Below are 48,988 nucleotides of genomic sequence, written 5' to 3'. Positions count from 1 at the left end.
CCGCTATCGCGAGCAGGCTCACTCCTACAGGGGATTTGCAGTGGCTCAGGACTTCTTCGTGGCAGCCTTGGCCTTGGCGCCGCGCTGGCGCTGGGCTTCGAACAGGCAAACGCCTGTAGCCACGGAGACGTTGAGACTGCTGACGCTACCGGCCATCGGCAGGTTCACCAGATAGTCGCAGTGCTCGCGGGTCAGGCGACGCATGCCTTTGCCTTCGGCGCCCATGATCAGAATGGTCGGGCCGGTCAGGTCCTGGTCATAAATGCTGACCTCGGCCTCGCCCGCCGTACCGACCACCCACAGACCGCGCTGCTGAAGTTTTTCCAGCGTACGGGCGAGGTTGGTCACCGCCACCAGCGGAATCACTTCCGCCGCACCGCAGGCGACTTTGCGCACCACGGGCGTCAGGGTTGCCGACTTGTCCTTCGGCACGATGACTGCCAGCGCGCCTGCCGCATCGGCCGAGCGCAGGCAGGCACCGAGGTTGTGCGGGTCGGTTACGCCGTCGAGCACCAGCAGCAGCGGCGCGCCTTCGGTGCGATCGAGCAATTCGTCGAGCATCGCTTCGCCCCAGACCTGGCTCGGGCTGACTTCCGCAACCACGCCCTGATGGACGCCTTCGACCCAGGCGTCCATTTCGCGGCGCTCGGCCTGGCCAACCTGAACACGATTTTCGTTAGCCAGCTCAACCAGGGTCTGCACCCGTGGATCGTTGCGGCTTTCCGCCAGCCAGATCTGCTTGACGCGTTTTGGGTGGTGACGCAGCAACGCTTCTACCGCGTGAACGCCGTAGATTTTTTCCAACTGACTCATGACTTCGCCTTCGGTTTACGGGCTCCGCCACTTTTGGCTGGAGCGGAACCCGCTTTTGGCGGGCCCTTGCGGTGCTTGCTCGGTTTGGCTGGCTTGCCGCCGGAAGCCTTTTCAGGCGCCGACCGTCCGGCCTTTCCCCCAGACGCCGCTTTACCACCGCTTTTTGCATCGTCGAGCAAGGCCTTCTTCATTTCGCGGCTTTTACGCAGCTCGGCGTTTTTCGCCACGGCATCGCTCGGGCGATAGGCTTCTGCTGCTTTTTCCTTGGCCGGACGACGGCTGGCGCTTTTCGACGGCGCCTTGTCTTCAGCAGCCTTGGCAGCCGGTACGGCGGTTTCAGCGCCCCGCTTTTTGCGGCCGATCGGCGCGCTGATGGTTTTTTCTGCCATCTCGAAGTCGATCTTGCGCTCGTCGAGGTCGACGCGCATCACCCGCACTTCAACCGTATCGCCAAGACGGAAGCTGCGCCCAGTGCGCTCGCCCGCCAAACGGTGATGCACGGGATCGAAGTGGTAGTAATCACCCGGCAGCGCCGTAACGTGGACCAGGCCCTCGACATAAATGTCGGTCAGCTCGACGAACAGACCAAAACCGGTCACTGCGGTGATCACGCCCGGGAACGACTCGCCGACGCGGTCCTTCATGAACTCGCACTTGAGCCAGTTCACTACGTCGCGGGTCGCTTCGTCGGCACGGCGTTCGCTCATCGAGCATTGCTCGCCGAGCTGCTCCAGCGCCGCTTCGTCGTACGGATAGATGCGCGCCTTCGGAATGGTCATCGCACCGGCACGGCGAACGTGCGGGGTATCCTGCTTCGAATGGATCACGCTGCGGATCGCGCGGTGCGTCAGCAGGTCCGGATAACGACGGATCGGCGAAGTGAAGTGGGTATAGGCTTCGTAATTCAGGCCGAAGTGGCCGTCGTTTTCAGCGCTGTACACCGCCTGACTCAGCGAGCGCAGCATGACGGTCTGGATCAGATGGAAATCCGGACGATCCTTGATGCCCGCCAGCAAGGCCTGGTAGTCCTTCGGCGACGGACCGTCCTTGCCTTTATGCAGGGACAGGCCAAGCTCGCCCAGGAACGCGCGCAGTTTTTCCAGACGCTCCGGCGGCGGACCGGCGTGAACGCGATATAACGCAGGAATTTCGTGCTTCTTGAGGAATTCGGCGGTGGCCACGTTGGCCGCCAGCATGCATTCCTCGATCAGCTTGTGCGCGTCGTTGCGGATGGTCGGACGGATCTCGGCGATCTTGCGCTCGGAACCGAAGATGATCCGGGTTTCCTGAGTTTCGAAATCGATCGCGCCACGCACATGACGGGCTGCCAGCAGCACTTTGTACAGCGCGTAAAGCTGCTTCAGGTGCGGTACGACGTCGGTGTATTCGCCGCGCAGTTTGCGCGCTTCGGCCACCTTCGGCGTTTCCAGCATCGCGCTGACCTTGTTGTAGGTCAGGCGGGCATGGGAGTGAATCACCGCCTCATAGAAGCAGTAGTCGGTCATTTCGCCGGACTTGGAGATGGTCATCTCGCAGACCATGGCCAGACGATCAACGTGAGGATTCAGCGAGCACAGGCCGTTGGACAGTTGCTCCGGCAGCATCGGAATCACACGCTCGGGGAAGTACACCGAGTTGCCGCGCACCTGCGCTTCGTTGTCCAGCGCCGAACCGATTTTCACGTAGCTGGAAACGTCGGCAATCGCCACGTACAACTTCCAGCCGCCGGAGAACAGGCGTAGCTTGCCCGGTTTGGCTTCGCAATAAACCGCGTCATCGAAGTCGCGGGCATCTTCGCCGTCGATGGTGACGAACGGCAGATGGCGCAGGTCGATGCGCTTCTCTTTGTCTTTTTCTTCGACTTCCGGCTTGAGCTTGCCGGCTTCCTTCAGTACGGCTTCAGGCCAGACGTGCGGAATGTCGTAGGTACGCAGGGCAACATCGATTTCCATGCCTGGCGCCATGTAGTTGCCGACCACTTCGACCACATCGCCTTGCGGCTGGAAGCGTGGCGTCGGCCAGTGGGTGATTTTCACCTCGACGAACTGACCGATCTGCGCGTTCGCGTTGCGGCCCGGCGTGACCAGCACTTCCTGCTGGATCTTCGGGTTGTCGGCAACCACAAAACCGATGCCGCCTTCTTCGAAGTAACGACCGACGATGGTTTCGTGAGCGCGGGACACCACCTCAACGATCACACCCTCGCGACGACCGCGACGATCGAGGCCGGAAACGCGGGCCAGCGCACGGTCGCCATCGAACACCAGACGCATTTGCGCCGGGCTCATGAACAGGTCGTCGCTGCCGTCGTCCGGCACCAGGAAGCCGAAACCGTCACGGTGACCGCTGATGCGACCGAGGATCAGATCCAGCTTGTCCACCGGCGCATAGGTGCCACGGCGGGTGTAGATCAGTTGAGCGTCGCGTTCCATGGCGCGCAGACGGCGGCGCAGGGCTTCAATCTGGTCTTCGGTGGTCAGACCGAACTCTTCGACCAGTTGCTCGCGGGCAGCCGGCGAACCACGATCGGCGAGATGCGCCAGGATCAGTTCGCGGCTAGGAATAGGGTTTTCGTATTTTTCCGCTTCACGAGCGGCCTCGGGATCGAGGGACTGCCAATCGGCCATTAGAGAGTTTTCACCTTGTCTATATGCGGGTTAGTTTGGCATAGGCGCCATGAAACGGGAAATTTCCGGCTATATAAGGCGCAACTGATGCCATGATCTGCCGTCCGAAAGCCATTTTGACCACCGCTGGTAAAAAAAATCATATTTTTTGCCAACAGGGGTTTACAGTCAAAAAGAGCCTCCGTATAGTGCGCGCCATCGAAGACGCAGATGCGCTGACGATATTGCCCAGATGGTGAAATTGGTAGACACGCCAGCTTCAGGTGCTGGTGACCTTACGGTCGTGGAAGTTCGAGTCTTCTTCTGGGCACCAATTTCGAGCTTGAGACTAGATCAGTTTCAAGGCTCACACAAAACCCGCGAAAGCGGGTTTTTTGCATTCTAAGCCCGGGTTTTCTTAAAACCGATTTATTAAAATTAAATCAGGGGTTTACAGATCAAAATGCGCTCCGTATAGTGCGCCACATCAACAGCGGCAACGCTCGCGATGATTGCCCAGATGGTGAAATTGGTAGACACGCCAGCTTCAGGTGCTGGTGACCTTACGGTCGTGGAAGTTCGAGTCTTCTTCTGGGCACCAATTCAAATTCAAGGTCAGGCCTTGAATTCCACAGAAACCCGCGAAAGCGGGTTTTTGCGTTTCCGGCCTTCGGAAACGTCAATCGCCTCAGCAGTTATCAAAACGCCAATGCCCGCGCAAGGCGCATCTGAGAACCAATATCGTTTATCATTGTTGCAAGTTTTTGCAATGCGACAGTGAGGAACCCTGCGAATGACGTTTCGAAATACCCTGCGCCGAGGCCTGACCTTCACCCTCCTCGGCCTGGCGCTCGCCACTCCCCTCACCCAGGCAGCCGATGCGGTTTCCCTGACTCTGTACAACGGCCAGCACAAGGAAGTCGGCGATGCGATTGCCAAGGCTTTCGAAGCCAAGACCGGCATTCACGTCAACGTTCGTAAAGGCAGCAGCAATCAGCTCGCCAGCCAGATCATCGAAGAAGGCGACCGCTCCCCCGCCGACGTGATCTACACCGAAGAGTCGCCGCCGCTGAACAACCTCGGCGAACAAGGCCTGTTGGCGAAGGCCGACACCGCAACCCTGGCGGTGCTGCCGGAAAAATACGTAGCCGCCAACGGCACCTGGATCGGCGTCACCGCTCGTGTGCGCGTGGTTGCGTTCAACCCGAAACTGATCGACGAAAAAGACCTGCCGAAATCGGTGATGGAATTTTCCGAGCCGCAATGGCAAGGCAAGGTCGGTTTCGTGCCGACCAGCGGCGCATTCCAGGAACAGGCCGTGGCGATCATCAAGCTGCACGGGCGTGACGCCGCCGAAGAATGGCTGACCGGCCTGCGCGCATTCGGCAAGACTTACAGCAACAACATGGTCGCGCTCAAAGCCGTGGAGAACGGTGAGGTCGCTACCGTGCTGGTGAACAATTACTACTGGTTCGCCCTGCAACGCGAAAAAGGCAAGCTCGATTCGAAACTGCACTACTTCACCGGCGGTGACGCTGGCGGCCTGATCACCGTGTCCAGCGCTGCCGTGCTGAAGTCCAGCAAACATCCAAAAGAAGCCCAGCAATTCCTCGCCTACATGGCCAGCGAAGAAGGTCAGCGCGTGATCACCCAGACCACCGCCGAATATCCGCTGCACAAAGGCATGGAGTCGGATCGCGGGCTCAAGCCGTTCAGCGAACTGGAAGCACCGAATGTGACGCCGGCCGATCTGGGCAATGCTGAGGAAGCGCTGGAACTGGAACGCGAAGTTGGCTTGAACTGATGAGCGTATCGTTATCCGCCCCCGCCGCGCGCGGGGGTTACGTGCCGAAACGCAAACGGCCGTCGGTCTGGCTGCTGCTGCCCGTGTTGTTGCTGGTGGTGTTGAGCCTGTTGCCGCTGGCCTATGTCGGGCTCAAGGCGTGGCAGGCGGGTTGGGCCGAAGCGCTGCATTTGCTGTGGCGCCCGTATGTGTTTGGATTGTTGCGCAACACCCTGGCGCTGATGGTCGGCGTAACGATCACTTGCGGCGTGATCGGCTTGTCACTGGCCTGGCTGTTGGAGCGCAGCAATCTGCCGGGGCGGCGCCTGTGGGGCGTGATCCTGTGCCTGCCGTTCGCGGTGCCGGCGTTTGTCAGCAGCTTCACCTGGGTTTCGCTGAGCGCACAGTTCGAAGGCCTTGGCGGGGCGATTCTGGTGATGAGCCTGTCAAAGTATCCACTTATCTTTCTGCCGGTCGCCGCGACGTTGCGCAACCTTGACCCTTCCCTTGAAGAGTCCGCTCGCACGCTAGGGCAGAATCGCTGGGGCGTGTTTTTCCGAGTGACCCTGCCACTGCTTTGGCCATCGCTATTGGCCGGCTCGCTGTTGATCGCCTTGCATATGCTGGTCGAGTTCGGAGCACTGTCGATCATCGGCCTGCAAACTTTCACCACTGCGATCTATCAGCAGTTCGAGCTGGAATTCAGCAACGCCAACGCAGCGATGCTCTCGGCGGTATTGCTCGCGCTGTGCCTGCTGTTGCTGTGGCTGGAACTGCGCGTGCGCGGCAAGGGCCGGCATGTGCGCACCGGTCAAGGCGCAGCGCGTCAGGCTGAACAGGTCCGCCTGGGACCATGGACTGCGCTCGGTCAGCTGTACTGCCTGGCGTTGGCGATTGTCGGCAGCGGGGTTCCATTGGGGATGCTCGCTTACTGGCTGGCGGTCGGCTCATCGGCTGCGTTCCCGGTAGCGGCGATTACCGAAGCGCTGCTGTCATCGCTGGCGTTGTCACTGGGTGGCGCTGCTCTTTGCCTGCTGCTGGCGGTTCCGGTTGGGCTGCTGGTGGTGCGCTACAAAGGCCAACTGGCGATCTGGGCCGAGCGTTTGCCATATCTGCTGCACGCGCTGCCGGGCTTGGTGATTGCTTTAACGCTGGTGTATTTCGCTCTGCACTACGTGCCAGTGCTGTATCAAACCTCGGGACTGCTGCTGATTGCTTATGCACTGCTGTTTCTGCCGCTGGCGCAGGCGCCGATTCGCACCGCGCTGAACAAGGCTGCCCCACAGCTGGAAGAGGCTGCGCGCACGCTCGGAGCTTCGTCATTCACGGCGTTTTGCCGGGTGACGCTGCCGATCATTTTCCCGGCACTGGGCGCGGCGTTTGCGCTGGTGTTTCTCGATGCGATGAAGGAATTGACGGCGACGCTGCTACTCAGTCCGACCGGGCTCAATACGCTGGCGACTGAGGTCTGGGCGCATACGGCGAATGTCGAGTTCGCGGCGGCGGCGCCTTATGCGGCGTTGTTGATTGTGGTGTCGGGGTTGCCGGTTTATCTGCTTACAACGCGGATGTATCTGAGCCGTTGATACCGCTTTCGCGAGCAGGCTCACTCCTACAGGGAAACGTATTCCAAATGTAGGAGTGAGCCTGCTCGCGATGAGGCCAGCCCGATCAACATCAAGCCCTGAACTGCCCCAGGCTCGCTTTGAGCTGCGCCGCCAGACCATCCAGCACCTTGCCACTGGCCGTGGTTTCCACCACCGCCTGCGCGGCTTTTTCAGCCTGGGCATGAATGGTTTCGACCCGCCCGCGCACCGCCTGCGCACCCTGCGCCTGATGTGCTGCGGCTTGTGTCGCGAGGCCAATCGCTGCGTGCACCTGTTCAACCGAAGCCTGCACCGATTGCTGCAGTCGCGCACTGTCACGCAATACCAGCAAGCCTTCACTGGCCTGACGCCCGGCCTGGCCGATCGCCTCGACCGCTTCGCGCGCGCCCTGCTGCAACGCGACGATGTGCGCCTGGATATCGCCGGTGGAGCTTTGCGTCTTGCTCGCCAATGCGCGCACTTCGTCTGCCACAACCGCAAAACCGCGACCGGTCTCGCCTGCACGCGCAGCTTCAATCGCCGCGTTCAAGGCCAGCAGGTTGGTTTGCTCAGCAATGCCGTGGATAACCGTCAGCACCACTTCAATCTGTTCACTCTGCTGCGCCAGCCGCTCGATGACTTTCGCCCCGGTGTCGACCTGCCCGGCCAGCGCTTCGATCAGGCCGCCAACCTTGGCCGAGGTGCGGGTGTTTTCATCGGTCGCCTGACGGATTTCCACCACTTGCTTGAGTGCAGCCTGCATCGCATGGCTTTCCGATTGCGCCTCGTCGGCCATTTGCGACAACGCACGCAGGCTCTCGGCAACTTCATCACGCTGCATGCCTGCCGCCGCATCGGCGCCCGCATTGCGCAGGGTCATCGCGCCAATTTCCACGCCAGTACGCTGCGCCACATCGCCAGCTTCGCGCACGATCGGCTGCAACTTGTCCACAAACCGATTGACTGCCGAGGCCATGTCGCCGATTTCGTCCTTGCTGTTGATCTGCACACGCTTGGTCAGATCGCCCTCGCCCGCCGCCAGGTCGTCCATCGCCGCGTTGAGCATTTTCAGGCGATTGACTACGCGATGGCCCAGCACCACCGCCAGCAACAGCAGCACCGCGCAACCGACCAGCGCCAGGCCGAGGCCGATGCGCCAGCGCAGCGTCGCCGCCGCCTCTTGAACGGTCTGCGCGGTATTGGCTTTCATCTCGCCAGCCGTGGACTGCGCCGACTGCAGGCGCGCCTGCATGGCTTTTGCGCTGTCCGCCGCGGCGCCTTTGAGGCTGTCCCCGACCAGTTGATCGCTGCTGGCGATCAGCGCCGAGAAACGTTTGTCGAGTTCGACCAGGTCGGTTTCCACCGAGGCTGTGGAAACGCCCATCAGCACCTTGCCGATCTCCACACCATTGGGATTGATCGACGCTTCGAGGTAATAAACCGAGGGATCGTTTTTCGCTGCATCGAGGACTTTATCCAGCGCCCGCTCGCCCTGACCTTTTTCCAGCAAGGCCTTGTTGATCGGGTTTTCCCGGTTGAGGTAGCGGGTCAGGTGCTGACCGGTGGCATCGTCATACACCACGAACAACACGTTGGGATTGCGCTGGGCGCGACGGGCAAATTCCGACAGGGTCGGTACGTCGCTGTCCCACATCGCCCGTGGAGCAACGGAGGCGAGCAACTGCGCCATGTCATTGGCCGAATCCTTGAGGTCCTTTTCCAGCGTGGCACGCAGTTGCGCCTGCTCTTCTTTGAGGCGTGAAGACAGGCCAGCGGTGAGACGCTGCCGGGTACTGGCAGACAAAGCGTCGAGGCTGGAAGTGACTTCCCGCCCGGCCTGCTCCAGTTCCCCGGACAGCTTTTGGCTGTCGGTTCCCAGGCGCGTCGCCAGATCCGCTTCCAGCGCCGTGACGGTGCTTCGCGTCAGGGCAACGGCCACCAACACTTGCACCAAAAGGGCGATACCCAAGGTAACGAACACGGGCCGCAGCAAACGGCTTTGTAACAGTGAGAGAACGGCCGACACTTTGAAATCCCTCTACGTCTGACGCCATTAATTTGGTGGCACTCTTGTAGACAGATTCACAGCAAAGGTCATGCCGTCCAACAGGCATAAACGACAAAGGCCCCGATTAAGGGGCCTTTGTTTTTTACATCAACAACTTATCAAGCGAACGGATGACGCAGAACGATGGTTTCGTTGCGGTCCGGGCCCGTCGAAATAATGTCGATCGGTGCGCCGATCAACTCTTCAACGCGTTTGATGTAGGCGCGAGCATTGGCCGGCAGCTCTTCCAGGGTCTTGGCACCCACAGTCGATTCGCTCCAGCCCGGCACTTCTTCGTAGACCGGCTGCAGGCCGACGTAGCTGTCAGCATCGGTCGGAGCAACAGCGTTGCCCTGCGTGTCTTTGTAGCCGACGCAGATGTTGATGGTTTCCAGACCGTCGAGTACGTCCAGCTTGGTCAGGCAGATGCCCGAGATGCTGTTCACATCGATAGCGCGACGCAGGATGACGGCGTCGAACCAGCCACAGCGACGGGCACGGCCGGTGGTGGCGCCGAACTCGTGACCTTGCTTGGCCAGGTGAGCACCAACGTCGTCGAACAGCTCAGTCGGGAACGGACCCGAACCGACGCGCGTGGTGTACGCCTTGGTGATGCCGAGGATGTAATCGAGGAACATCGGGCCAACACCGGAGCCAGTTGCCACGCCACCCGCGGTGGTGTTGGAGCTGGTCACGTACGGATAGGTACCGTGGTCGATGTCGAGCAACGAACCCTGGGCGCCTTCGAACATGATGTCTTTGCCGGCACGGCGCAGGTCGTGCAGCTCAGCGGTGACGTCGAGCATCAGCGGCTTGAGCAGCTCGGCGTATTCCTTGCACTCGGCCAGGGTCTTTTCGAACTCGATGGCCGGCTCTTTGTAGTAACCAACCAGCATGAAGTTGTGGTAATCCACCAGTTCACGCAGCTTGTCTTCAAAGCGCGGCATGTTCAGCAGGTCGCCGACACGCAGGCCACGACGGGCAACCTTGTCTTCGTACGCTGGGCCGATGCCGCGACCGGTAGTGCCGATCTTCAGCTCGCCACGGGCCTTTTCACGGGCCTGGTCCAGCGCAACGTGGAAGGACAGGATCAGCGGGCAGGACGGGCTGATACGCAGACGCTCACGCACCGGTACGCCTTTCTCTTCCAGCTTGGTGATCTCGCGCAGCAGGGCATCAGGTGCGACGACCACGCCATTGCCGATCAGGCACTGCACGCCTTCGCGCAGCACACCCGACGGGATCAGGTGCAAGACAGTTTTCTCGCCGTCGATCACCAGCGTGTGGCCCGCGTTGTGGCCACCCTGGTAGCGCACTACGGCGGCAGCATGTTCGGTCAGCAGATCAACGATCTTGCCTTTGCCCTCATCACCCCACTGGGTGCCCAGGACTACGACATTCTTACCCATAACACTTGTCCTCATTCGCGCAAACTTGGTGCCGGCGAAGGCCGGCAGGAAAACTCAAGAAGCCAGTGGCGATACTTGCCAAAGCCCGTTCTGCTGAATCAATTGCCGGTCGCAGTCCGCATCACGGGCGGCGGCCAAAGGTTGTCCAGGCAAGGCCTGAACGACACGCTGACCCTCACTGCGCAACTGGCAAACCTGCTGCCAGAGTGCCGCATCCGTACTGTCAGGCATCCAGATACCGCCAGACGGTAGCTCGATCTCAGCACGCCCCAGGGTCACCAGGGTTTTCAAATCGGTAGAGAAACCGGTCGCCGGACGCGCACGACCAAAATCGGCGCCGATGTCATCGTAACGACCGCCCTGAGCGATGGACTGACCCACGCCCGGCACGAACACGGCGAACACCACACCGGTGTGGTAGTGATAGCCGCGCAATTCACCCAGGTCGAAGTACAACGGCAGATCAGGGAAGCGCACCGAAAGACGCTCGGCAATCGCCAGCAAGTCTTCCAGGGCCGCCAGCACTGGCGCCGGCGCATTGGCCAGACGCTCGCGCGCAGCGCTCAACACTTCGCGACCGCCACACAGGTCTACCAAAGCGCGCAGCATGTCGGACAGATTCGCCGGCAAGCCTTCGGTCAGGGTAATGACCTCGTCGATGGCCTTGCGTTGCAGCGCATCGAACAACTGCTGTTCGACTTCACCCGACAAACCGGCGGCGCGTGCCAGCCCCCGATAGATGCCGACATGACCAAGGTCCATGTGCACGTCCGGCACGTCGGCCAGTTGCAGCATGGCCAGCATCAGGCTGATCACTTCAACGTCGCTGCTCGGGCTGGCGTCGCCGTACAACTCGGCACCCAACTGGATCGGGCTGCGCGAGGACGACAAGGCCCGCGGCTGGGCGTGCAGCACGCTGCCGGCGTAGCACAGCCGGCTCGGGCCTTCGCGGCGCAGGGTGTGCGCATCGATGCGCGCGACTTGCGGTGTGATGTCGGCGCGGAATCCCATCTGCCGACCCGACTGCGGGTCGATGACCTTGAAGGTGCGCAGATCCAGGTCCTGGCCCGCACCGGTCAGCAGGGATTCCAGGTACTCGATATGGGGAGTCACGACAAATTCGTAACCCCAGCTCTGGAACAGATCCAACACCTGACGACGCGCGACTTCGATGCGCGCCGCTTCCGGTGGCAGTACTTCTTCGATGCCATCTGGCAGCAGCCAGCGGTCTACCGTTGCCATTACGCCATTCCCCTTTGATCCGGGCGGCCAGCCTGCGGGCGAGCCTTGAGTGAAGCAGAAAATGGTTGACCCGTTCAAAACGCACGCGCATGAACGACGCGGCAAAAGGCCTGTTACCGGCTTCGCCCACCACTTTCCTCGAAAAACGTTCGGGCCATTCAACCCGATGCCTGCAACAAAAAACAGCAATCAAACGTGCAGACGCAAAAAAGCCGGGAATTTCCCGGCTGCCGCATCATACACACGTTTTCCCAAAGGATCACCCCGCCCGAGGATTTAGCCGCCGGGCGGAGCGATTCAGGTCAACGTCGCATCAAGGCTTGGCTTTTTCCAGATAACGGAAGAAGTCGCTGCTTGGGTCGAGGACCATGACGTCGGATTTGTTCGCGAAGCTTTCACGGTAGGCACGCAGGCTACGGTAGAAACCGTAGAACTCCTGATCCTGGCCGTAGGCCTTGGAATAGATCGCAGCGGCCTGGGCGTCACCATCACCGCGAACCTCTTCGGATTCACGATAGGCTTCAGCCAGCAGCACGCGGCGTTGACGATCAGCGTCGGCACGGATGCCTTCGGCCAGCTCGTTACCCTTGGCGCGGTGCTCGCGAGCTTCACGCTCACGCTCGGTGCTCATACGTTCGAACACGCTGCGGTTCACTTCCTTCGGCAGATCGATGGCCTTGACCCGGACATCGACGACTTCGATACCCAGCTCCTTTTCCGCCATCTTGTTCAGCGATGCAGTGATGTCAGCCATCAGTGCATCGCGCTCACCCGACACCACTTCGTGCAGGGTGCGCTTGCCGAACTGGTCACGCAGGCCCGACTCCAGACGACGCGACAAACGCTCGTCGGCAATCTGCTTGAGACCGGAAGTCGCGGTGTAGAAGCGCTCGGCATCTTTCACTCGCCACTTGGCGTAGGCATCGACCATCACGGCTTTCTTTTCCAGGGTCAGGAAGCGCTGCGTCGGTGCGTCCAGCGTCAACAGGCGTGCGTCGAATTTACGCACCTGGTTAACGTAAGGCACCTTCACATGCAGACCCGGCTGGACATCCGCCTGAACCACGCGACCGAATTGCAGCAGCACCGCACGCTCGGTCTGAGCGACGATATAGAAGCAATTCCAGCCCACCAGTACCACAACGACGCCAACGATCAGGGCGATCAGCGATTTATTGCTCATCAGCGGGTCTCCCTTGTACGTGTCTGCGGCACGTCAGTGACATGCGGCGTGACGTCCGTGTTGTTGCTGGCGGCCGAACCGGTGACCGGTGCGTTGCCCGAGCTGTTCTGGATCATCTTGTCCAACGGCAGATAGAGCAGATTGCTCTGGCCGTTCTTGTTGCCGGTCACGAGTACCTTGCTGGTGTTGCTGAAGACTTCCTGCATGGTGTCCAGGTACAGACGCTCGCGGGTGACTTCAGGTGCCTTGCGATACTCGGCGACCAGTTTGGTAAAGCGATCGGCCTCACCCTTGGCGCGGGAGATCGTTTCGTCGCGGTAACCGTTGGCATCTTCGATGATGCGCTGGGCCTGACCTCGGGCTTCCGGCACCACGCCGTTGGCGTAGGTTTCGGCCTGGTTGCGCGAACGCTGCTCGTCTTCACGGGCGCGGATCACGTCGTCGAAGGCTTCCTGCACTTCACGCGGTGCCGCTGCGCTCTGTACGTTGACCTGGGTAACGGTGATGCCGGTGCGATAAGTATCGAGGAAACGTTGCAGACGCTCCTTGATCTCGCTGGCCATCAATTCACGCCCTTCGGTCAGCACCTGGTCCATGGCGGTCGAACCGACCACGTGGCGCAGGGCACTTTCAGTCGCATGCTGCAGACTGATTTCCGGCTGATCGACGTTCAGCACGAAGTCCTGCAGGTTGCTGATCTTGTACTGCACGGTCAGCGGCACTTCGACGATATTTTCGTCTTCAGTGAGCATCTGGCCCTGCTTGGAGTACGCACGCTCACGCGTCACGTTTTCCATGTACTTTTTGTCGATCGGCGGGAAATAAATGTTCAGGCCCGGGCCGACAGTCTCGTAGTACTTGCCGAAGCGCAGCACCACGGCCTGCTCCTGCTCGTCCACCACGTAGACGGCGCTGTACAGCCAGACGGCCGCCAGCACGACCAGGCCGATGCCGAGCAGGCCGCCGAAGCCGCCACTGCTCTTGCCCGAACCACCGCCGTCATCACCACGTTTCTTGCCACCACCGAACAACCCGTTCAGGCTTTCCTGCAGCTTTCGGAAGGCCTCGTCGAGATCCGGTGGCCCCTTGCGGTCGCCGTTATTGCGGCGCTTGCCGCCCCAGGGATCCTGATTGTTCGAGTTGCCACCCGGCTCATTCCAAGCCATAGCGCTCTCCATCTGATAAAGCAAAGACGCACCCACGGCGCGCCGACCAATGCTACAGAATGCCTGCCGTTGCGGCACAACCGCTTTTTCAGGCTTTTATTGCAAAGTGTGTTGCTCGATGAATTCCATCGGCTGCAATCCTTCGCGGCTTACCAGTCGATTCAACTCGATCCGGGGCAAACGAACGGTCAGCAGACTGACACCTTCTTCGTCGTGCTCTTCTTTCTGCACCGCGCCGAGTTCGAAAAACTGCGCACGCAGTCGCGCGAAGCGTTGCGGCAAACGCAAGGTACCGACAAACAGATCACTGCCGAGCAATTCGGCAATCGCCTGTTCGAGCAATTCCAGACCGCTGCCATCACGTGCCGACAACCAGACCCGCTGGGGCTTGCCGTCTTCGTCGCGCTGGATTTGCGGCTCGACACCTTCGAGCAAATCGAGTTTGTTATAGACCTCGAGGATCGGCAAGTCCTGGGCACCAATCTCGCCCAGCACCACCATCACCTGCTCGATCTGCAACATGCGATCCGGCTCCGCTGCGTCGATGACGTGCAACAGCAAGTCCGAGTTGCTCGACTCTTCGAGGGTAGACCGAAATGCTTCAACCAGCTTGTGCGGCAAGTGCCGAATGAAACCTACCGTATCGGCCAGGACAATCGGCCCCAGGTCATCCAGATCCAGACGACGCAGGGTCGGGTCGAGCGTGGCGAACAGCTGGTCAGCCGCATAGACCTCGGATTTCGTCACGTTGTTGAACAGCGTGGACTTGCCGGCGTTGGTATAGCCGACCAGCGATACGGTCGGAATCTCTGCCCGCGAACGGCCGCGACGCGACTGCTCGCGCTGGCTGCGCACCTTCTCCAGCCGGCCCTTGATCTGACGCAGGCGCACCCGCAGCAGACGCCGGTCGGTTTCGAGCTGGGTTTCACCCGGACCGCGCATGCCGATGCCGCCACCCTGACGCTCAAGGTGCGTCCAGCCGCGGACCAGCCGGGTGCTCATGTGGTCAAGCTGGGCCAGTTCGACCTGGAGCTTGCCTTCATGGGTACGGGCGCGTTGGGCGAAAATATCGAGAATCAGACCGGTGCGGTCGATCACGCGACACTCGAAAACACGTTCGAGGTTGCGTTCCTGGCTGGGCGTGAGGACGTGATTGAAAATCACCAGATCGGCTTCTTCAGCCTTGACCAGGTCGCGTAGCTCTTCGACCTTGCCGCTGCCAATCAGGTATTTGGCGGTTGGCCGATGACGCGGCACGTTAAAAAACGCAACGGTCTCGGCGCCGGCCGAATTAGCCAACTCCTGAAACTCCTGCGGATCTTCGCGCGCCTCAGGGTCCTGTCCATCCAAGTGAACGAGAATCACTCGTTCACCACCACCGTGGCGCTCAAAGAACAAAGGAGACTCCTATCAGGCGTTACCCGGAGCTGGCTCTGCGTCGCCCTGTTCGTTTTCGGTTGCGCTAGGCAGACGAATCGGACGAACCGGCACTACGGTCGAGATAGCGTGTTTGTAAACCATCTGGCTGACGGTGTTCTTCAGCAGGATCACGAACTGGTCGAACGACTCGATCGTGCCTTGCAGTTTGATACCGTTGACCAGGTAGATGGAAACCCCGACTTTCTCTTTACGTAAAGTATTCAGGTAAGGGTCTTGTAGCGAATGCCCTTTTGACATGTGCCGCACTCCTTTAAGGATTCAATAATAAAAAATAGGTAATTCAGATGGCTTTGGCCGCCACACCCCCAAGGATAGACGGCAATTGCAAGGACTCAGCTCAATATGGAGATGGTCCCAAGGTATTTCAAGGCGCGTGGCAGATTGTCGCAATCAAGACTGTCCAGCCAGTGTAAATCTTCCCAGCTGCGCAGCCAGGTGAACTGGCGTTTGGCCAATTGGCGCGTGGCGATGATGCCGCGCTCCTGCATTTCGGCCAACGTCAGCTTGCCATCCAGGTAGTCCCAGACTTGGCGATAGCCTACCGCACGTATAGACGGCAACCCGGCATGCAGGTCACTTCTATTACGCAGGGCTACGACCTCGTCGATGAATCCCTGTTCCAACATATTTGTGAATCTTTGTTTGATGCGTTCATGCAGTACCTGGCGATCTGCCGGGGCAATGGCCAGGTTCGCGACAGTATAGGGCAATTGTTGCAGTCCCGAAGCGGCTGCTTCGGTACTTTGCGCAGATTGTTGCTGACGCAGGTCAGTCATGCTGCGACCGCTGACGCGATAAACTTCGAGGGCGCGACTCAGGCGCTGCGGATCGTTCGGATGAATCCGCGCCGCCGACACCGGGTCGATGATTGCCAATTGATCGTGCAGGGCCTGCCAGCCAAGGCGCGCGGCCTCTTCTTCGATCTGCGCGCGGACCTCGGGATCGGCGGCGGGCATGTCGGCCAGACCTTCGACCAAAGCCTTGTAATAGAGCATGGTGCCGCCCACCAGAAGCGGAATTTTGCCGCGTGCGGTGATGTCGGCCATGGCTTGCAGGGCATCGCGGCGAAAATCCGCAGCCGAATAAGCTTCGGCCGGATCAAGAATGTCGATCAAGCGGTGCGGATGTTCGGCCAAGAGCGCTCTTGAAGGCTTGGCGGTGCCGATGTCCATGCCGCGATAGACCAGCGCCGAATCGACACTGATCAGCTCGCAGGGCAGCACTTTGGTCAGCTCGATGGCCAGGTCGGTCTTGCCCGCAGCGGTCGGGCCCATCAGGAAAATCGCTGGAGGAAGCTGGCTCATCAACGACCGCGCAGGAACAGTTTGTCCAGATCGTCCAGACCCAGTTGGGTCCAGGTCGGTCGGCCATGGTTGCATTGACCGCTGCGCTCGGTGTTTTCCATGTCACGCAGCAGGCCGTTCATTTCCGGCAGGGCCAGGCGCCGGTTGGCGCGAATCGCGCCGTGGCAGGCCATGGTGCCAAGCAATTCGTTGAGGTGCGCCTGAATGCGGTCACTGGTGCCGTATTCCATCAGGTCCGACAGCACGTCACCGACCAAACGGTTGGCCTCGGCCTGCTTGAGCAACGCCGGAATCTGCCGGATCGCCAGGGTCTCGGGGCCCAGCCGCTGCAATTCGAAGCCAAGCCGCTGGAACCACGCGGCATGCTCTTCGGCGCAATCGGCTTCGCGCTGACTCACGGCCAGCGACTCCGGCACCAGCAACGGCTGACCGCTCAGGCCTTCACTGGCCATAGCGATTTTCAGGCGTTCGTACATGATCCGCTCATGGGCAGCATGCATGTCCACCAGCACCAGGCCATTGGCGTTCTCGGAAAGAATGTAGATGCCCTTGAGCTGCGCCAGCGCATAGCCGAGCGGCGGAATATCTTCCTGGCCGGTCGGTAGCGCGCTGGCATTGGCCTCGGGCAGCGGCGCGAAAAATTCTTTGTAAGCGGCTTGAGCCTCGGCAGCGGGCAGGGCCGACTGCGGGCGTGGCGTGTACTGATACTGATAAGCGCCGCCAACACTGGCACCGGACGAGGTATTGAACGCCGGTTGCGCCTGCGGCTGCTCGAGCAACGCATTCGCGGCAAGTCGCATTTCGCCTTGCGGGCCAAATTCGCCCGCCTCGATTCCGCTGGGTCGCACGATGGCCGTGGTCACGGAGCCGGCCAACTGGTCTTCCGGACGCACGTCGCCCAACGCACGGTGCAAGGTGCCATACAGGAAGTCATGGACCATGCGCCCGTCGCGAAAGCGCACTTCGTGTTTGGTCGGGTGCACGTTGACGTCGACCGCCGCCGGATCCACTTCGAAAAACAGCGCGAACGTCGGATGGCGACCATTGAACAGCACGTCGCGATAGGCCTGGCGCACCGCGTGGGCGACCAGTTTGTCGCGCACCGCGCGGCCATTCACAAAGAAATACTGCAAGTCCGCCTGACTGCGGTTGAACGTTGGCAAACCGACCCAGCCCCACAGGTGCAAGCCATTGCGTTCGATCTCGATCGGCAGCGCCTGCTCAAGGAAACCCGAGCCGCAGATAGCCGCCACCCGCCGGGCGCGGGCCGCATCATCGTGGGCCTCGTGCAGGCTGAGGATGGTTTTGCCGTTGTGGCGCAGATGGAAGGCCACGTCGAAACGCGCCAGCGCCAGACGCTTGATCACCTCTTGCAGGTGATCGAATTCGGTTTTTTCGGTCTTGAGGAATTTGCGCCGCGCCGGGGTGTTGAAAAACAGGTCGCGGACTTCCACCGAGGTGCCGACCGGGTGCGCGGCCGGTTGCACGCGGGGCGCCATGTCGCGGCCCTCGGTCTCGACCTGCCAGGCCTGATCGGCGTCGCGGGTGCGCGAGGTCAGGGTCAGGCGCGCCACGGAGCTGATCGACGCCAGCGCCTCGCCGCGAAAACCCAGGCTCATGACCTGCTCGAGGTCTTCGAGGTTGCGAATCTTGCTGGTGGCGTGACGGGCCAGCGCCAGCGGCAGGTCGTCGGCGGAAATGCCGTTACCGTCGTCACGCACCCGCAGCAACTTGACGCCGCCCTGCTCGACATCGACATCGATACGCTTGGCGCCGGAATCGAGGCTGTTTTCCAGCAACTCCTTGATTACCGAGGCCGGACGCTCAACCACCTCACCGGCGGCAATCTGGTTCGCCAGCCGCGGGCTGAGCAGTTCGATGCGGGCGCTGTTCAGTACCTGATTCATTCTTTCGACGCCAGTTCAGTGCCGGGAATGGTCAGGTGCTGGCCGACTTTCAGCTCATCGGTTTTCAGGTTGTTCGCCGCACGCAGCGTCGCCGGCGACACTTGATAGCGCACGCCGATCATCGCCAGCGTCTCACCGGGGCCGACGCGGTGATCGCGCGGGCCTTGGGCGATCTTGCCGGAATCACGCAGCCAGGCGATGTAGGTGCCCGGCGGCGGGTTCTGCTGGAAGAACTGGCGCACGCCGCTGCTGATCGAGCGGGCCAGCGCTTGCTGGTGGCTCGATGCCGAGAGCTTGTTGGCCTCGTTGGCGTTGGAGATAAAACCGGTTTCGACCAGAATCGATGGGATGTCCGGCGATTTCAGTACCATGAACCCCGCCTGTTCCACGCGCTGTTTGTGCAGCGGCGTAACGCGGCCGATGTTGGTCAGAACTTTCTGGCCGACGTTGAGACTGGAGGTCAGCGAGGCCGTCATCGACAGGTCGAGCAGCACGCCAGCGAGCATGCGGTCCTTGTCATCCAGGCTGACGTTGCCGGCACCACCGATCAGGTCGGAACGGTTTTCGCTGTCGGCCAGCCAACGGGCGGTTTCCGACGTAGCGCCGCGATCGGACAGTGCAAATACCGAAGCACCAAACGCTGCAGCGGATGGCGCGGCGTCGGCGTGAATCGAGACGAACAGGTCAGCGCCCTTCTTGCGGGCGATTTCGGTACGCCCACGCAACGGAATGAAGTAGTCGCCGGTACGCGTCAGCTCGGCACGGAAGCCTTTCATGCCGTTGACCTGACGCTGCAATTCGCGAGCGATCTGCAGCACCACGTCTTTTTCACGCTGGCCGCGCGAGCCGGAGGCACCGGGGTCTTCACCGCCGTGGCCGGCGTCGATCACCACAATGATGTCGCGCTTGCCGGCCGGGGCTGGCGGCAGTTTGATTGCCGGTTCCGTCGGGGTCACCGGCACTGCCGGCACGGTTGCCACCGAAGGCGTTGGTGCAGGCGGCGGCGCGGCATCGGCCGGGTTGTCGAACAGGTCGACCACCAGCCGGTTGCCGTACTGTGCGTTCGGCGCCAGCGAGAAGCTTTTCGGGGTGACGGCTTTCTTCAGGTCGATGACCACCCGCAGATCGGTGGGCGTGCGCTGGGCCGAGCGCATGGCGGTGATCGGCGTGTTGGCGGTCTGTACATTCAAGGGTGCACCGAGAGTGGCACCATTGATGTCGATGACCAAACGGTCCGGTGCAGTCAGAGTAAATACGCTGTGCTGTACCGGGCCGCTCAAGTCGAAGACCAGTCGCGTGTTGTCCGGCGCCCGCCACAGGCGCACGCTGTTGACCTTTGAATCGGCCACAGCGTTGACGGTTACTGCCATCAACATCAGTCCAGCGGCAGCCACCAACGCGCGAAAGCGCATACCAAACCCCATCATTTAATTGGATTCCAATGCCAAAGCGGCACACCAGGCCTCGCCACGCGAGCCCTGGGACAAAATTTTCAGCGAACGCCCGCTGTCTTGCGGGCTAATGGTAATGGTCAGGTCAGGCTTTGGCAAAAAGCCTGCACCTTTATCGGGCCACTCGATCAGGCACAGCGCATCGTCTTCGAAGTAGTCACGGATACCGAGAAACTCCAGCTCTTCCGGATCGACCAGTCGATACAGGTCGAAGTGGAAGGCACGAACGTCACCGATCTCGTAGGGCTCAACCAAGGTGAAGGTCGGACTTTTTACCGCGCCGACATGCCCAAGCCCGCGAATGATGCCACGCGAGAGCGTGGTTTTGCCCATGCCCAGGTTGCCTTCAAGAAAAATCAGGCCATGGCCCTGGGTGACGCGGGCGATCCGTGCGCCAAAGTCGCTCATCGCCTGTTCATCGGCCAGGTACAGGGTTACTTCAGACACGGTGCTTGCTCCTCCAACAACTGACGAATGGCTGGAATCAGATCACTGGCCGCCAGCCCACGGCCGAATTTGCCTTGTTGCAAGCCGGCATTGGCATGCAGCCACACGGCGAGACTTGCGGCATCGAAAGCCTGCATACCCTGCGCCAGCAGTGCGCCGATCAAACCGGCCAGCACATCGCCGAGGCCGCCCGTGGCCATTGCCGGATGGCCTTGATGACACAGCGCCAGACGCCCGTCGGGATGCGCGATCAGGCTGCCTGCGCCTTTCAACACCACCACTGCTGTATATTTTTTGCTCAATTCAAGCGTCGCCGTCGGACGATCCGCCTGCACGTCGGCAGTGCTGACGCCCAACAACCGCGCCGCCTCACCCGGATGCGGGGTGATCACGCAATCCTTGGGCAATTGAACGAAACCGCGGGCCAGCAGGTTCAACGCATCAGCATCCCATACCTGTGGCAAGGGTGCGTTGGCCGCCGCAGACAACAACGCGCACCCCCAACTGGCCTGCCCCAGCCCGGGACCGACGACCAGCGTCGAGACATTTTCCAGCAGGCCCATCAACTGATTGGCCGACGAGGTGCCGAGGGCCATGGCTTCCGGTACCCGGCTCAACGCCGCCGGAACGTGCTCCGGACGCGTTGCCAGCGACACCATGCCCGCGCCGCTGCGCAGGGCCGTTTCCGTACTCAGCAGGATCGCCCCGCCAAAACCGTGATCGCCGCCGATCAGCAACACATGGCCAAAGCGGCCCTTGTGCGCCGTCGGTGTGCGCGGGGCTGGCAGCGGAAGATTAGACGGGCTGAGGCGTCGGGCGCGGACAGCAATGTCACTATAAATGTCGGCGCTGGCCTGCAGATCATTGAAAACCAGCTCACCTATGTGATCGGCGGCATCGCCAGTGAACAGGCCGACCTTGAGAGCGATAAACGTCACCGTCAGATCAGCGCGTACCGCGACACCCAGGGTGCGCCCGGTGTCGGCGCAGAGTCCGGAAGGGATATCGACCGCCGTTACCGGCAGACCGCTGGCGTTGATCGCGTTGATCGCAGCCGCATAGGGCTCGCGCACCTCGCCGTTCAAACCTGTGCCCAGCAAGGCATCGACGACAACGCCACGCAGCTCGCGCTCAACAGCCCAGCGCTGCACATCAACACCGACGGCCAGTGCCTCGGCATGAGCAAGCGCCGCATCCCCTTGCAAGCGCTGCGGATCGCCCACCGCCAGCACGCGCACAGCCCAACCAGCGCGCAACGCCAGAACGGCAATCAGGTAACCGTCGCCGGCATTGTTGCCATGCCCGGCCAGCACTGTCAGTTCGTTCGCGTCCGGCCATTGCCGCACCAGCGCGCGCCAGGTCGCCCGGGCCGCGCGCTGCATCAATTCGATGCCCGGCGTGCCGGCGGCAATCAGCCGCGCGTCGAGCTCACGTACCTGGGCGGCGCCGTACAGTGCGTCGGGTAATTCATCTTTCGTCTGCGGCATGCGTCTTCGGGCTCCGATGTCTGGCAGAATTATACGCACCTCAGCTCCGGTTTCTCTCGCCTCATGTCCGCCATCACCACAGACCTGCCCGCCCTCGCCCAATCGATCAAGGAGTGGGGGCGCGAGCTGGGCTTTCAGCAAGTCGGCATCAGCGGCCTGAACCTCGCCGAGCATGAGCAGCACCTCGAGCGCTGGCTCGCGGCCGGCTACCACGGCGAAATGGACTACATGGGCGCCCATGGCAGCAAACGCTCGCATCCCGAGGAACTGGTGCCGGGGACTTTGCGCGTGGTCTCCCTGCGCATGGACTACCTGCCCGGCGACACCCAAATGGCGCAAATGCTGGCGCAACCGGAAAAAGCCTACGTGTCGCGTTATGCCTTGGGCCGCGATTACCACAAATTGATCCGTAAACGTGTGCAGCAATTGGCCGACAAAATTCAGGCCGAGATCGGCCCGTTCGGTTTTCGTGCGTTCGTCGACAGCGCCCCGGTGCTGGAAAAAGCCATCGCCGAACAGGCCGGGCTGGGCTGGATTGGCAAGAACACCCTGGTGTTGAATCGCAAGGCTGGCAGCTACTTCTTCCTGAGCGAATTGTTCGTCGATCTGCCGTTGCCGGTGGATGAACCGCACAGCACCGAGCACTGTGGCCGTTGCACTGCGTGCCTGGATATCTGCCCGACCAACGCCTTCGTCGGCCCGTACGTGCTGGACGCACGGCGCTGCATTTCCTATCTGACCATCGAACTGAAAACCGCAATTCCCGAAGAGTTGCGGCCGTTGATTGGCAATCGCGTGTTCGGCTGTGATGACTGCCAGATCGTCTGCCCGTGGAACCGTTTCGCCAAGCCTTCCGGGGAAAGCGATTTCAAGCCACGGCACAACCTCGACAATGCCGAACTGGCTGAGCTTTTTTTGTGGGATGAAGAGAAGTTCTTGAGCAGCACTGAAGGTTCGCCGTTGCGGCGGGCGGGATATGAGCGCTGGTTGAGGAATCTGGCGGTGGGACTGGGCAATGCGCCTTCAACGATCCCGGTGCTGGAAGCGTTGAAGGCGCGACGGGATTATCCGTCAGAGTTGGTGAGAGAGCATGTGGAGTGGGCGCTGGAACAGCACGCCCGACGTGTTCATGCAGAACGGACAAGTACAATGCCCAAATCCTGGCCGGGACAGTGAGGTCTTCGGCCTCACACCTGGGGCTATCTGACTGGACGACTTATGCCTATTTTTTTTCGTTATAGTGGCCACCCAGCTGTTTGATGGTGGCAATCCGGTCTTTGGCATTTTCCGTCAGATACACGCGATCGCCCTTCGACAAATAAAGATGCATCGACTTTGACGTTGAACTGGATGGACCTTTCATTGGCGTATATTCAGCGTGAATGAGCGCGGCAGCCGATGTCGGCGAGTTTCCCTCCTCGATATGGCTCATGAATTGCTCTGCTCTGGCCAACGAGGCTTCACGCGCCTCTATCCTGAGATAGTTCAACTTGTCTTTGGGCCTGACCAGCGTCCATTTCGTTTCGACCTCTTCCTCTGCCACCGCACTGGCTTTCGCAGTTTTTGCCTTTTGCGCAGCCTTGGCGCCTTTTCCATTGGCAAAACTTTTGCCCGCACCTTTACCACTCAGCCCTTGCTTGAAGGCGCCTGCCAGTTTCCTGCCAGCATTCACCGCAGCTTTTGCACCCGCCGCCAAACCTGCACCGAGCGAAGCCAGGCCAAGACCGAAACTGATCCAGCCCAATATCTCGCCTGCTTGAGAACCCGGTGCCAGCTCATTGACCACCTCGCTGGCAATACTCGCCAGGCCTGAAGCAACCGCCAGCCCCAACGCCGCCACTGCCCATGGCGTCGCCGCGCCCATCGTCAACACGCTGGCAACAATCCCGAGAATACTCGCCCCGATGCCCAATATTGATTGCCAGGAGATATGCCCGGTCGGGTCGACACGATTGACAGGGTCGCCCAGGCAATAACTGTAGGCATTCAATCCGCCCGCGCCAAACGGACTCATGCTGTCGGGGGCGAGAAAACGCATCAGTGTCGGACTGTAGGCCCTGTAACCGTTACCCAGCAAATAAAGCCCGGTCACCGGATCCAGCTGCTCGCCGTTGAACGCCGCGAGGCTGAACAAGCCACCCTCGGCAGGACGATGGCCGTAAGGGCTGTAGGCGCAATCGGTGAGCTGTTCCTTGCCCAGCGTCGCCAGCACGCTTTGCTGCTGATCGGTGCCAAACAGCTGCGCTCCGGCGTTCAAGCCGAGTTGCTGTTGCCCTACAAGCGCGCCACCGTGACGCACGACAATGGATGAATCCTCACCACTCACCTCATTGGCGACCCGGCCGGCATAGTAGTAACGCTGCGTAGTTACCTTGTCAGGTTGCGACAGTTCAACCAGATCGTCGAAACCGTCGTAATGGTAGCCACGAATGACTGATTCCCCTGTGCCGGATAATTGCTCAAGACGTCCGAACGCGTCATAGGCCAGAGTTCGCGCCTGATCGTCCTTGATCATCCTGCCGTTGGCGTCGTATTCCAGCGTCACGGCCGGCGGATAGTCGACATGGGAATGTTTGACGGCGCTGAGCTGTACGGGATCTGGATTGTCATAACTGAAAGTCGTCAGATTCACGCCCAGCGGGAACTTGGTCTGCACGGCAAGAATGTTATCCAGTGCATCGAAGGTAAATTTCTGCTGAACAATTTCCTTGCCATACGGATCGTGGGGCTTTTGGGTACCGGCACAGTCGTACTGGCTCAGACGCCCGCGCACATCGTAGGTGAATTGCTCATCACGCAATAGTTGCGTGCCGCGCCTGGACACCTTCTGCGCCAGTTTGCCCGCAAGCGTGTAAGTCGATTCCAGCGTCTGGTCAGGCTGGCCCTGGATCTCGAATGTACGGCGGACTTCTCGACCGATATCGTCATAGGCAAACCGGGTGATCATCTGACGCTTGATCGATGTGTCTTCGGTTTTCGTCCAGCCGAGCATCCCGGTCTGGATGTCGTAGTGGAATTCGGTTTTCAACGAACCCTGCGTGGTGGCCAGCAGGCGACCGTGCGCGTCGTACGCGGATGTGCTTTCGGTTCCGAGTACATCGACATGGGTGATCGGCCGCCCATGCAGGGACCAGGTACTGGACGCTGCTCTCGTGATATCGCCGAAGGTCGTCGTTTCGGACTTGAGACGCCCGGAAGGGTAATAGCTAAAACTGCGTTGCCTGCCGCTTTCGGTACAGCTCAAGGGATTGCCACTGACGGGGTCATAAGTCAGGGTCGTGACCAGTTCCCCTGCCTTGCGCTCTGTCAGCAAACCGCCCAAATCGCGCAAATAGGTGAATTCGGTTTTTTTGCCATCAGCCGTCTTGTACCACTGAGGTTGAGTGAAGCCCGCCTCATAACCTGCCTCGGACTTTCGTCCGCCCACGGTACTCTGGATCAAACGACTCAAACCGTCATACGTTTGTTGCCCCAATGTTTTGTCATCGACCTTGATGCCGATCGCTAACTGTTCGTCGCTGTGCTCGGCGTAATCAGTAACCACCTCACTGGCATCCGGCAGGACAGTGCGGATTATCCGGTCAAAAACGTCGTACTCATATCGAGTGGTATTGCCGACAGGATCTGTCTCGCTGGTTGTGCGGCCGAATCCGTCGTAGGCGTAAACGGTTTTGCCCAGACTCTTGTTCTTCAGATTGAAGCCTTCAACACTAATCGGTTTACCGAAGTCATTGACGAGAGTGATGGTCTTGCCCATTCCCTGCAGCCAACTGGTTTGCTGGCGAAGAACCGGATCCACCTCGCTGTGTTCAATTCGGCCATCGGCATGCAGCGTCTTGCTGACCTGACCCCAGGAATCGTATTCGTAGCGGGTGCTGACCGGACAGGCCTTGCCATCACGCCAATCGGTCAATGTCACTTGCACCTTGTGCCCCACTGCATCATGCAGGGCGCAATAAAGCGTGCGAGTGTGGATGAGCCCGTCCTTGTCTGGATGGTCGCAGTCCTTTTCCTGAACGGTGATCACCCGCTCCAGACCGTCATAAGTCACCCGCTGTTCGCCGCCGGCGGGATCGGAGGTCACCACCGTCGCCGGCTGCACCAGACTGGCGGCCAGATAGGCGAATTGCGTAGCGGACTCATAGGGCGTGCCGGGCGCAACCGTTTTGCGCACTACCCGGCCGATCGCATCGTACTCATACCCGATGTGCTCGCCGTCGACACCGACTTGCGACACTTGCACCCCGGTTAGCGTCGAGAGCACCTTTTCACTGATCTGCAGTGCATCGTCAAACCCGCGCGTGCTGGATTTGACCCGCAATCCGTCGCCCTCAAGCTCATAGGAAAATGCGGTAGAGGTTTTTTTATCATTGCGGGTGAAACTTTGCTCTTTCGTGGCCCCGTGTTTGAGGGGGTCCTTTGGGGAGTTCAGATAACTGTGTTCGGTTTTCGAACGTAATACCTCAACACCGTCCACCACTTCAAAAAAACGCTCCCCGACCGGTAACACGAAGGCCAATTCCGCGCCTTCCAGCGCGGGATGCAGGGCATAGTCGTAATACGTGACTGTCGCAGCATCATCCGACGCCGCAGCGGTGACCGTCTTCTTTTTAGGGAATCTGGAAAAACCCAGCGGATCTTCCGGGCAATCATCGCCACCACTTGCCGGATAAAATTCTGTCGTGGTCGTCACTCCACTTGGCTCGACGTGCTTGAGCAAATTGCCTTCTTGGTCAAACTCGGTGACGGTGGTTTCCACACGCTGTTGTTGGGTGAGCCGATCAAGGTGAGTCACTGTATGGACTTTCGGCATGCGGAACTGAGCCACCTGCTCATTGAAAGGCTTGGTGACCGAGCAGTGATACTCGGTAGCGGTGGCGACCTGGGCATCGCCACAGGTTGTGACTTCAGCCACCAACAGGTGAAATTTGTTGTAGGTGCGTTTAATGCGCGTATGTACTTTGCCTTTTACCAACAAGTGCTCGTCTGAGGTGTAGACATAGTGGCCGGGCGCCAGGTAGAGAGGGTCCAGGTCATCACCCTTGGCCGGGAGGAGGCCCTGCCCAAGGAAGTTATGGTCGGAGTACGTGTATGTCTTGCAGAGTCTGGGTTGGCCGCGCCCAGGGTAAGCATCGTGAGCAATGACAAACGGCAGCGCCTTTTCCCCATCACTTACGAAACGATGACCTTGTCGCTTGTAGCGAATGATTTCCACGCCGCGCAATGGGTTGACGACGCGGTACAGATAGCTGGCTTCATCGATGACTTCATATTCCAGCTCCCAACCTTTACCGACCGGAAGCTCGATTGACGTTACCCGAGCGTTCTTCAAAATCAGCTTGTAGACGGAACTGGATAAGGTATCGGGGTGCCGGATCAATGTTACCTGACCTGCATTGCGAGTAATTTTCAACAGGCATCGTTTGGCGTCACGGACTTCGCTCAACCTGGGAAACCGGTTGAACAACTCATGCTTCAACGTGATGCTCGCACCGTTCGCCGCTATTATTTTTTCCGCTACGGCGACTTGAGTGCCAGCCAGGACTTTGAGCAGTTCACGCCGACCATCCTTGTATCGAACTTCATAGCGTCCTGGTCCGGTCACCAGAACCTTTGCCGTTTGCAGTTTCATTTCCTTGAAGTGCAGACTGCCAGGCGTTTCTACGGCTTTATAGCGCTCGCCGCTGGACAGCGTCATGACTTTGCTGAGCACGTCGTAACTGGTCATGGTCAAAGACCAGCCAATGCCGAAGCCGGCATCCGCCTGATTGAGCGGATTGAAGCCCAGCGAAAGTGCAAGCTCAGGACCATTGAGATCTGCCGAATGCAAGTTCCCCAACGAAAAGGCGCACGTGTACATGCCCGTGCGGGGATCAACGCCTCCGGAAACAAACTCACCGAAGTTGAAAGCGTTTGATTGAACAGCGGAAGATGAATTACTTTCCATAGAAAAAATCTCCGTTATTTCAGATGTAGATATGGCAGATCACGTTGATCAGCTGACAATCGCTGACCACACACCTGAAAATCAGGAAAACTGCTTTGTTGACCGCTTCGATTCACCCAGAATGAAAGTCCGCTGTTCTATATCACCATCAATAGCAAGCCAGTGCTCCGAACCGAACTCATCAATAACTGCAAGTTCAAACGCACCGTCGTTGCCCGGCTTTTCCTCTGTCTGAAGCGTAGTGCGCTGCACGAGGGTCAATACCCCCGGAACATCGTTAATCGGAAAAGTGATATAACCGAGAGGAGTCTTGACCGAGGCCGACCGCCCATAGATCGGCGCCAGATAACCATAAAAACTTCTGCCGCCGCCACTGTTGTGATTGATCGTACCTGATGAGTACACCATTACCGCATCTTCAGCATCATACGGATTAAGCGCTATGGCATTACTGTACCAATCAAGCAAGTTGATCTGACGGCCATCAGCGTGAAGTCCGAGATGAAAATATTGAATTCGCTCCTCGTACACCCTTTCGCTGAACGTGCCGTACTTATGAAGAGAAAAACTGCTCTGGGTATATTTCTTCGGCGGGATCGCCTCCAGCGTAACACTGCTGTCAAAACCGATTCCGTTACTTCGCAATACCATGCCATCCATGGAAATCTCGGCAGCCACTTCCATGATTCCCGGCCTGGAAGCCGAAACCCAGAATTGAAAGATCTGTACCGGATCAGAGGGGTCGCTTATCCGGTGGTCCGTGCTGCGCGGAACTTCTGTCAGGCGCGTTTGCCCACCCGACATTTCGTGAGCATAACGATTCTCTTGAAGCGATACACTCCAGTCTCCCTCCAGCGGCCGCGCGCCGTTATAGGCAATCAATCGCAGTGATTGCAAGCCGGGATGCCCGTACAGCGACGCGCCGTCGCCATTGTTATCGACGCCATGCAGAAGCACCAATACACGCACCTGCATCCGACCGTTGGCATAAAGCACTTTGTGCTGGCCTGAACGTGTGGAGTCAAGTTTCACCTCGATACGGGAAATGCCAATTTGATCATCAAACATTTAACACCACCTTGCTGACGGATAGATTTGATCCTTTAGGAACTCAGCAAAGTATTGAGGCTCGATTTAAATAAGAACAGCCGCGACATTCGACAAATTGTGATCACGTAATAACTCAACATCACCACCAACAACATTTACAAAAGCTTATAGATCTAAAAATCGCGAAACTTACGATACAGAATTTAACAACGCCATTCCTGCCCCTTTGATTTCGGTTCTCGAGGCTCACTCTCCCCTCCTGAATTCAAGCGTACCGAATCAGAAAGGGAGCGGCCATACAGTTTATTCTTGTCGGGGTATGTTATGAGAAAAAGATCCCGTTACTTTCACAAATATTCAGTCGCTGTCCGAACCTGTGGAAAATCCGCTCTCCGAGGACTCACTCTCGGAGTCAGAATCCGAAACCACATCCTCGGTCTGGATTTCCAGCTTCCGATCCAGACTGGAATTCTCCAGGTAATGATTAATCCGTTGCCTGGATACGCTACTGAGCGGATTATTGAATAAGCCAACGTATAAATCCTGCGTATCCGGAATCTCGAACAATTCATTTCCGACGTCGGAAATATTATTACCCTGCAATGCCAGGACCTGAAGTTCCTTAAGCCTGTCTATGCCCGTAGGAATGCTGGAAAGATTTGCGTCATACAGCATCAATTCGGCTAAACCTGTCATGTAGCCTACATGCGGAGCGACTGTCAGAGGGTTTTTCGCAAGATTCAACAAATTGAGTGTTTCGATTCTGGACAAACCCTCAGCCGTGGCTTCAGACAGTTTGAGCGAGCACTCGCCCAGCGTAAGTTGGCGCAACTGGCGCATTTGAAATATCCCTAATGGAAACGCCTCCATCTTTACGCCTGTAACCATCAAATATTGGATACCTGGAAAACTGTCAAGAAACTCACCGATCCGTGCACCCGGTTGTTTTACGGTCAAGATTAACTCTGTTACATACTCAAATCTGGCGGACAACGTTGGTAACTCATCAGAAAAATCGACATGATAAGAGAAGTGAAAGTCACCGTACCCCCACTTCGAAACCGACTTGCGCTGCCAGATATCCTGCAGCTTTGCGCTGAACTGCTCGCGAGCCTGGCGTTGTCCGGCGGCGGCTGGCGCGCCTTCTCGTCCCGACGTTTGCGCATGAGGTGATGCCCCATTGGCATTCCATATCGCCAATTCATCACGCAATGTCGCAAATTCTTTTTCCAGGCGGGTCAATACGCCGGCTGGATCACTTTTCAAGCGTTCTGCGACAAACGAACTCACCTCCTCATCAGAAAGCTGCGGATAAAGATCGCGTACACGATCCTCAAAGGACTTCGGTGATTCAGGGTCGCCGCCGCCACCGCCTCGCAACTGTCCCGCTTGCCTGTGCTGCGCAGTGGCACGAGTGACATCGCTCGGCAACGGCCCGAGCCCCAGCCATTCGCTCACAGCCTGGCGTGATGGCAACGGCTGTGCACGGATCAACCGCCGCATCGCCGGAGCGTCACTGATGCCCAGCAATTGACGCTGGTGAGGGAGCAACAGCCCCCAGACCACTGAGTACAAATCCTTCACTTGAAAAGGTAAACGTTCTCCGCTGTGCTGGGTGACATAGCCTTCCTGTTGACGGATCAGTACATGACGAGTCGCTGATCGGGCATCGCCAATAGCACTCAAAACGTCGCCATCCACGCGCTGCCTGATCTCCACACGAACCGTCGGGGGCCAGGCAGCAAGACGCCCGATCATCTGCAATGCCAGCAGGTCACTGTCCAGGCTCGATACCGAGTCCAGATAAATGCCTTCGCACGCTCTCGCCAGCCGCACGTCTCGCAACGCCAACAGTGCCTGTTCTGCTACTGATCGCGGCAGGCCCGGTTGGTTGTGCATATGCAAACGCTCGGCAGCACTGGTATCGCGCCAGATTGCCTGAGCGGCGGTTTTCGGCAGTTCCGGAAAAAAACGGCGCATGCGCAAGGTAACTTCATCACAGTCGGCCTCAAACGCATCTTCAATGGATTTGAAGCGCGTCAAGCGCTCATCGGCTGTTCGCGCTATTGCCTGAATTTGCTGGTCAAGCTCGAATCGTCTGACGGAGTCCTCCAGCAAAAATGGCGCAGGAAGCTTGCGAGCGAGCACATCACTTAACACGGGTACGTCAACTCCGGTGACTGCGAGCACGCGTGCAACGGTAATGTCTGAAAATTGCGTGACGGAACCTCCTGCACGGCGAAACAGCTCTGCGATTTGCGCGACTGAGGAATTCGGCAAGATGACGTCGCCACTTTCCAGCGCAAGCCAATATCGCCCCTCGCTGTCGCGCGTCATCAATGGACCGGAAGGCTTCAGCTCTCGCGCCTGTTTAGCACGAAACAGACCGGTCTCGGCGTCCACTACCACTTGCACAATAATGTCATCGGTAACAGCAACATATTGGCGCTGTTTCAGTGACAGGATGCCCTGTGCATCCGCCTGGCCAAAGTATTCAGGTTTAGGTAGCCCGTAAGTTCCCAGCGAAGACTTCGCGGTCAGCATGACTCCCTCGCTCATGACCGGATCAATAGGGGCCGTGACCATAAGGTTTGCAGGCCGCACCGTGACGCTGCCTGGCCTCGGTGAGGGTGGCGATGGCAGCGAATGATGCGGTATTGGAAGCGGCGAAGGCGCAGAAGCCGCCGGAGGCCTATGCAGCCCGCCCGCAATTGAGTCGGGCGTTTTGATGGGGAGAGAAACAGGTTTGTTTTTTGGCGGTTTTCCAGCCATGAGTGCTCATCCTTGAGGGGTGTTGCGCTGGCCCCCAAAACAGAGGGGCCAGCGCCGGATATAAGTAAAGCACCATTGATGCAATACCCGGTCATTTAACATCACAGCTTACCGACAGCTGGAGCAATCAAGGATATATACATCTATTACATACGCCGACATTGCATCAGCGAGGTCTGGGATCAGCCTCGTTCCAGGTATAAGTTACGCTCGTAGAAGTTGACTCGGATCGAGAGCTTATGCTCAGTACCGTGTTCATCAATGGCAATGAAGTGAAGGGAACCTCCGTACTTGCTTGCCTTCCCGGTCGTTATCGAATATTCGGAAAGGGCCTGCATGACGGTCAGCTCACCGTCATGATCATTGACCCTTACGTGATAATTCTCGTCATTCCAGGACGGGGCATCAGGGAAAAAGGCATACGCAAAAGGATCGCCTTTCGCCGGCAAGGATACAAATAAAGATTTCGTTTCAGGGCTAACCAGAAAGACCTTCATATAATTTGTTTTTGGTTCGTTGAGTTTATTCCCCCCTGCAAACAGATGATTGGCACCTTTTTCGACTCCATCTACTATCCAATCGACCAGTTTGATCTGCTGTCCATGCGGATAGAGTCCCAGATAATAGTTGAAGATACGATTGCCATAGTGCTCATTGCCGCGACGGGTCTGGTACCAGCGGAATTGTTCAATGGCGTAGGTCACAGGCGTTTTTGCTTCGAGGGTGACACTGCTGTCATGAACGCTGGAAAGCGTGGTGCCGTTACTGAGAATCCTTTCCCCATTCAGGAGCAAGCGGGCAGCAACCTGGGTGGTGCCGGCGACCGCTGAGGACACCCAGAACGTGCGGACCTGCGGATGCAGGCTGTCATCTTCTGATCCGTCGTCCTCAACATTTGCATTATTGGACGAGCCTGGCGCTTCAAGAGTGTATTGCCCTTGTTCGGTACTGGCCGTCCAACCGTCGCGCAAGGTATTCCCTGTGTTGTAATGAATCAGCTGAATACTTTCCATTACATCGGCGGGTATGTGTACTGCGCTGCCATTGACGTCCACCCCGGAAACCAGCACTTGTACCTTGACCTGCATTCGGCCATTACCGAACAGCGTTTTGTTGTAACTACTATCACTGGCATCGAACTTGACCCTGAAGCGGGCAATAGCTTCGAGTACGGGAGGGATATCTGGCTGGTCGCTTGCAGTTTCGATACTTTCACTCATGACGAAAATCCTTTTAAGAGATGCATTAACGGCTGACATCGCAGATGCCACACCGAGAAATACATCACTTTAAAAAAATCGGCAAAATGAAAAATGTAAGAAACATACCTTTGCAATATCTTCGACGAGCTACGGCGTTATGCCTGCAAATAGGAATACTCAGTGCTCATCGTTATAAATAAACTTGGGCATTTCCCAATGAAAACGAATCGCCAGCAGACGCAACAGGAATCCGCCAAACAAAGTGATGAGAATGGCCTGTTCGCTGGGCAGGTCAAGATAGAGACACAGCATGTAACACCACGCCGCAGCAAACGACACGCTCGCATAAAGTTCGCGCCGGAAGATCAATGGAATATCATTGCAGAAAATATCGCGAAGAATGCCGCCGAATACCCCGGTGATTACCCCGCTGACCGATGCCACCAGCATGCCGTGGCCCATTTCCAGCGCGGTCATGCAGCCGATCAGGGTGAACGCCACCAGACCGACTGCATCGAGCACCAGAAACAATGAGCGCAGGTGGCGCATCCAGCGCGCGGTGAACACGGTGAACATTGCCGCAACCGAGGTCAACACCAGGTATTCCGGGTGTTTTACCCATGTCAGCGGGTAATGCCCCAGCAGCACATCACGAACCGAACCGCCACCCAACGCTGTGATGCAGGCAATCAGCACCACACCAAACCAGTCCATACCGCGACGACCGGCAGACAAAGCCCCGGTCATGGCTTCAGCGGTAATGGCAATCAGATAGAGCATCAGCAACATGGCGGCGATCCCGGCAGAGAGGCGCGCAGTCTAGCCACTTCGCACCGGTATCAAAAGAGATGACGTTAGCCTCGTTCCAGCCTGAAGCTTCGTTCTTTGAAGTCAGTGCGGATAGCCAGCTTATGCTCCGTACCAAATTGATCCAGAGCGGTAAAGCGGAAAACTTCCGATCTATCGACCGGCGGTTGGTCTCGTGCAGTTGGAGACAGTAACTGGACAACAGTCAGTTCTCCGATGCGGTCGTTGACTCGAACCTCGTAGTCCTTCTCATGATAAATATTTCTGATGGAGTCTGGCGTCCATCCGACGACGTCGCTATACGGTAACGACACGTCAATACTTTGCCGGTCAGGGCGGACAATAATGCCTGCCTGGAACGCTGCGTTCCATCCTTTGGTTTTATTACCAAAGGCAAAAACAACGTTCTTGTCAGACCCCTCAGCAATCCAGTCCACCAATTTTATTTGTCGCGAACCTGGATACAGGCCGAGGTAGTACTTGTAAATACGCTGGTTTCTAAACCCACCGTCATACCAGACGCCCTCCCAACGGAATTGCTCCACCGCATAGGTAACTGGCAGGATGGCCTCAACGCTGACGCTGCTGTCATGCCTGCTCGAAAGCGTTGTGCCGTTGCTGCGGATAATTGTGTTATCAAACTTTATGGACGCACCGATCTGGATGGTTTCGACATTTTCGCTGGAAACCCAAAACGTGCGGACCCGGCGCTGGCCCGAAGAATCCTCGCCTCCCTCATCCTCATCATCCGCAACGGTGGAGGTGGCGGTCTGCGTTACCGCCAGGGTGAAACGGCCCTGCTCCGTGCTGGCTTGCCAACCGTTGCGCAAGGTCCTGCCGCTGTCATAGTGAATGAGACGAATACTCTCCATGACCTCGTCGGAAACCGCAACGACGTCACCGTCGCGATCCAGACCAGATACTACGACCTGGACTTTAACCTGCATGCGCCCATTGGCATACAGAACTTTGTTTCGACTGAATCCACCTGCGTCAAACTTCACGGCCAAACTACCGATACTTTCCGCCGCACCCGACTGGTCGGATTGACCTTGTAATGAATCCAACTGTTCACTCATGAATTTCTTCCTTGCCAAACCTGAGTTTCGAACACTTCGCAACTCGAAATAGAGCGAAAGTAATAGCACGAGGCAAATCTGACCCGCATTGGAAATGTGTAATAAAAAACAAAAAAACCGATCATCACTTTTTTTTGAAAATGACGAACCTGAACTTACATTTCGATGCGAATTAAACTCGGCTCAACACTCAAGATCAGCCTTTCGCAACAGCAATAATAGATAACAACTGCTTCGAAAGTTTTACGGCAGGCCATTTGCGACAAATGCGACGATCAGCGGCAAGCGCCACCAGCCCGTTTTATGCTGGCACGACACGGCACGAGCGACACGTTCCAATGCAGGAGCAACCCGCGGCAGCTCCTGCACAAACCCCATCAGAACTTGATGAAATGCTTGCGGTAATGCTGCAACTCGGCAATCGATTCGCGGATGTCGTCCAGCGCCAGGTGCGTGCTGCCCTTCTTGAAGCTGTCGCGCACGTCCGGCGCCCAGCGCGCGGCCAGTTCCTTGAGCGTCGAGACATCGAGGTTGCGGTAGTGGAAGTAGCTTTCCAGCGCTTTCATGTGGGTATAGAGGAAGCGACGGTCCTGGCAGATGCTGTTGCCGCAGATCGGCGATTTGCCTTTCGGTACCCATTTCTCCAGGAAGGCGATGGTTTCGGCTTCGGCTTCGGCCATGCTGATGCGGCTGTCGCGCACTCGCTGGGTCAGGCCAGAGTTGCCGTGGGTGCGGGTGTTCCACTCGTCCATGCGCGCGAGGACTTCATCGCTGTGGTGGATAGCGATCACCGGCCCCTCGGCCAGCGTGTTGAGGTCGCTGTCGGTGACGATGGTGGCCATTTCGATGATGACGTCGTTGTCCGGGTCCAGACCGGTCATTTCCAGGTCGATCCAGATCAGGTTCTGCGGGTTTTGCATATTCGGGCTCCTAGGCAATGCTGCGCAGTTTAGCCTAGGCCGTTGCCCGGGCGTGCTAAACTCGCGGCCGTTTTACCTAATCGCTGCATTCTTCAGACGGAACACCCATGGCCAAACGCCAACTCAATCGTCGTCAAAACTGGCGCATCGAAAAGATTCAGGGCGAGCGCGCCGCCCGCGCCGCCAAACGCGAGTCCTCGGCGGTCGAAGCCCTCGAGGGCGGCGACCTCGGCCCTGAACAACACGGTCTGGTGATCGCGCACTTCGGCGTGCAGGTTGAAGTCGAAGCCGTTGACGGCGAACTGGCGGGCCAGGTGTTTCGCTGCCACTTGCGCGCCAACCTGCCAGCGCTGGTAACCGGCGACAAAGTCGTCTGGCGCGCCGGCAACCAGGGCATCGGCGTGATCGTCGCGCAATTGCCGCGCAGCACCGAACTGTGCCGCCCGGACAGCCGTGGCCAGCTCAAACCGGTAGCGGCCAACGTCGACATGATCGTCATCGTCTTCGCCCCGCTGCCCGAGCCGCATGCCAACCTGATCGACCGCTATCTGGTCGCCGCTGAACACGCCGGCATCCGCCCTCTTCTGCTGTTGAACAAATTCGACCTGATCGACGAGCAGAACGCCCCGGCACTCAACGCGCTGCTGGCGGTGTATCGCACGCTGGGTTATCCGGTGCTGGAAGTTTCCGCACACCACGGCAACGGCATGGAGCAGCTGCAGCAACAGCTCGACGGACGCATCAGCGTGTTCGTCGGCCAGTCCGGCGTCGGCAAATCATCGCTGGTCAACAGCTTGCTGCCCGAGGTGGAAACTCGTGTCGGGCCGTTGTCCGAACTGTCCGGCCAGGGCACGCACACCACCACCACCGCGCGGCTGTTCCACTTCCCTGGCGGCGGCGAACTGATCGACTCGCCGGGTATCCGCGAATTCGGCCTCGGCCACGTCAGCCGTGCCGATGTTGAAGCCGGCTTCATCGAATTCGACGATTTGCTCGGCACCTGCCGTTTCCGCGACTGCAAGCACGACCGCGAACCGGGCTGTGCGCTGCTCAAGGCGCTGGAGGACGGGCGCATTCAGCAGCAACGAATGAACAGCTACCGCTCGATCATCGCCAGCCTGCCTGAAAACGGCTATTAAACAGGCCTGTCGGCAGCCCCTTGCGCGGGGCTGCCGCGTGTCAGTCTGTGCCTGATCTCAACCGCTTCTTTTAAACGTCAGACTTGGCTGTAGGGCGTTCGCACGCCTGTTTGCAAGACGTTTCTGTTTTGCCGCGCAGACCTTGTGAGCGCGTTCCAGATGCCTACATTCGGTTCCTCTCTCGCTTCTTGCGATCTCCGAGGAACGCCATGCAAACCTATCACCTGTTCATCAGCCATTCGTGGAGCTACGCCCACGCCCACGACAATCTGGTGCGCCTGCTCAATGCGAAACCGGGTTTTACCTACAAGAATTTTTCAGTGCCAACGCACAATCCGATTCTTGATGCCCGCACCGATCAGGAGCTTGAGCAAGCCATCGAAAACAAGATTCGTCCCTGCTCGGCGGTGCTGATCATGGCTGGCATGTATTCGACCTACAGCAAGTGGATCAACAAGGAAATCGAGATCGCCAAACGCATGGGCAAAGTGGTCATTGCGATCAAACCGTTCGGCGCCGAGCGCATCTCGACCGTGGTGCGCAACGCCGCACACGCCGAATGCGCCTGGAACACCAACAGCATCGTCAGTGCGATTCGCCTGCATACGGCGGTGTGAGCATGCGCAAGGGACTGTTTATCGGCATCAACGATTACTCGAATATTTCCGGATTGAGCGGCTGTTGCAACGACGCCATGGCCATGGCTTCGGTGCTCAAGACCAACGCCAATGGCGACCCCAATTTCAAGAATGTCGTGCTGACGTCTGCCGAAGATTATCTGAGCCGCGAAAGACTCGAGGATCAGATCCGCGAGCTGTTTTCCGGCGACTGCAATGTCGCCCTGCTGTATTTCGCCGGTCACGGTGGCTTTGATGCCGGCACCGATGAGGGCATGCTGATACCGCAGGACTACCGCAACGCGAAAGACGGCATCCGCATCAGTGACATTCTCAACTGGGCGACCAAAGCCACGCGCATCAAAAATAAAATGATCATCCTCGACTGCTGTCAGAGCGGTTCGGCCGGCGAAGTGCGCGCCTTGCGCAGCGAAAGCAGCACCATCGGCGAAGGCATGAGCATTTTGACTGCCTGCAAGAAAGAGGAGCCGGCCATGGAAGGCGCGCAGCATGGGGTGTTTACCGGTCTGCTGCTGCAAGCGTTGCACGGAGGCGCGGCGAACATTCTTGGCAAGATCACCCCCGGCAGCCTGTATTCCTTTGTCGACAACGCTCTGGATGCCTGGGAGCAGCGGCCGGTCTTCAAGACCAATGTTTCGCAGTTCATTTCCCTGCGCGAGGTCTCGCCGCTGATTCCCAAGGAAATCCTGCGCAAATTGCCGGACTGGTTCGCCGAAGCCGAGTCGGTGTTCGCACTGGACCCCAGCTACGAACCCACCGAAGCGACGTTCGTGGCCGAGCATGGCGAGATCTTCGCTCAGTTGCAGAAATGCAACCGCCACAGCCTGATCGAGCCGGTCGACGCCGAACACATGTACTACGCCGCCCTCCACTCCACCGGTTGCCGCCTGACGGCCCTCGGTGCGTATTACCGTGAACTCGCCATTAAAGGACATTTCTGATGCCCGTATTCATCAGCTACCGCCACATGGACCGCGCCCACGCGATCGCTATCAATACCCGCCTGACCCAGGCGAAGATCAAGACTTACCTCGACGTGCTCGACCCGGAATCGCAGACCACCGATGACATCACCGGGGTGATCACGCGCAACATCACCGAGTGCACGCATTTGCTGGCAGTGGTTTCAGAGAAGACGGCGCTGTCGTGGTGGGTGCCGTTCGAGATTGGCGAAGCGACCATCAGCAACCGACGGATTTGCTCGTTCAAGACCGGCCCGGCGGAGTTGCCGCTGTATCTGGATAAATGGCCGAAGTTGAGCACCAACAGCGATCTGGATTTTTTCATCGACGCCTATCGCGATGAAGTCATGAGCAAACGCTCGATGGCGCTGGATTCGATCAATGAATCGATCAAGGGCAGCTACAAGCGCAATGCCGAGTTCTTTCATGAACAGCTGAAGAACCGGATTCGGCGCGGGTTCTAGACCATTGTCATGCCTGAAGAGCCCCTCACCCTAGCCCTCTCCCGGAGGGAGAGGGGACTGACCGCGCCGCGCTCAAGGGGTACGCCGACCCGAGATATCACGGTCGAACTCTGGTTCTGAGATACCGGAGATCGGCTCCCTCTCCCTCGGGAGAGGGCTGGGATGAGGGGCTGCGATCTTCGCGGCACAGTAATCCTCAAGCCGAAACAATCAGGCAAAAAAAACCGACATCACTGTCGGTTTTTTTAACAATCACTGCTTCGGCGCTGGCACCGCCCCACCCGGCTCAGCCGGCTTCGGCGCGGCATCATCAAACAGATTCAGCCGCTCACGCAGTTCATGCGCGGGCACCGGTTGCTGATCCGCCGGCAACGCGTTCGGATCAGCAGGCGCCGCCGGTGCAGCACCGTTCTGACTCTGATCCGCCGGCTTGGCAGCATCGGCACCTTGCGCACCCTCGATGGCCGCCTGGGCCTTCTTGGTCAGCACGACGATATCGATACGGCGGTTGACCGGGTTGAACGGGTTCTCGCGGTCGAACAGCGCCGACGAGGCATAACCGACCACCCGCGCCACTTGCGCATCCGGGTAGCTGCCAGCGACCAAGGCACGCCGGGCGGCGTTGGCGCGGTTGGCCGACAGCTCCCAGTTGCCGTAGTCGCCGCTGCCGATGTAAGGCTTGGCGTCGGTGTGACCGCTGATGCTGATCTTGTTCGGCACCGCTTTGATGGTGTCGGCCATCGCCAGCAGGATGTCTTCGAAGTACGGCTTCAGGCGTGCGGAACCTGAGTCGAACATCGGCCGGTTCTCGGCGTCCATGATCTGGATGCGCAAGCCGTTCGGCGTGATTTCGAAGAGAATCTGGTCCTTGAATTTCTGCAGCTGCGGGTTCTCGTCAACCTTGTTCTGCAATTCTTGCAACAACAGCTCCAGACGCTCTTTCTCGACCTGCTCGGCCATGCCTTCAACCTGCTCGGTGTCGACCGTGACCTTGTCGGGCTGCGGCTGCGACTTCACTTCCGGGTTGAGGGTGTTTTCCGGCGCCAGGGTCGGCGTGCCGCCCAGATCGATGATGTACGGCGTACCGCTTTCGGAGAAGCCGACCGGGTCCTTGAAGTAACCGGCGATGGCGATTTTCTGCTCCGGCGTCGCCGTGGACAGCAGCCACAGCACCAGGAAGAACGCCATCATCGCGGTGGCGAAGTCGGCGAAGGCAATTTTCCACGCCCCGCCGTGGTGCCCGCCGGCAATGCGCTTGACGCGCTTGACTATGATCGGCTGATTATTTTCCATTTCTTAACGACCGCGAACGGCTTGTTCCAGCTCGGCAAAGCTTGGACGGTGGGCCGGATACAGAACCTTGCGACCGAACTCGACCGCCAGCGACGGCGGCATGCCGGAAGCGGAGGCCACCAGCGAGGCCTTGATGGCTTCGTAGACGTTGAGTTCTTCCTTGGCATCGTGAGCCAGCGAGTGCGCCAGCGGGCCGAAGAAACCGTACGCCGCGAGAATACCGAAGAACGTACCGACGAGCGCCGCACCCACGTGCAGACCGATCGACGCCTGGTCGCCCTCGCCCAGCGAGGCCATGGTCACCACGATACCGAGTACCGCCGCGACGATACCGAAACCGGGCATGCCATCGGCGATGCCGTTGACCGCATGCGATGGGTGCTCAAGGTCTTCTTTCAGACTGTAGAGTTCCATGTCGAAAAGGCCTTCGAGCTCGTGCGGAGCCATGTTGCCGGAGGACATGATGCGCAGGTAATCGCAGACGAACGCCGTCATGCGCTCATCCTTGAGCACCGCCGGGTACTTGGCGAAGATCGGGCTCGCGGCGGCATCTTCGATGTCGCCTTCGATCGCCATCATGCCTTCGCGGCGGCTCTTGTTGAGGATCTCGTAGATCAGCCCGAGCACTTCCAGATAGAAAGTGTGAGTGAAGCGCGAACCGAACATGCTCAGGGATTTCTTGAGCACGTGCATCGTCATATAACCAGGGTTGGCCTGGAGGAATGCGCCGAGGGCCGCACCGCCGATGATCATCACCTCGAAGGGCTGGATCAGGGCGGCAATCTTGCCGTGGGAGAGCACGTATCCGCCGAGCACGCTCGCGAATACGACGATGATGCCGATAATTTTAGCCATAGGTAGAAGGTACTTGTTTAAGTCGGGTTCAAGGTCATATTCGGAAGTTAAAAAATCTCTTCTTCTACTTATCGGCAAAACTGCGCCAGACTATAGCCAGTTCAGGCGAAAAGCCAATTTAGCCCATGCCGGGCGCGTCTACAGTCAGTGAAGATCCCGTCCAGACATGGCTAATGAAACGAACGTCCCACACGCAAAACCGACCACCCTCGACGGCTGGGTCAAGCTGCTCGACAGCGTCCGGCTGCCCGTCCCGCAAGCGGCGCACGACAAAGTCTGCCGGGCGATCCGCGACAATCGCAGCTCGTTGCGTGACATCGCCGATCTGATGCAGGACAGCCCGGCGCTGGCCTTGAGCATCCTGCGTGAGGCCAATCGTCACACCCACGGCACCATGGCCACGCCGGCGGAAAATCTCGAGGTCGCCATCAACCGCCTCGGCCTTGCTCGTACCGAAGAACTGCTCGCACGCCTGCCCGCCGAACCACAGATGCAGATTCCCAAGGCCCTGCGCCAGTTGCAGCTGATCAGTCAGCACGCGACGCAACAGGCCAACGGTTTTTTTGCCAGTCGCCTGGCGCGGCTGTGGCAGGACATCCATTGGGGCAGCCTGCTGTTTCTCTCGCCGCTGTGGCCGCTGGCCCTGACCTTCCCGCAACTGCTTGAGGAGTGGGAGCTGCGGGTGATTCATAAACGCGAACCGGCGCACCTCGTCGAAAGGCAATTGTTTGGCGTACGCCTGCTGAAAATTGCCGATGCGCTGGTCGAGGCCTGGCGTCTGCCGATCTGGGTCCAGCAAGGCTATAAACTGCTGCTCAACGAACAGCGTGAACTGGTGCAGGTGCTGCGTATCGCCCGCGACAGCGAACATCCGTTGCGCCAGCAAAACCGCCTCGACGATGACCCGACCCTGCGCCGCTGGCTCAATCAGCCGGCCAATACCGTGCTGCTGGCCAATGGGCTGGCGCTGTCGGCGCATCAGGCCTGGGACAGTCCGCACAGCGAACGCTGGCAGTACCTGACCAGCCTTTATCTGCAGATGTCCATGGACGAGGTGCAACAGCAGTTGCACCAGCAAGCGGCGAACAGCGCGCGGCAGCACGCCATGCCGGATTTGTGGCACCCGGCAGTTGCGCTGCTCTGGCCGTGGGGCACGCGACGCTTGCCCGCAGGCATGCTGCCCGCGGCAGCACCGTCGTCGGACGACCTCGGCCAGTGGCGTCGGCAATGCGCCGAACTGCTCGCCGAACCCAGCCGTTTCACCAACGCCATGAGCCTGACCGTCGCCGCACGCAATGCGCTGGTGGCCAGCGGCATGCGCCGGGTGATGATTCTGATGGCCGACCGCACGCACTCGACGCTGCGCGTGCAGCAAACTGCCGGCCTGCCGAAGGAGGCCGGCGCGCTGAGTTTCGTCGTCAGTCAAAGCAAAGTGCTGCAACGCCTGCTGACGCAACAGGCGCAGGTGCGGATCACCCCGGAAAACAATGCGCAGTTTTCCGCGCTGTTGCCAGCGAGCCTGCGTACGCTGTTCCGTGGCGAACATCTATTCCTGCGCTCACTGGTCAACAATGGCCGAGTGATCATGATCGTCGTCGCCGACCAGGGCGGTGGGCCGTTCGCCGATATCACCGTGCAAGCCTTCGCCAAGACTGCGCAGTGCATCGAAAAAGCCCTGCACAGCTTTAGCAGCCGTGGCCGATGAGGCTGCGCTACAATCCTCCCCTTTGTGCTCTGGAGACCTCGCATGTCTGACTTCTCTGGCTTGCCGCTCGTCATCGAGCCGAGCGACCTGCTCCCGCGGCTCGAGTCCCCGGAACTGATCCTGGTGGACCTGACCAGCCCTGCGCGCTACACCGAGGGTCACCTGCCCGGCGCACGTTTTGTCGACCCGAAACGCACCCAGTTCGGCCAGCCGCCAGCGCCGGGCCTGCTGCCGGCGAAAGCCGACCTGGAAGCATTGTTCGGTGAGCTCGGCCATCGCCCGGATGCGGTGTACGTGGTGTATGACGACGAGGGCGGCGGCTGGGCCGGGCGCTTCATCTGGTTGCTCGATGTCATCGGCCACGACAAATACCACTATATAGACGGCGGCCTGCCGGCATGGCTGGCCGACGGTCTGCCGATGTCGATTCAGGTACCGCCAGCCGTCGGTGGCCCGGTGGCGCTGACCCTGCATGAAGGGCCGACGGCCACTCGCGAATACCTGCAAAGCCGCCTCGGCGCTGCCGATCTGGCGATCTGGGATGCGCGCGGCCCGCTGGAGTATTCCGGTGAAAAAGTCCTCGCGGCCAAGGGCGGACACATTCCCGGTGCGGTCAATTTCGAATGGACTGCCGGCATGGACAAGGCGCGCCAGTTGCGCATCCGCACCGACATGCCGCAGATCCTCGAACAGCTCGGCATCAGCAAAGACAAAGAAATCATTACCCACTGCCAGACCCATCACCGGTCGGGCTTCACGTATCTGGTGGCCAAGTCCCTCGGTTATCCGCGGGTCAAGGGCTACGCCGGTTCCTGGGGCGAATGGGGCAACCACCCCGACACGCCCGTCGAGATTCAAGCTTCCAAGGAAAATCAATGAAAGAGCGTCTGTTTATCCTCAGCCAGTACCTGCTGCCGCATCACCTGCTGTCGCGCCTGGCCGGCTGTATTGCCGAGTGCCGCGTGCGCTGGTTCAAGAATGCCTTCACCCAATGGTTCGCCAAGCGCTATCAGGTGGACATGTCGCAAGCGCTGGTCGAAGACCTGACAGCGTACGAACACTTCAACGCCTTCTTCACCCGCGCCCTGAAAGACGGCGCGCGTCCGCTGGACCCAGCCCCGGGCGCGATTCTCAGCCCGGCCGACGGTGCGATCAGCCAGCTCGGCCCGATCGAGCACGGTCGCGTGTTCCAGGCCAAGGGCCACAGTTTCAGCGTGCTGGAGCTGCTCGGCGGTGACGCATCTAACGCGGCACCGTTCATGGGCGGCGACTTCGCCACCATTTACCTGTCGCCGAAGGATTACCACCGCGTGCACATGCCGCTGGCCGGTACTCTGCGTGAAATGGTCTACATCCCGGGGCGGATCTTCTCGGTCAACCAGACCACTGCCGAAAATGTGCCGGAACTGTTCGCCCGCAACGAGCGTGTAGCGTGCATTTTCGACACTGAACGCGGGCCGATGGCCGTCGTCCTGGTCGGCGCGATGATCGTTGCGTCGATCGAAACCGTCTGGGCCGGCCTGGTCACGCCGCCGAAGCGCGAACTGAAAACCTTCCGCTACGACGAAGCCGCGCGTGCGCCTATTTATCTGGAAAAAGGCGCGGAACTTGGGCGCTTCAAGCTCGGTTCGACCGCCATTGTGCTGTTTGGCCCGGATCAAGTGAAATGGGCCGAAGAGCTGGTGGCCGGTTCGCCAGTGCAAATGGGCCAGGGTCTGGCACTGCCAAAAGCCTGATTCGAGCGCAGCGGGTGCAGCATTGCGCTGCTCCCGCACCCCGCCATTTGCTGCTATGGTTTTTGGCATGAGCCAGACCAATTCCCCACTCCGGCTGCGTGCCCCGACTCCAAGTCAGCCGCGCCTGTCATTTTGCGAAGCGAACCCGCGCGACCTCAAGCGCTGGATCGCCAGCCTGCCCAAAGCCAACATCGGCGAAACCGCGCGCCAGTTGTATCAGGGCCTTGGCGAACTGAACCAACTGCTCACGCCCAGCGACAACCGCCTCGCCTTGCTCGAATTGCTGCGGCCCGAGGTGTATTTCGTCTGTCAGCATCTGGAGCGGCACTTTCTGCATCAGGCGATCATGCTCGACGAGCGTTCGCGCAAGATCAGCAATCTGTGCCAGGCCCTGCAAGGCCATCTGGCGATCGGCTATATACAGATCGTCCTGCGCATTGCGTCGAAGTACCGCAAGGAGCGCGCAGCCCTGGTCAGCACCGCCCTGCAACGGGCCGCGCATGCCCTCAAAGGCCAATTGCTGCGCGCCACCCAGCTGTACAGCGCGCCGCCGGAACAGCTGTGGTTCGAGCTGCATCAGCTCTATCGCAACGCGGTTGACCTGCAATTGCAACACCGCCGCGTGCGCGACGATTTGGCCAGCCTCACGCCTGAACTGAGCCTGGAACAGACCTACATCGCCGCGCTGCTGCTGGGCAGCGCCCGGTGCAATCAGTTGCGCCAGAATCAGATCGCCCGGCTGGGCGAAGCGCTGGAGCCGTGGAGTGCGCTGCTCAAGTTGCAGCCCGCCGGGCCGGACACCGGTCTGTTTGCGATCAGCGCCGAACTGGATGTCGGCCCGCGTTACCGCAGCATGTTTCGCAGCGAGCAGCGCAGCAGCCTGCTCAGCTTCGATCCGCAACCACTGGTGAGCGCCATCGAGGCGCAGCTGAATCAGCCAACGGCCGCGGCACTGCCGATCCCTGCCGGGCTCAGCCTCGATACTCTGCAACATTTGCACGCCACCTGGGGCCAGACCGCCGAGCGCAGCTTTCAACGCACCGCCGGCCAGGGCAATCTGACCGTATGCGTAGGCATGAGCGCGCTGCACTTCTATCTCGGTGGCGGACGCACCTTCAGCGAACTGCTCAAGCACCCCGGAGCGCGTCCGGCGAATTTCAGCCAGGTGGTCGCCAAAGGCGAAAAGGACAGCTGGAGCCAGGCCTTCGATGCGGCGCCGCAGAGCAATGATGAATATCTGCCCTACGAAGAAATCCAGTACGACCAGTTGATCGAAGATGAGGGCAGCGAAGCCACAGCGGATTATCCGACCTACGCTTTGCCGGTGATCAATCACAGCCCCGGTGGTTATTGCCTGGCATGGCCGAATGAAGTGCCTGCGCAATTGCAGGCCGGGGAAATGCTCGGCATTCGCGACAGTGCGAGCCAAAGCTGGAGCATTGCGGTGATTCGCTGGATCCGCCAGGTGCGCGGTAGCGGCACGCAGATGGGCATCGAACTGGTCGCACCGCATGCCCAGCCTTGTGGGCTGCAACTGGTGCGTTCACAGGATGACCACAGCCAGTATCTACGCGGTTTGCTATTGCCGGAGATCAGCGCAATCGACTTGCCGGCCACGCTATTGACTCCGCGCCTGCCGTTCCAGGAAGGTCAGAAAGTGCTGATCAACACCCACGGCGAAGAGCATCGCGCCGGGCTGGATCGGCGCGTGGCCAGTACGCACAGCTTCAACCAGTTCGCCTACCGCTCGTTGGAAGCCGCGCAGAATGGCGGTAGCGAAGAGGATTTTGACTCGTTGTGGAAATCACTTTGAATGCTCGCCGCCAGATCGGCGGCGATGCAATCGCTAGCAGCGCTAGCTGCTCCCACAGGGTTGTGTGAGCATCATTGGTTCTCATGCACCCACAGGAATTGTGGGACTGTCAAAGATCCAATGTGGGAGCTTGCCTGCAAGCGATGGCGCCCATTCAGGCGATGAAAAACTCAGACCTGCCCGTCACGATCACGAAAGCCCAGCAGATACAGCACGCCATCCAGACCAAGCGTCGAGATCGCCTGCTTCGCCGACTGCTTGACCAGCGGCTTGGCACGGAACGCCACGCCCAAACCCGCAATCGCCAGCATCGGCAGGTCATTCGCGCCGTCACCCACGGCGATCGTCTGCTCCAGGCGCAAACCTTCCTTGTGCGCCAGTTCCTTGAGCAGGTCGGCCTTGCGCTGGGCATCGACAATCGGTTCGATCGCCACACCAGTGCACTTGCCGTCGATCACTTCCAGTTCGTTGGCGAACACGTAGTCGATGCCGAGTTTGGCCTGCAGTTGCTTGGCGAAGTAGGTAAAGCCGCCGGACAGAATGGCGGTTTTGTAGCCCAGCCGCTTGAGTTCGGCGAACAGCGTTTCCGCGCCTTCGGTCAGACGCAACGAAGCGCCGATCGAATCGAGCACGCTGATGTCCAGACCTTTGAGCAAGGCCAGACGCTCCTTGAAGCTGGCGCGAAAATCCAGTTCACCGGCCATGGCGCGCTCAGTGATTTCCGAGACGCGATCGCCGACACCGGCAGCCTTGGCCAGCTCGTCGATTACCTCGGCTTCGATCAGCGTCGAGTCCATGTCGAACACGGCCAGACGCCGGTTGCGGCGGAACAGCGAATCTTCCTGGAAAGCGATGTCGACGTTCAATTCCTGAGCAACGCTGAGGAATTCCGCACGCAGCGCTTGCGGGTCGGCGGCCTCACCGCGCACGGAAAACTCGATGCAGCCCTTGCCCTGATCGGCCGGAGTGTCCAGCGCCATCCGCCCCGACAAACGGTCGATGTGGTCGATATTCAAACCGTATCTGGCAGTGATCGAACTGACCGCCTGCAATTGTTCGGCGGTGACCTTGCGGGTCAACAGCGTGACGATGTGGCGTTTTTTGCCCTGATTGCCCACCCATTGCTGGTAATCCGCTTCGGACACCGGGGTGAAGCGCACCTGCTGGTCGAGCTCGTAGCCTTTGAACAGAATGTCCTTGAGCACGGCTTTGCCTTGCTCGGAGTCGGGGATTTCAACCAGGATGCCGAACGACAGGGTGTCGTGGATCACCGCCTGACCGATGTCGAGAATGTTCACGCCACCCTGGGCCAGAACACCGGTAATGGCCGCCGTCAGACCCGGCCGGTCGACTCCCGTGATGTTAATCAGGACGATTTCGCGCAACGCGCACCCCCGCAACTGGAAAAAAACCGCATTCTACGCACTTTCAGTGACCATCGGGCACCGCCAGCGCTTTGCCGGTCTGGGGCCTGTCGCTATACTGCGCGTCAACTTCACGGACAAAGAGCCGAGCTCAGTGAACCGGCCCACGCCTGTTAAAACCGATAACTTCTTCCTGCTGATCTTCCGTGCACTGCGCCACCGCCGTGTACCGATTGCATTGCGCATTGCCAGCCATAACGTGATCCTGGTCGCTCTGGCCCTGGTGATCTATGCCGCGGTGATGGGCCTGCAATTCAAGCAGGCCATGCACCAGCAGGCCGATGCGCTGGGCGAAAGCCTGACCACGCAGACCGCGACTTCGGCCACTGAGCTGTTGGTGTCCAACGACATCCTCAGCCTCAATGTGCTGCTGAACAACCTGACAAAAAACAAACTGGTGGCCCACGCGGCGATCTACAGCGTGGATAACCGTATCCTCGCCGAATCCGGTCAACGCCCCAAGCACAGCCTGCTGGGCGAAGCCGAAGGTTTGTACGAGAGCAAGATCACCTTCCAGGATGTGACTGCCGGGCAACTGCGCATCAGCCTGGACATGGATCAGTTCCAGCAGCCGATGACCATCAGCCTGCAAAGCATGGGCATTCTCAGCGGGATTCTGCTGGCGCTGTCGCTGGCCCTGAGCTTGCGCATGGGCCGGCATCTGTCGACACCCTTGCTGCAGTTGCGCGTATGGCTGCGGCGGATCGACGAACACACGCCGGGGATCGATCGTCAGGATGAAATCGGCGATCTGGCGCGGCAACTGCACGCCAGCTACGCCCCGGAGCCCGCGCCGGAACCGGAGCCGGTGTTCGAAGACGAAGAAGACGAGCCGGAATTCGAGGTGCGCAATCTGCGCGACCCAAGCTTCGACGAAACTCGCCCGATGGCCGCACAGAAGCCTGCACCGCGCCGTCTGGTCAGCACCGTCGAGGACGATGACGATGATGATGCGTTTGCCGATCTGCGCGACGAATCGCTCGATACCCCGGCGCAACCGCTTGTGCGCAAGCCCACGCCGAGCGTGCCGCAGCACAGCGCCGTCCTGGCCGTGCAGCTCGGTTCGCAAGAGCAATTGCGGCGTTTGCCGCGTGCGCGTCTTGAAGAGTTGCAGGAACGCTATCGCGATTGCCTCGAGCAGGCCGCTTCGCTGTATCAGGGCGAGATTGAAACGCTGAACGATGGCAGCACACTGATGCTGTTCCACACCGAAGATTGCGGCGACGACTACCTGACCAACGCGATCTGCTGCGGCGAACTGCTGCGCGCACTCGGTCATCAGTTGCAGATCGAGGTCGCGGACAGCGGCAT

36 protein-coding genes and 2 tRNA genes (1 of these 38 only partly in view) are annotated in these 48,988 nt (G+C 59.2%); 14 read left to right on the top strand and 24 right to left on the bottom strand.

Going from position 1 to position 48,988, the window contains the following annotated elements:
• Positions 1-45: 45 nt before the first annotated feature.
• Positions 46-813, bottom strand: a complete 768-nt coding sequence (gene rlmB, locus ACYYKW_RS03715; RefSeq protein ID WP_093105350.1) for a 23S rRNA (guanosine(2251)-2'-O)-methyltransferase RlmB — start codon at positions 811-813, stop codon at positions 46-48.
• Positions 810-3,440, bottom strand: a complete 2,631-nt coding sequence (gene rnr / locus ACYYKW_RS03710; protein ID WP_464989444.1) for a ribonuclease R — start codon at positions 3,438-3,440, stop codon at positions 810-812. Before rnr ends, rlmB begins: the two co-directional genes overlap by 4 nt.
• Before the next feature lie 226 nt (positions 3,441-3,666).
• Between rnr and ACYYKW_RS03705 the strand changes: the two genes are divergently transcribed.
• The 4 genes from ACYYKW_RS03705 to ACYYKW_RS03690 all read left to right on the top strand — a co-directional run bounded on the left by ACYYKW_RS03705 (position 3,667) and on the right by ACYYKW_RS03690 (position 6,788).
• Positions 3,667-3,753: transfer RNA gene (locus ACYYKW_RS03705), tRNA-Leu, on the top strand.
• A gap of 180 nt (positions 3,754-3,933) precedes the next feature.
• A tRNA-Leu gene (locus ACYYKW_RS03700) sits at positions 3,934-4,020 on the top strand.
• 192 nt (positions 4,021-4,212) lie between these two features.
• Complete coding sequence (locus tag ACYYKW_RS03695; protein ID WP_093105356.1) at positions 4,213-5,223, top strand: extracellular solute-binding protein; 1,011 nt, start codon at positions 4,213-4,215, stop codon at positions 5,221-5,223.
• Positions 5,223-6,788 carry an ABC transporter permease gene (locus tag ACYYKW_RS03690; protein WP_464989443.1) on the top strand — a complete coding sequence of 522 codons (1,566 nt, stop codon included), beginning with the start codon at positions 5,223-5,225 and terminating at the stop codon, positions 6,786-6,788. Before ACYYKW_RS03695 ends, ACYYKW_RS03690 begins: the two co-directional genes overlap by 1 nt.
• A gap of 91 nt (positions 6,789-6,879) precedes the next feature.
• Here the strand turns inward: ACYYKW_RS03690 and ACYYKW_RS03685 are convergent, their stop codons facing one another.
• The 12 genes from ACYYKW_RS03685 to ACYYKW_RS03630 form a co-directional block, all read right to left on the bottom strand.
• Complete coding sequence (locus ACYYKW_RS03685; protein ID WP_093105364.1) at positions 6,880-8,814, bottom strand: methyl-accepting chemotaxis protein; 1,935 nt, start codon at positions 8,812-8,814, stop codon at positions 6,880-6,882.
• A gap of 140 nt (positions 8,815-8,954) precedes the next feature.
• Positions 8,955-10,244, bottom strand: coding sequence for an adenylosuccinate synthase (locus ACYYKW_RS03680; protein ID WP_464989442.1), 1,290 nt, complete (start codon positions 10,242-10,244; stop codon positions 8,955-8,957).
• 54 nt (positions 10,245-10,298) lie between these two features.
• Positions 10,299-11,486, bottom strand: a complete 1,188-nt coding sequence (locus ACYYKW_RS03675; RefSeq protein ID WP_336355840.1) for an ATP phosphoribosyltransferase regulatory subunit — start codon at positions 11,484-11,486, stop codon at positions 10,299-10,301.
• A 313-nt stretch (positions 11,487-11,799) separates the two neighbouring features.
• Positions 11,800-12,669: a protease modulator HflC gene (gene hflC, locus ACYYKW_RS03670; RefSeq protein WP_039756857.1), complete on the bottom strand. Its 870-nt coding sequence runs from the start codon at positions 12,667-12,669 to the stop codon at positions 11,800-11,802.
• On the bottom strand, positions 12,669-13,835 hold the full coding sequence (gene hflK / locus ACYYKW_RS03665; RefSeq protein WP_039756854.1) for an FtsH protease activity modulator HflK: 1,167 nt from the start codon (positions 13,833-13,835) through the stop codon (positions 12,669-12,671). Before hflK ends, hflC begins: the two co-directional genes overlap by 1 nt.
• 96 nt (positions 13,836-13,931) lie before the next feature.
• Positions 13,932-15,233: a ribosome rescue GTPase HflX gene (gene hflX / locus ACYYKW_RS03660; RefSeq protein WP_090280771.1), complete on the bottom strand. Its 1,302-nt coding sequence runs from the start codon at positions 15,231-15,233 to the stop codon at positions 13,932-13,934.
• A 12-nt stretch (positions 15,234-15,245) separates the two neighbouring features.
• On the bottom strand, positions 15,246-15,512 hold the full coding sequence (gene hfq / locus ACYYKW_RS03655) for an RNA chaperone Hfq (protein ID WP_090280768.1): 267 nt from the start codon (positions 15,510-15,512) through the stop codon (positions 15,246-15,248).
• 95 nt (positions 15,513-15,607) lie between these two features.
• On the bottom strand, positions 15,608-16,579 hold the full coding sequence (miaA, locus tag ACYYKW_RS03650; protein WP_464989441.1) for a tRNA (adenosine(37)-N6)-dimethylallyltransferase MiaA: 972 nt from the start codon (positions 16,577-16,579) through the stop codon (positions 15,608-15,610).
• The gene (gene mutL / locus ACYYKW_RS03645; protein ID WP_464989440.1) at positions 16,579-18,486 is read right to left on the bottom strand and encodes a DNA mismatch repair endonuclease MutL; all 1,908 of its coding nucleotides are present in this window, start codon (positions 18,484-18,486) and stop codon (positions 16,579-16,581) included. Before mutL ends, miaA begins: the two co-directional genes overlap by 1 nt.
• Complete coding sequence (locus ACYYKW_RS03640; protein ID WP_394505899.1) at positions 18,483-19,862, bottom strand: N-acetylmuramoyl-L-alanine amidase; 1,380 nt, start codon at positions 19,860-19,862, stop codon at positions 18,483-18,485. Before ACYYKW_RS03640 ends, mutL begins: the two co-directional genes overlap by 4 nt.
• 51 nt (positions 19,863-19,913) lie before the next feature.
• Positions 19,914-20,384, bottom strand: coding sequence for a tRNA (adenosine(37)-N6)-threonylcarbamoyltransferase complex ATPase subunit type 1 TsaE (gene tsaE / locus ACYYKW_RS03635; protein WP_007967425.1), 471 nt, complete (start codon positions 20,382-20,384; stop codon positions 19,914-19,916).
• Positions 20,372-21,871 (bottom strand): NAD(P)H-hydrate dehydratase, encoded by a 1,500-nt coding sequence (locus ACYYKW_RS03630; RefSeq protein ID WP_464989439.1) that lies wholly within the window; start codon positions 21,869-21,871, stop codon positions 20,372-20,374. Before ACYYKW_RS03630 ends, tsaE begins: the two co-directional genes overlap by 13 nt.
• A 63-nt stretch (positions 21,872-21,934) precedes the next feature.
• On the opposite strand from ACYYKW_RS03630, the gene queG reads away from it, so the two are divergent.
• The gene (queG, locus tag ACYYKW_RS03625; RefSeq protein WP_464989438.1) at positions 21,935-23,047 is read left to right on the top strand and encodes a tRNA epoxyqueuosine(34) reductase QueG; all 1,113 of its coding nucleotides are present in this window, start codon (positions 21,935-21,937) and stop codon (positions 23,045-23,047) included.
• 46 nt (positions 23,048-23,093) lie between these two features.
• Here queG and ACYYKW_RS03620 read toward each other — a convergent pair whose 3' ends face one another.
• From ACYYKW_RS03620 to orn, 7 genes are all read right to left on the bottom strand, one after another.
• Positions 23,094-27,818 (bottom strand): RHS repeat domain-containing protein, encoded by a 4,725-nt coding sequence (locus tag ACYYKW_RS03620; protein ID WP_464989437.1) that lies wholly within the window; start codon positions 27,816-27,818, stop codon positions 23,094-23,096.
• Positions 27,819-27,899: 81 nt separating this feature from the next.
• Positions 27,900-28,886 carry a hypothetical protein gene (locus ACYYKW_RS03615; protein WP_464989436.1) on the bottom strand — a complete coding sequence of 329 codons (987 nt, stop codon included), beginning with the start codon at positions 28,884-28,886 and terminating at the stop codon, positions 27,900-27,902.
• A gap of 339 nt (positions 28,887-29,225) precedes the next feature.
• Positions 29,226-31,412: a leucine-rich repeat domain-containing protein gene (locus ACYYKW_RS03610; protein WP_464989435.1), complete on the bottom strand. Its 2,187-nt coding sequence runs from the start codon at positions 31,410-31,412 to the stop codon at positions 29,226-29,228.
• Between the two features lie 410 nt (positions 31,413-31,822).
• Positions 31,823-32,860, bottom strand: coding sequence for a hypothetical protein (locus ACYYKW_RS03605; RefSeq protein ID WP_464989434.1), 1,038 nt, complete (start codon positions 32,858-32,860; stop codon positions 31,823-31,825).
• Positions 32,861-33,019: 159 nt separating this feature from the next.
• Complete coding sequence (locus tag ACYYKW_RS03600) at positions 33,020-33,631, bottom strand: trimeric intracellular cation channel family protein (protein ID WP_093105408.1); 612 nt, start codon at positions 33,629-33,631, stop codon at positions 33,020-33,022.
• A 65-nt stretch (positions 33,632-33,696) separates the two neighbouring features.
• Positions 33,697-34,728, bottom strand: a complete 1,032-nt coding sequence (locus ACYYKW_RS03595; RefSeq protein WP_464989433.1) for a hypothetical protein — start codon at positions 34,726-34,728, stop codon at positions 33,697-33,699.
• A gap of 377 nt (positions 34,729-35,105) precedes the next feature.
• Entirely contained in the window at positions 35,106-35,648 is a 543-nt protein-coding gene (gene orn / locus ACYYKW_RS03590; RefSeq protein ID WP_053116764.1) for an oligoribonuclease, read from the bottom strand.
• 107 nt (positions 35,649-35,755) lie between these two features.
• On the opposite strand from orn, the gene rsgA reads away from it, so the two are divergent.
• The 4 genes from rsgA to ACYYKW_RS03570 all read left to right on the top strand — a co-directional run bounded on the left by rsgA (position 35,756) and on the right by ACYYKW_RS03570 (position 38,851).
• Positions 35,756-36,787, top strand: coding sequence for a small ribosomal subunit biogenesis GTPase RsgA (gene rsgA / locus ACYYKW_RS03585; protein ID WP_090280736.1), 1,032 nt, complete (start codon positions 35,756-35,758; stop codon positions 36,785-36,787).
• A 209-nt stretch (positions 36,788-36,996) separates the two neighbouring features.
• Complete coding sequence (locus ACYYKW_RS03580) at positions 36,997-37,404, top strand: TIR domain-containing protein (protein ID WP_464989432.1); 408 nt, start codon at positions 36,997-36,999, stop codon at positions 37,402-37,404.
• 2 nt (positions 37,405-37,406) lie between these two features.
• Complete coding sequence (locus ACYYKW_RS03575) at positions 37,407-38,366, top strand: caspase family protein (RefSeq protein WP_464989431.1); 960 nt, start codon at positions 37,407-37,409, stop codon at positions 38,364-38,366.
• On the top strand, positions 38,366-38,851 hold the full coding sequence (locus ACYYKW_RS03570; RefSeq protein ID WP_090280727.1) for a toll/interleukin-1 receptor domain-containing protein: 486 nt from the start codon (positions 38,366-38,368) through the stop codon (positions 38,849-38,851). The genes ACYYKW_RS03575 and ACYYKW_RS03570 overlap by 1 nt, the downstream gene beginning before the upstream one ends.
• A gap of 252 nt (positions 38,852-39,103) precedes the next feature.
• On the opposite strand, the gene motB is transcribed toward ACYYKW_RS03570, so the two are convergent.
• The gene (gene motB / locus ACYYKW_RS03565; RefSeq protein WP_090280724.1) at positions 39,104-40,144 is read right to left on the bottom strand and encodes a flagellar motor protein MotB; all 1,041 of its coding nucleotides are present in this window, start codon (positions 40,142-40,144) and stop codon (positions 39,104-39,106) included.
• 3 nt (positions 40,145-40,147) lie between these two features.
• On the bottom strand, positions 40,148-40,999 hold the full coding sequence (motA, locus tag ACYYKW_RS03560; protein WP_024011357.1) for a flagellar motor stator protein MotA: 852 nt from the start codon (positions 40,997-40,999) through the stop codon (positions 40,148-40,150).
• A 166-nt stretch (positions 41,000-41,165) separates the two neighbouring features.
• On the opposite strand from motA, the gene ACYYKW_RS03555 reads away from it, so the two are divergent.
• The 4 genes from ACYYKW_RS03555 (at position 41,166) to ACYYKW_RS03540 (ending at position 46,253) form a co-directional block, all read left to right on the top strand.
• Positions 41,166-42,704 (top strand): HDOD domain-containing protein, encoded by a 1,539-nt coding sequence (locus ACYYKW_RS03555; protein ID WP_464989430.1) that lies wholly within the window; start codon positions 41,166-41,168, stop codon positions 42,702-42,704.
• A 42-nt stretch (positions 42,705-42,746) separates the two neighbouring features.
• Positions 42,747-43,583: a thiosulfate sulfurtransferase gene (rhdA, locus tag ACYYKW_RS03550; protein ID WP_093105434.1), complete on the top strand. Its 837-nt coding sequence runs from the start codon at positions 42,747-42,749 to the stop codon at positions 43,581-43,583.
• Entirely contained in the window at positions 43,580-44,440 is an 861-nt protein-coding gene (gene asd, locus ACYYKW_RS03545) for an archaetidylserine decarboxylase (protein ID WP_464989429.1), read from the top strand. Before rhdA ends, asd begins: the two co-directional genes overlap by 4 nt.
• 67 nt (positions 44,441-44,507) lie before the next feature.
• Positions 44,508-46,253 carry a molecular chaperone gene (locus ACYYKW_RS03540; RefSeq protein WP_464989428.1) on the top strand — a complete coding sequence of 582 codons (1,746 nt, stop codon included), beginning with the start codon at positions 44,508-44,510 and terminating at the stop codon, positions 46,251-46,253.
• Between the two features lie 170 nt (positions 46,254-46,423).
• On the opposite strand, the gene serB is transcribed toward ACYYKW_RS03540, so the two are convergent.
• The gene (gene serB / locus ACYYKW_RS03535) at positions 46,424-47,638 is read right to left on the bottom strand and encodes a phosphoserine phosphatase SerB (protein WP_464989427.1); all 1,215 of its coding nucleotides are present in this window, start codon (positions 47,636-47,638) and stop codon (positions 46,424-46,426) included.
• A 133-nt stretch (positions 47,639-47,771) separates the two neighbouring features.
• Here serB and ACYYKW_RS03530 point away from each other — a divergent pair, with 133 nt between their 5' ends.
• Positions 47,772-48,988 carry the 5' portion of an AhpA/YtjB family protein gene (locus tag ACYYKW_RS03530; protein WP_464989426.1) on the top strand. Its footprint extends 289 nt past the window's final position, so 1,217 of the gene's 1,506 nt are visible here — the first part of the coding sequence; it begins with the start codon at positions 47,772-47,774; its stop codon lies beyond the right edge, outside the window.

Source organism: Pseudomonas sp. 15C, from assembly GCF_055484735.1.
The sequence above is the reverse complement of the archived record's forward strand: the minus strand, read 5'-3'. Positions and strand labels throughout refer to the sequence as shown.

Coding starts and splice junctions, on each gene's coding strand:
- ACYYKW_RS03610 (WP_464989435.1), bottom strand. CDS start 31,412: ATGCTGACCGCGAAGTCTTCGCTGGGAACTTACGGGCTACCTAAACCT.
- hflC (WP_039756857.1), bottom strand. CDS start 12,669: ATGAGCAATAAATCGCTGATCGCCCTGATCGTTGGCGTCGTTGTGGTA.
- motA (WP_024011357.1), bottom strand. CDS start 40,999: ATGGCTAAAATTATCGGCATCATCGTCGTATTCGCGAGCGTGCTCGGC.
- miaA (WP_464989441.1), bottom strand. CDS start 16,579: ATGAGCCAGCTTCCTCCAGCGATTTTCCTGATGGGCCCGACCGCTGCG.
- motB (WP_090280724.1), bottom strand. CDS start 40,144: ATGGAAAATAATCAGCCGATCATAGTCAAGCGCGTCAAGCGCATTGCC.
- ACYYKW_RS03575 (WP_464989431.1), top strand. CDS start 37,407: ATGCGCAAGGGACTGTTTATCGGCATCAACGATTACTCGAATATTTCC.
- ACYYKW_RS03600 (WP_093105408.1), bottom strand. CDS start 33,631: ATGTTGCTGATGCTCTATCTGATTGCCATTACCGCTGAAGCCATGACC.
- ACYYKW_RS03630 (WP_464989439.1), bottom strand. CDS start 21,871: ATGCCGCAGACGAAAGATGAATTACCCGACGCACTGTACGGCGCCGCC.
- ACYYKW_RS03540 (WP_464989428.1), top strand. CDS start 44,508: ATGAGCCAGACCAATTCCCCACTCCGGCTGCGTGCCCCGACTCCAAGT.
- ACYYKW_RS03615 (WP_464989436.1), bottom strand. CDS start 28,886: ATGTTTGATGATCAAATTGGCATTTCCCGTATCGAGGTGAAACTTGAC.
- rsgA (WP_090280736.1), top strand. CDS start 35,756: ATGGCCAAACGCCAACTCAATCGTCGTCAAAACTGGCGCATCGAAAAG.
- ACYYKW_RS03690 (WP_464989443.1), top strand. CDS start 5,223: ATGAGCGTATCGTTATCCGCCCCCGCCGCGCGCGGGGGTTACGTGCCG.
- rhdA (WP_093105434.1), top strand. CDS start 42,747: ATGTCTGACTTCTCTGGCTTGCCGCTCGTCATCGAGCCGAGCGACCTG.
- ACYYKW_RS03640 (WP_394505899.1), bottom strand. CDS start 19,862: ATGTTGATGGCAGTAACCGTCAACGCTGTGGCCGATTCAAAGGTCAAC.
- ACYYKW_RS03555 (WP_464989430.1), top strand. CDS start 41,166: ATGGCTAATGAAACGAACGTCCCACACGCAAAACCGACCACCCTCGAC.
- ACYYKW_RS03570 (WP_090280727.1), top strand. CDS start 38,366: ATGCCCGTATTCATCAGCTACCGCCACATGGACCGCGCCCACGCGATC.
- hfq (WP_090280768.1), bottom strand. CDS start 15,512: ATGTCAAAAGGGCATTCGCTACAAGACCCTTACCTGAATACTTTACGT.
- hflK (WP_039756854.1), bottom strand. CDS start 13,835: ATGGCTTGGAATGAGCCGGGTGGCAACTCGAACAATCAGGATCCCTGG.
- ACYYKW_RS03695 (WP_093105356.1), top strand. CDS start 4,213: ATGACGTTTCGAAATACCCTGCGCCGAGGCCTGACCTTCACCCTCCTC.
- ACYYKW_RS03675 (WP_336355840.1), bottom strand. CDS start 11,486: ATGGCAACGGTAGACCGCTGGCTGCTGCCAGATGGCATCGAAGAAGTA.
- orn (WP_053116764.1), bottom strand. CDS start 35,648: ATGCAAAACCCGCAGAACCTGATCTGGATCGACCTGGAAATGACCGGT.
- ACYYKW_RS03605 (WP_464989434.1), bottom strand. CDS start 32,860: ATGAGTGAAAGTATCGAAACTGCAAGCGACCAGCCAGATATCCCTCCC.
- rnr (WP_464989444.1), bottom strand. CDS start 3,440: ATGGCCGATTGGCAGTCCCTCGATCCCGAGGCCGCTCGTGAAGCGGAA.
- ACYYKW_RS03620 (WP_464989437.1), bottom strand. CDS start 27,818: ATGGAAAGTAATTCATCTTCCGCTGTTCAATCAAACGCTTTCAACTTC.
- ACYYKW_RS03580 (WP_464989432.1), top strand. CDS start 36,997: ATGCAAACCTATCACCTGTTCATCAGCCATTCGTGGAGCTACGCCCAC.
- mutL (WP_464989440.1), bottom strand. CDS start 18,486: ATGAATCAGGTACTGAACAGCGCCCGCATCGAACTGCTCAGCCCGCGG.
- ACYYKW_RS03595 (WP_464989433.1), bottom strand. CDS start 34,728: ATGAGTGAACAGTTGGATTCATTACAAGGTCAATCCGACCAGTCGGGT.
- asd (WP_464989429.1), top strand. CDS start 43,580: ATGAAAGAGCGTCTGTTTATCCTCAGCCAGTACCTGCTGCCGCATCAC.
- queG (WP_464989438.1), top strand. CDS start 21,935: ATGTCCGCCATCACCACAGACCTGCCCGCCCTCGCCCAATCGATCAAG.
- ACYYKW_RS03680 (WP_464989442.1), bottom strand. CDS start 10,244: ATGGGTAAGAATGTCGTAGTCCTGGGCACCCAGTGGGGTGATGAGGGC.
- rlmB (WP_093105350.1), bottom strand. CDS start 813: ATGAGTCAGTTGGAAAAAATCTACGGCGTTCACGCGGTAGAAGCGTTG.